The organism is Bartonella sp. CE47NXGY (assembly GCF_042195415.1).
GTDB lineage: Bacteria > Pseudomonadota > Alphaproteobacteria > Rhizobiales > Rhizobiaceae > Bartonella.
The window spans coordinates 1-41,101 of record NZ_JBHIOI010000015.1; the positions used below are offsets into that span (position 1 = coordinate 1).

General features: G+C 36.7%; 33 protein-coding genes, 3 tRNA genes and 8 pseudogenes. 23 read left to right on the forward strand and 21 right to left on the reverse strand.

Annotated elements, in window-relative coordinates; translation table 11 throughout:
• The 4 genes and pseudogenes from ACFIL3_RS05760 to rpsL form a co-directional block, all read right to left on the reverse strand.
• Window positions 1-76 (reverse strand): annotated as a pseudogene (locus ACFIL3_RS05760) (elongation factor Tu); the annotation flags it as partial.
• Between the two features lie 62 nt (window positions 77-138).
• Entirely contained in the window at window positions 139-2,223 is a 2,085-nt protein-coding gene (gene fusA, locus ACFIL3_RS05765) for an elongation factor G (RefSeq protein WP_375607436.1), read from the reverse strand.
• Window positions 2,224-2,247: 24 nt separating this feature from the next.
• Complete coding sequence (gene rpsG / locus ACFIL3_RS05770; RefSeq protein ID WP_015856589.1) at window positions 2,248-2,718, reverse strand: 30S ribosomal protein S7; 471 nt, start codon at window positions 2,716-2,718, stop codon at window positions 2,248-2,250.
• Between the two features lie 18 nt (window positions 2,719-2,736).
• A complete protein-coding gene (rpsL, locus tag ACFIL3_RS05775; protein WP_005773262.1) occupies window positions 2,737-3,108 on the reverse strand; it encodes a 30S ribosomal protein S12 in 372 nt (123 codons plus the stop codon).
• Window positions 3,109-3,594: 486 nt separating this feature from the next.
• On the opposite strand from rpsL, the gene xth reads away from it, so the two are divergent.
• From xth to ACFIL3_RS05800, 5 genes are all read left to right on the forward strand, one after another.
• Window positions 3,595-4,377, forward strand: a complete 783-nt coding sequence (xth, locus tag ACFIL3_RS05780) for an exodeoxyribonuclease III (RefSeq protein WP_375668574.1) — start codon at window positions 3,595-3,597, stop codon at window positions 4,375-4,377.
• A gap of 124 nt (window positions 4,378-4,501) precedes the next feature.
• Window positions 4,502-5,407, forward strand: a complete 906-nt coding sequence (locus ACFIL3_RS05785; RefSeq protein WP_375612441.1) for a transporter substrate-binding domain-containing protein — start codon at window positions 4,502-4,504, stop codon at window positions 5,405-5,407.
• 141 nt (window positions 5,408-5,548) lie between these two features.
• Window positions 5,549-6,301: an amino acid ABC transporter permease gene (locus ACFIL3_RS05790; protein ID WP_375612442.1), complete on the forward strand. Its 753-nt coding sequence runs from the start codon at window positions 5,549-5,551 to the stop codon at window positions 6,299-6,301.
• A gap of 2 nt (window positions 6,302-6,303) precedes the next feature.
• Entirely contained in the window at window positions 6,304-7,020 is a 717-nt protein-coding gene (locus ACFIL3_RS05795) for an amino acid ABC transporter permease (protein WP_375612443.1), read from the forward strand.
• Between the two features lie 11 nt (window positions 7,021-7,031).
• Window positions 7,032-7,778, forward strand: a complete 747-nt coding sequence (locus tag ACFIL3_RS05800) for an amino acid ABC transporter ATP-binding protein (protein WP_273791447.1) — start codon at window positions 7,032-7,034, stop codon at window positions 7,776-7,778.
• Between the two features lie 102 nt (window positions 7,779-7,880).
• Here the strand turns inward: ACFIL3_RS05800 and ACFIL3_RS05805 are convergent.
• The 6 genes and pseudogenes from ACFIL3_RS05805 to ACFIL3_RS05830 all read right to left on the reverse strand — a co-directional run bounded on the left by ACFIL3_RS05805 (window position 7,881) and on the right by ACFIL3_RS05830 (window position 15,708).
• A pseudogene (locus ACFIL3_RS05805) lies at window positions 7,881-8,671 on the reverse strand (tetratricopeptide repeat protein).
• A gap of 1,040 nt (window positions 8,672-9,711) precedes the next feature.
• Window positions 9,712-12,435, reverse strand: coding sequence for a valine--tRNA ligase (locus tag ACFIL3_RS05810; protein WP_375681922.1), 2,724 nt, complete (start codon window positions 12,433-12,435; stop codon window positions 9,712-9,714).
• Window positions 12,436-12,572: 137 nt separating this feature from the next.
• Window positions 12,573-13,127 carry a DUF2497 domain-containing protein gene (locus ACFIL3_RS05815; RefSeq protein ID WP_375612445.1) on the reverse strand — a complete coding sequence of 185 codons (555 nt, stop codon included), beginning with the start codon at window positions 13,125-13,127 and terminating at the stop codon, window positions 12,573-12,575.
• A 253-nt stretch (window positions 13,128-13,380) separates the two neighbouring features.
• On the reverse strand, window positions 13,381-14,673 hold the full coding sequence (locus ACFIL3_RS05820) for a TolC family outer membrane protein (RefSeq protein ID WP_375651365.1): 1,293 nt from the start codon (window positions 14,671-14,673) through the stop codon (window positions 13,381-13,383).
• A 66-nt stretch (window positions 14,674-14,739) separates the two neighbouring features.
• Window positions 14,740-15,414, reverse strand: a complete 675-nt coding sequence (locus tag ACFIL3_RS05825) for a protein-L-isoaspartate O-methyltransferase (protein WP_375613722.1) — start codon at window positions 15,412-15,414, stop codon at window positions 14,740-14,742.
• 220 nt (window positions 15,415-15,634) lie between these two features.
• Window positions 15,635-15,708 (reverse strand) — tRNA-Cys (locus tag ACFIL3_RS05830).
• A gap of 184 nt (window positions 15,709-15,892) precedes the next feature.
• On the opposite strand from ACFIL3_RS05830, the gene ACFIL3_RS05835 reads away from it, so the two are divergent.
• Window positions 15,893-15,967 (forward strand) — tRNA-Asn (locus tag ACFIL3_RS05835).
• A gap of 1,351 nt (window positions 15,968-17,318) precedes the next feature.
• Here the strand turns inward: ACFIL3_RS05835 and ACFIL3_RS05840 are convergent.
• From ACFIL3_RS05840 to ilvA, 3 genes are all read right to left on the reverse strand, one after another.
• Window positions 17,319-18,701, reverse strand: coding sequence for a DEAD/DEAH box helicase (locus ACFIL3_RS05840; RefSeq protein WP_375681316.1), 1,383 nt, complete (start codon window positions 18,699-18,701; stop codon window positions 17,319-17,321).
• A gap of 290 nt (window positions 18,702-18,991) precedes the next feature.
• On the reverse strand, window positions 18,992-19,522 hold the full coding sequence (locus ACFIL3_RS05845; RefSeq protein ID WP_375632657.1) for a hypothetical protein: 531 nt from the start codon (window positions 19,520-19,522) through the stop codon (window positions 18,992-18,994).
• A gap of 35 nt (window positions 19,523-19,557) precedes the next feature.
• Window positions 19,558-20,835: a threonine ammonia-lyase IlvA gene (gene ilvA / locus ACFIL3_RS05850; protein ID WP_375612449.1), complete on the reverse strand. Its 1,278-nt coding sequence runs from the start codon at window positions 20,833-20,835 to the stop codon at window positions 19,558-19,560.
• A gap of 146 nt (window positions 20,836-20,981) precedes the next feature.
• Between ilvA and ACFIL3_RS05855 the strand changes: the two genes are divergently transcribed.
• The 11 genes and pseudogenes from ACFIL3_RS05855 (at window position 20,982) to ACFIL3_RS05905 (ending at window position 26,744) form a co-directional block, all read left to right on the forward strand.
• A tRNA-Leu gene (locus tag ACFIL3_RS05855) sits at window positions 20,982-21,067 on the forward strand.
• 614 nt (window positions 21,068-21,681) lie between these two features.
• The gene (locus ACFIL3_RS05860) at window positions 21,682-21,909 is read left to right on the forward strand and encodes a hypothetical protein (protein ID WP_375613726.1); all 228 of its coding nucleotides are present in this window, start codon (window positions 21,682-21,684) and stop codon (window positions 21,907-21,909) included.
• 198 nt (window positions 21,910-22,107) lie between these two features.
• Window positions 22,108-22,353, forward strand: coding sequence for a hypothetical protein (locus tag ACFIL3_RS05865; RefSeq protein ID WP_375613727.1), 246 nt, complete (start codon window positions 22,108-22,110; stop codon window positions 22,351-22,353).
• A gap of 96 nt (window positions 22,354-22,449) precedes the next feature.
• A complete protein-coding gene (locus ACFIL3_RS05870) occupies window positions 22,450-23,025 on the forward strand; it encodes a hypothetical protein (RefSeq protein ID WP_375638318.1) in 576 nt (191 codons plus the stop codon).
• Window positions 23,026-23,029: 4 nt separating this feature from the next.
• A complete protein-coding gene (locus tag ACFIL3_RS05875) occupies window positions 23,030-23,218 on the forward strand; it encodes a hypothetical protein (RefSeq protein WP_375613729.1) in 189 nt (62 codons plus the stop codon).
• 276 nt (window positions 23,219-23,494) lie between these two features.
• A pseudogene (locus ACFIL3_RS05880) lies at window positions 23,495-23,841 on the forward strand (hypothetical protein).
• A 233-nt stretch (window positions 23,842-24,074) separates the two neighbouring features.
• A complete protein-coding gene (locus ACFIL3_RS05885; RefSeq protein WP_375613730.1) occupies window positions 24,075-24,293 on the forward strand; it encodes an antitoxin in 219 nt (72 codons plus the stop codon).
• Window positions 24,293-24,624: pseudogene (locus ACFIL3_RS05890) on the forward strand (type II toxin-antitoxin system PemK/MazF family toxin). Before ACFIL3_RS05885 ends, ACFIL3_RS05890 begins: the two are co-directional and overlap by 1 nt.
• A 167-nt stretch (window positions 24,625-24,791) precedes the next feature.
• Window positions 24,792-25,111, forward strand: a pseudogene (locus tag ACFIL3_RS05895) (hypothetical protein).
• A 42-nt stretch (window positions 25,112-25,153) separates the two neighbouring features.
• Window positions 25,154-25,694 (forward strand): annotated as a pseudogene (locus tag ACFIL3_RS05900) (hypothetical protein).
• Window positions 25,695-26,286: 592 nt separating this feature from the next.
• Window positions 26,287-26,744: pseudogene (locus tag ACFIL3_RS05905) on the forward strand (antA/AntB antirepressor family protein).
• A 174-nt stretch (window positions 26,745-26,918) separates the two neighbouring features.
• On the opposite strand, the gene ACFIL3_RS05910 reads toward ACFIL3_RS05905, so the two are convergent.
• The 5 genes from ACFIL3_RS05910 to ACFIL3_RS05930 form a co-directional block, all read right to left on the reverse strand.
• On the reverse strand, window positions 26,919-27,131 hold the full coding sequence (locus tag ACFIL3_RS05910; protein WP_375675585.1) for a type II toxin-antitoxin system YafQ family toxin: 213 nt from the start codon (window positions 27,129-27,131) through the stop codon (window positions 26,919-26,921).
• Complete coding sequence (locus ACFIL3_RS05915) at window positions 27,118-27,381, reverse strand: type II toxin-antitoxin system RelB/DinJ family antitoxin (protein ID WP_375628888.1); 264 nt, start codon at window positions 27,379-27,381, stop codon at window positions 27,118-27,120. Before ACFIL3_RS05915 ends, ACFIL3_RS05910 begins: the two co-directional genes overlap by 14 nt.
• A 124-nt stretch (window positions 27,382-27,505) precedes the next feature.
• Window positions 27,506-27,715 carry a hypothetical protein gene (locus ACFIL3_RS05920; RefSeq protein WP_375681315.1) on the reverse strand — a complete coding sequence of 70 codons (210 nt, stop codon included), beginning with the start codon at window positions 27,713-27,715 and terminating at the stop codon, window positions 27,506-27,508.
• 75 nt (window positions 27,716-27,790) lie between these two features.
• A complete protein-coding gene (locus tag ACFIL3_RS05925; RefSeq protein WP_375628884.1) occupies window positions 27,791-28,087 on the reverse strand; it encodes a HigA family addiction module antitoxin in 297 nt (98 codons plus the stop codon).
• A 16-nt stretch (window positions 28,088-28,103) separates the two neighbouring features.
• Window positions 28,104-28,385: a type II toxin-antitoxin system RelE/ParE family toxin gene (locus ACFIL3_RS05930; RefSeq protein ID WP_375681923.1), complete on the reverse strand. Its 282-nt coding sequence runs from the start codon at window positions 28,383-28,385 to the stop codon at window positions 28,104-28,106.
• A 94-nt stretch (window positions 28,386-28,479) separates the two neighbouring features.
• Here ACFIL3_RS05930 and ACFIL3_RS05935 point away from each other — a divergent pair, with 94 nt between their 5' ends.
• The 6 genes and pseudogenes from ACFIL3_RS05935 (at window position 28,480) to ACFIL3_RS05960 (ending at window position 35,908) form a co-directional block, all read left to right on the forward strand.
• Entirely contained in the window at window positions 28,480-29,061 is a 582-nt protein-coding gene (locus ACFIL3_RS05935; RefSeq protein ID WP_375681924.1) for a hypothetical protein, read from the forward strand.
• Window positions 29,054-29,602 (forward strand): annotated as a pseudogene (locus ACFIL3_RS05940) (phage terminase large subunit family protein); the annotation flags it as partial. The gene ACFIL3_RS05935 and the pseudogene ACFIL3_RS05940, both read left to right, overlap by 8 nt.
• A 518-nt stretch (window positions 29,603-30,120) precedes the next feature.
• Complete coding sequence (locus ACFIL3_RS05945) at window positions 30,121-30,729, forward strand: fumarylacetoacetate hydrolase family protein (protein ID WP_375681925.1); 609 nt, start codon at window positions 30,121-30,123, stop codon at window positions 30,727-30,729.
• A gap of 150 nt (window positions 30,730-30,879) precedes the next feature.
• Complete coding sequence (locus ACFIL3_RS05950; protein WP_375681926.1) at window positions 30,880-31,371, forward strand: LysE family translocator; 492 nt, start codon at window positions 30,880-30,882, stop codon at window positions 31,369-31,371.
• Window positions 31,372-32,102: 731 nt separating this feature from the next.
• Window positions 32,103-33,503 (forward strand): amino acid permease, encoded by a 1,401-nt coding sequence (locus ACFIL3_RS05955; protein WP_375613396.1) that lies wholly within the window; start codon window positions 32,103-32,105, stop codon window positions 33,501-33,503.
• Between the two features lie 1,013 nt (window positions 33,504-34,516).
• The gene (locus tag ACFIL3_RS05960; RefSeq protein WP_375668350.1) at window positions 34,517-35,908 is read left to right on the forward strand and encodes an amino acid permease; all 1,392 of its coding nucleotides are present in this window, start codon (window positions 34,517-34,519) and stop codon (window positions 35,906-35,908) included.
• A gap of 115 nt (window positions 35,909-36,023) precedes the next feature.
• Here ACFIL3_RS05960 and ilvC read toward each other — a convergent pair whose 3' ends face one another.
• The 3 genes from ilvC to ACFIL3_RS05975 form a co-directional block, all read right to left on the reverse strand.
• Window positions 36,024-37,043, reverse strand: a complete 1,020-nt coding sequence (gene ilvC, locus ACFIL3_RS05965) for a ketol-acid reductoisomerase (RefSeq protein WP_375612028.1) — start codon at window positions 37,041-37,043, stop codon at window positions 36,024-36,026.
• Window positions 37,044-38,107: 1,064 nt separating this feature from the next.
• Window positions 38,108-38,842, reverse strand: coding sequence for a pyridoxine 5'-phosphate synthase (locus ACFIL3_RS05970; protein ID WP_375613393.1), 735 nt, complete (start codon window positions 38,840-38,842; stop codon window positions 38,108-38,110).
• Between the two features lie 86 nt (window positions 38,843-38,928).
• Window positions 38,929-40,050 carry an ATP-dependent RecD-like DNA helicase gene (locus ACFIL3_RS05975; protein ID WP_375612026.1) on the reverse strand — a complete coding sequence of 374 codons (1,122 nt, stop codon included), beginning with the start codon at window positions 40,048-40,050 and terminating at the stop codon, window positions 38,929-38,931.
• Window positions 40,051-41,101: the final 1,051 nt, after the last annotated feature.

Below are 41,101 nucleotides of genomic sequence, written 5' to 3' on the forward strand. Positions count from 1 at the left end.
TCTTCCCATGATCAACGTGACCAATCGTACCAATATTAACATGCGGTTTTGTTCGTTCAAACTTGCTCTTCGCCATTTGAGCTCTCCATTTTCCGTCCAAGCCAAGGACTAAGTTAAAAATTAATTACCAACCTGAAATTACGCGTATTTCTTTTGAATCTCCAAAGCAACAGCTGAAGGCACAGGCTCGTAATGATCAAACTGCATTGTATACTGCGCACGCCCCTGACTCATAGAGCGAAGAGTATTCACATAACCAAACATATTTGCCAAAGGAACCATTGCATTCACAACCGTTGCAATGCCGCGCGCTTCAGTTCCTGAAATCTGCCCCCGACGAGAATTGAGATCACCAATAACATCACCAACATAATCATCTGGAGTAACAACTTCCACCTTCATGATCGGTTCAAGAAGCTGTGCACCAGCCTTCTTTGCCCCATCACGAAAAGCCGCACGAGCAGCAATCTCAAAAGCCAAAACCGAAGAATCAACATCGTGATAGCCACCATCAATGAGAGTCGCTTTTACACCAAGCATAGGAAAGCCCGCAAGAGGACCTGACCCCATAACACTCTCAATCCCTTTTTGGACACCGGGAATATATTCTTTAGGAACAGCACCACCAACAATCTTTGACTCAAAAATAAAGTCATCACCATCATGAGGCTCAAAAACAATTTTCACACGAGCAAATTGACCTGCACCACCCGATTGTTTCTTATGCGTATAATCAATTTCCGCCATTTTAGTAATTGACTCACGATAAGCAACTTGAGGCTGCCCAACATTTGCTTCAACCTTAAACTCACGCCGCATACGATCAACAATAATATCAAGATGAAGCTCACCCATTCCAGCTATAATAGTCTGACCAGATTCCTCATCCGATTTAACACGAAATGAAGGATCTTCGGCTGCTAGACGGTTAAGAGCAATACCCATTTTTTCTTGATCTGCTTTTGTCTTCGGTTCAATTGCAATCTCAATAACAGGCTCTGGAAATTCCATCCTCTCCAAAATAACAGGTTTCAAAGGATCACAAAGAGTATCCCCTGTTGTCGTCTCCTTAAGTCCTGCAAGAGCAACAATATCACCAGCAAATGCTTCTTCAATATCCTCACGAGAATTTGAATGCATTTGAAGCATACGCCCCAAACGCTCTTTTTTCTTTTTCACAGTATTCTCAAGAGAAATACCTTTCTGAACTTTACCTGAGTAAATACGACAGAACGTCAATGAACCAACAAAAGGATCATTCATAATTTTAAAAGCAAGCATAGATAACGGAGCATCATCAGAAGATTCGCGTGTCGTCTCAGCCTCAGTCTTTACATCAATACCCTTAATCGCCGGAATATCAATTGGAGAAGGAAGATAGGAAACAACAGCATCCAAAAGTGGCTGCACCCCCTTGTTTTTAAAAGCCGTACCACAAAGAACCGGATGAAACTGAACTTCTACTGTCCCCCTACGAATGAGAGAAACAAGCTGCTCGTTGGTTGGCATAACACCTTCCAAATAAGCCTCTGTCGCAGCTTCATCAACCTCCACAGCCATCTCAATCAATTTCTCGCGATATTCTTCAGCTTTCTCCTTTAAATCAGAGGGAATTTCACTTATCACTGCCGAGGCACCAATAGAACCATCCCACTTTAAAGCCTTCATTTCTACAAGATCAACAACACCTTCAAAGTCATTTTCAGCACCAATCGGCAACTGCAAAACAAGCGCTTTAGCACCTAACCGAGAACCAACCATCTCCACACTACGATAAAAATCAGCTCCTATTTTGTCCATTTTATTAACAAAAACCATACGAGGCACGCGATACTTCTCAGCTTGCCGCCAAACAGTTTCCGTCTGAGGCTCCACACCAGCATTTGCATCCAACAAGGCTATTGCACCATCAAGAACACGCAAAGAGCGCTCAACTTCAATCGTAAAATCAACGTGCCCTGGCGTATCAATAATATTAAAGCGACGCTTCCGACCGTCCTGCCCTTCCCAAAACGTCGTTGTCGCAGCAGATGTAATCGTAATACCGCGCTCCTGCTCCTGCTCCATCCAATCCATTGTAGAAGCACCATCATGGGTCTCGCCAATTTTATGATTCTTACCGGTATAGAACAGAATACGTTCAGTCATCGTAGTCTTACCGGCATCAATATGCGCCATAATACCAAAATTACGATAATCTTCAATTTTATATTCGCGAGCCATTATATTTGCCTTAGTTTAAAACTTCTACCAGCGATAGTGAGAAAAAGCACGATTAGCTTCAGCCATACGATGAACATCTTCACGCTTTTTCACGGCAGAACCACGATTATTAGCCGCATCCATCAATTCACCAGATAAACGCTCAATCATCGTCGTTTCATTTCGACCACGTGCCGCCGCAATCAACCAACGAATAGCAAGAGCCTGACGACGATCAGGACGAACATCAATCGGAACTTGATAAGTAGCGCCACCAACACGGCGTGAACGAACCTCAATGTGAGGAGCAACATTCTCTAAAGCTCGATGAAATAGAGCCACAGGATCTGTTTTTACTCTTTTTTCTACAGAATCGAGCGCACCATAAACAATACGCTCTGCAACTGATTTTTTACCATCAAACATAATGGCATTCATAAATTTCATAATAACCAAATCACCAAATTTTGGATCTGGATTAATCTCACGCTTTTCTGCTCTATGACGACGGGACATTGGCTTTGTCTCTCAATATTATTTTGGACGCTTTGCGCCATACTTTGAACGACGCTGTTTACGATTCTTGACACCCTGCGTATCAAGCAAACCACGAATAATGTGATAACGAACTCCTGGCAAATCTTTCACACGACCACCACGAATCATTACAACAGAGTGCTCTTGAAGATTATGTCCCTCTCCAGGAATATAACCAATCACCTCGAATCCATTCGTCAAGCGAATTTTAGCAACTTTACGAAGAGCAGAATTAGGTTTCTTCGGTGTTGTCGTATAAACACGCGTACAAACACCACGCTTCTGCGGATTCGACTGCAGAGCAGGAACCTTATTACGTTTAACTGGCGCTACACGCGGCTTGCGAATCAACTGGTTTACGGTAGGCATGCAACCTTCCTCTTTTCGATCTACATTCGTCTCACCCAATCGGGCTTTTCTATTTTCATCTCTATCCACCCCAACAAAATCGGAGCAGATATCTAAGTCTACACACAAAATCGGGCACACCTGCAAAAAACAGTTTACCCGACCATAAGCAGAGAAGGCAATAGCCTTTTGCACTAGCATTTGCTTTTAATCTTCTTAACACCTGTGAATAATCCGGTTCATATCCAAAACACCTGATTACATTCACATCGGTTATGTCCATCTCTAATAGCGAGAACACGTACATTCGTCAAGAACTAAACAGCAGAAAGTTTTTAAAAATGAAAATAAATTAAATTTTAAAGCTTTAAATTTGCTTTTACCGCTACTCTTGATAAATCAATTTACCATAAGTAATATCCCCTATAAATAAAAAAGTAGCGATATGACTGTAGTAAAACATAGCAGTAAATTGAATTGCATATTTGATATCTAATGATGAGCACCATGAAAATAGCAACGTGGAATATTGCTGGAATAAAAGCGCGACATGAAACATTATGTCAATGGCTGCAGCAAAGCCAACCGGACATAGTCTGTTTACAGGAAATTAAAAGTATTGATGAAAATTTTCCACGCGATACAATTGAAAATTTAGGTTACCATATAGAAACACACGGACAAAAAAGTTTTAATGGCGTTGCGATTCTCTCTAAAAAAACACCAGATGAAGTGATCCGTCGATTACCAGGCAATGATAATGATAAACAAACACGTTACATTGAAGCTGTTTATTCAACAAACAAAGGTGTTGTTCGTGTTGCATCTCTCTATTTGCCAAATGGGAATCCTATTGAGAGTGAAAAATATTCCTATAAGATAGAATGGATGGAAAGATTATATACACATGCAAAATCATTGCTTGCGTATGAAGAACCTCTTATTCTAGCAGGTGATTATAATGTCATCCCCACTCCATTAGATGCAAAAAAACCTCAAGAATGGTATCAAGATGCCTTATTTCTTGGAGAAACAAGAAAAGCATTCCAACGTATTCTTCATTTAGGTTTTTATGATGCTATCCGGAATGTCACCGATACTCCCTCCTTCAGTTTTTGGGATTTTCAGGCAGGTGCTTGGCCTAAGAATAATGGGATTCGCATTGATCATTTATTATTATCACCAGAAGCTGTTGATCAATTAATTTGCGCTCATAGCCAAACAGAAGTAAGGGGATATCAAAAACCATCCGACCACGTTCCTGTTTGGATTCACCTTAATATCAATTAAGAAAGTAAAATCCTCATTTCATGAGACAACAAAAAAATTCCACTCAAAAATAATAACTATGCTACAGCATATAAACAGTATATCTTAAGCAAATAAAATAAAAATAAATGAATGGAGGACATAAATGAAGAAATCATTATTAATGCTTATTGCAGCAACGGCCATTGGATTCTCAAGTTTCGCGCATGCTGAACATGATACTCTTGAAAAAATAAAACGAACAGGGGAAATTACTTTAGGTGTCCGTGAATCATCTGGTTTAGCCTACGCCCTTGGTAATAATAAATATGTAGGTTTTCATACAGAAATGGCAGAACGGATCATTGATGATATCTCAAAAAAAATTGGTAAACCAATTAAAGTTCATTATCTTCCCATCACTTCTCAAAATAGAATTCCTCTCTTAAAAAATAAAACCTATGATTTTGAGTGCGGCTCAACAACACATGATATTGCCCGCAGTAAAGAAGCAGCATTTGCTTATACGACATACATTGAAGAGGTTCGGATTGCTGTAAAGAAAAACTCTAACATTAAATCTCTTGAGGATTTAAATGGAAAAACAGTTGCAACGACCACCGGTACAACATCTGTTCAACTTATTCGTAAAAATAAACGTGCAAAAAACATTCAGTTTAAAGTTTTAAAGGGGAAAGATCACGGAGATAGTTTTTTATTATTAGAATCTGGTAAGGCAGATGCTTTTGTCATGGACGCTTCAATTCTTGCTGGACATATTGCTAAATCAAAGAATCCATCTGATTATGTCATTCTTGATACTGTACTTTCAGTCGAACCTATTGCCTGTATGCTCAGATTAAATGACAAAAAATTTGAACAAACAATCAACGATAGTATCGTACGTCAGATTAAAGATGAATCACTGGAAAAGCTTTATAATAAGTGGTTTATGAAACCGATCCCACCTGCTAACACTGTTATGAACCTTCCCTTATCAAAACAAACAAGATATGCTTGGGATCACCCAAATAATAAGCCTCGAGAAAGCTACGCAGAAAAAGATTTATAGAGTTTAATAAAGAAGAACCACACTCTTTTGAAATTGAGTGTGGTTTATATTTTAATTCACTTTTTAATAAATCTGGACTATGTAGATGCGCGTGGTTTATTGTCCTATTTGTGAATGACTAATTTGAGGGAATATCAATTAATGGACTTTTCTTTCCTTTGTAGAGATGACCTTACTCAAACATTGGTAACAGGATGCTTGGGAACTCCCGGCGTAAGTCATACCTATTTAGATACACTTCTCGATGGCTTAAAAAATACAATTATATTGTCTATCACTTCACTTATATTAGCTGTATTGTGTGGTGTTATTATAGGAACAATGCGCACTTTACCCAAAACATCCATAATCAATTATATATTTCGCACTATCGGTACTATTTGGGTAGAGATTATGCGTAATATTCCCCTCCTTGTACAAGTGTTTTTGTGGTATTTTGTTGTTCCGAAGATTTATCCACCAGCGATGAAATTTTCCCCCATTCTCTTAATAACATGCGCATTGGGATTCTTTACATCTGCACGCATTGCTGAACAGGTTCGTTCAGGCATTGAAGCGATTCCTTCTGGACAACGCTATGCTGCGATGGCAATGGGATTTACAACTTATCAAAGTTATCGCTATATTATACTACCACGTGCTATACGTGCAATTATGCCACCTCTTACTTCAGAAGCAATGGGGATTGTGAAAAATTCATCTATAGCATTCGCCGTTTCAATAAATGAGCTCATGCAATTTCAATACCAAACAATTGAAGAAGTAAGCCATGTTTACGAAAATTATTTGCTTGTTACGATCCTTTATATTCTAATAGCCTTATTCGTATTCATTGTGATGACAGTCATTGAACAAATACTCAAAATTCCTAATTTTCAAACAAAGGGAAATTGAATATGGTGAATTTCATAAGCTCTCAGTTTGGACTTTATTTTCCTTTCAATTTTTCCGACTTTGATTTTTCCTTTTTTACCTTTGATGTATTTCGTTCTTACATTTTATCAGGTTTACTCTTTAGCGTTTTTCTAACTCTTTTTGCAACGGTATTGGGGTTTGTTTTCGGCACACTTTTAGCAATGATGCGCCTTTCTTCCATAAAACTTCTTTCTTGGTTTGCAATCAGTTACATAACAGCTATGCGTTCAATACCACTTGTGATGGTTATCTTATGGTTTTTCGTGCTTCTGCCTTTTTTAACTGGTATATCCATTGGTGCAAATAAATCAGCACTCATTACCTTTACCGCATTTGAAACGGCTTATTTTGCTGAGATTATGCGTGCTGGAATCAATTCAGTTCCGCAAGGACAAAAATATGCAGGACAAGCTCTTGGAATGACATATTGGCAAAGTATGTACATTGTCATTCTTCCTCAAGCCTTTAGAGATATGCTTCCAGTCTTTTTAACACAAGTTATTATCCTTTTTCAGGATACAACCCTTGTTTATGCCATCAGTGGTCATAGCCTTTTGAATGGTTTTGATATTGCTGCTAATAATTTTGGTGTAAAGCAAGAAGCTTATATCTTAGCAGCTATTTTCTATTTTGTTATCTGTTTTACACTGTCACAAATAGTTTTGTATTTACAAAAAAAAGTATCCATTATTCGCTAACAGGAAAAAAAATGTCTACTCATATGATCGAAATAAAAAATGTTTCTAATTGGTATGGCGAAATTAAAGTCCTTAAAAACTGTACAACCAACATTAATAAAGGAGAAGTCGTTGTCGTTTGTGGTCCATCAGGCTCAGGAAAGTCAACACTCATTAAAACTATTAACGCTCTCGTCCCTTTTCAAAAAGGTGAAATTTGGATTAATGGAATACCAGTTCATTCAAAAAAAACGAATCTGCCTAAATTGCGAAGTCAGGTAGGAATGGTGTTTCAACACTTCGAGCTTTTCCCCCATTTATCTGTCACAGAAAATTTGACAATTGCACAAATCAAAGTCCTAAAACGAAGCAAAAAAGAAGCACTTGAACGTGGATTGTTATATCTTGAACGCGTTGGACTCATTGAACACAAAGATAAATATCCTGGTCAACTTTCTGGAGGGCAACAACAACGTGTTGCTATTGCACGTGCCTTAACTATGGATCCACTTGTCATGCTTTTTGATGAACCAACATCTGCTCTAGATCCTGAAATGGTAGGTGAAGTACTCGATGTCATGATTAGCTTAGCAGAAGAAGGTATGACGATGATTTGTGTAACCCATGAAATGGGATTTGCACAAAAAGTATCGGAGCGTGTTATTTTCATAGATCAAGGAACAATTCTTGAAGACTGCTCATCTAAAGAGTTCTTTTCTGATCCGCAAGCAAGAAAACCGAGAACGCAAGAATTTTTGTCTAAAATCCTAAGTCATTAGCCGTTAGATTATCAAAAAAAGCTATCTTTACTATGAACTTGTATACAAGAAAACAGAGTTTAATATAAGATGAGAGAATGTAAAAATATTACAATCAGATGTTTAAAAACTGTTATTCTTTAAAATCTCAACAACCAGTGAAATTGCTGTACGTCTCTCAGATTCATTACAAAGAGCAAAAGCCTCTTCTTGCAAAGGGTGAATCCAATTTTCGTCTTTTACGTTAGCTTTTTATAGGCAGCAGTTAACATTGCTGCCCCACGGACAATTTTTCCTTCTTTAAGCAGTATATTTCCAAGCATTGCTTGGGCAGAAGGATTTTCTTTTTTTGCTGAAAGTTGAAACCATCGTGCTGCTTGTATAAGATTTTTCTCCCTTCCCTCTCCCTTTAAAAATATTTTTCCTAAATGATACTGAGCTTTAGGATTTCCATAGTTTACCGCAGCCTGCATATAAAGATGAGAAGCATAAGAAGGATCAGGTTTCACAGGTGATTGAGGAATACCTTTTTTTATATATCCGGCAAGTTTAATCAATGCATCAGAAACATAACTTTCATCCTCTGAACCAAGATCAGCACCTTTTTCAACAATATATGCAAAAAAATTATATGCCTTATAATCATTTTTAGGGACACCATCACCGTTTGCATAGATAGAGCCAAGTTTCCAATTCGCACCAATATAGCCTCTCTTAGCAGCACAACGTAATGCTGCAATAGCCTGAGTTATATGCCCATTTTTATAAACAGACATGCCACGTTTTAAAAAATAAAACGAACCATCATTCGCTTCTTGCAAGCTATTGACATCTATTACATAAACAGTCGAAAAGAATCCCTCTAAAATCACAACAATCGTGACTTTTTTCCATATCTGAAACCTATTAACCATTCCCCCTACCTCAATTTTAATGATTATATCTGTTACAAATTTCTTTGTAGATATTTAAACTCTTTTTCTTAGTAAGAAGCATACGCAATTTTAAAGTAAAAATTTTAAAAGAAAAAACAAATAGATAAAAACCATCCAATAGGATTTATCGATCTTAAAATTTTATACGTATGAGCAAAAATCGTTCAATAGAATAACGTGCATTAAACAGCAACTTGAGAACGAAGAGAATACATGATGAATGGTAAACGTTTGAGTATAAAAAACAATACGAAAGATGGATAAATATAATGATGATAGTTAACTTATAACTTCACGACTGCCTTACCACCTTAAAGATGAAGTTTTTTGCCTCCGTCAATCTATAAACAATACAGCTTTTTGTTTAACGGATTGCACCTAACATCATTTCACATGGGGTTACTTCATACTTTACACACAAGTTTTACCTCAGAATACTCACCACTACATACAAAAAATACCACATATGTAATTTTACATGCCTTATATTGCTACTCTAAATGATGATATTTTACAGAAATAAAACAAGATATTGATTTTAATGATACTTTACCATTTTGCATGTTGAATGAGGACCTCGAATATCGTAAGATTCTCTCATTCCAAACTTGTTCCATGTTAAATCAATCAAAACCATCCGCTTGCACATTACAAGTAGAGAGAGCTATGTGGATAAAAACTCTGTGTAAGAAAGAACTAAAAATGCCTCTTACGAACGGTTTGAGCTAAGGGTTGTCCGGATATTGGACAGAATGGTGCCCCCAGCGCTTGTTACTTCACAAGCATAAAGAAGGGAAGCTCAATAGATTTACCGTTATACCATTCATGATCTACGTCGTGGAATAAGCTTGGATGCCTTAAAAGATGTCTCTTTAATGATAAACATAAAACAATGGATTTCAGTAGAGATTTTATGATCGTTCATGAAAAACTAACAAAAGAAAAAGTTTCCTTTTAAAGAAGATCTATACTAGCCCTACTGGTATGCAATTATCTATCAAAAAAATAAAAAGTTGAAATCAATCTAACCGCTCTAAAGCAACAAATATTTTTTTCTGCGCTGCACGCAGTTCTACAACCCTATTCCGCTCACGCTCAACAATTTCTGCTTTTGCATTTGCTATAAATTGGGGGTTGTTTAACTTAAGCGATATTTTTTCAATATCTTGTTCAATTTTACTGACATCCTTCCTCAAACGAACACGTTCAGCCTCCAAATCAATCAACTGTCCTAATGGTAAACAAAAAACAGCCTCTCCCAAAATCATTTGTGCTGATACTTCCGGAACTTTATCAGAGAAATCAATAACTTCAATACGCGCTAATTTTTTAAGAAGTGCATCATAACGCTTCACACGCTCTCGCGTTACTTCCCCTCCTTCGACAACAACAAGAGGTGCTTGTGTAGCCACTGGAATATTCATTTCAAAACGTACAGACCGAATCCCTGTGACGACATCAATAAGCCAATTAATATCATCAGCAGCTTCTTCATCTATCAATGTTTCCTCTGGCCATTTTGTCAATGCGAGCATATCCTCACGCTTGATGGCTTGCGTTTCTGTAAGAGACCACAACTCTTCCGTCATATAAGGCATAAAAGGATGAAGAAGTTTATAAACTTCATCTAAAACCCAAGCAGTACAAGCTTGAGCCTCATTTTTAGCATCTTCATTTTCCCCCTGAAAAATAGGTTTGAGAAGCTCCAAATACCAATCACATAATGTATTCCAAATGAAACGGTAAAGAGTGGCAGCAGACTCATTAAATTTATAGTGTTCAATACCAGTCGTAACTGCTGAAATTGTTTTAGATAACTCTGTTAAAATCCAACGATTAAGCGCCAATTTTGCTTGTTCTGGTTTAAAAGCTGGATCATGCTTCACACCATTCATCTGTGCAAATCGGGTAGCATTCCACAATTTCGTAGCAAAATTACGATAACCAGCAATACGGGAAACATCAAGTTTTACATCACGACCTTGTGCTGCCATAATAGCTAAAGTAAATCGAAGTGCATCAGCACTATATTGATCAATAAGCTCTAAGGGATCAATAATATTTCCCTTTGATTTTGACATCTTTGCGCCCTTTTGATCCCGCACAAGAGCATGCACATAAACCGTTGGGAAAGGAACGTCACCTATAAAGTGAAGTCCCATCATCATCATACGAGCAACCCAGAAAAAAATAATATCAAATCCTGTCACAGATAAAGATGTTGGGTAAAAAGTAGATAATTCAGTCGTTTTATTTGGCCATCCTAATGTTGAAAAAGGCCAAAGAGCTGATGAAAACCACGTATCTAAAACATCCGGATCACGGATTAAGTCAACAACCTCACCATAATGAGCAAAAGCTGAATCTAAAGCCTCTTTTTCACTTTTTTCAACAAAAACCGTTCCATCAGGACCATACCAAGCAGGAATCTGATGTCCCCACCATAATTGGCGAGAAATGCACCAAGGTTGAATATTTTCCATCCAATTGAAGTACGTCTTTTTCCAGTTATCGGGAACGAACTGCGTTTTGCCTTGTTGAACAGCCTCTATCGCTGGCTTTGCTAATTCAGCAGCATGAACATACCATTGATCTGTCAAAAAAGGCTCAATAGGGACACCACTGCGATCTCCATGAGGAACCATATGGGTATGATCATCAACAGAAGCTAAATATCCCTGTTCTTCCATCAAAGAAACAATCTTCTGGCGAGCAACAAAACGATCAGATTTATCGAGATTTTCTACTAACATTTTTAATTCATCTGATAAAATCAAACCATCGAAAAATGCTTCATTTTCACGAAGAAAAATCTCGGCTTGCTGGGTAAAAATATTGATCAAGCGTAAATGATTACGCTGTCCTACTTCAAAGTCATTAAAGTCATGAGCTGGTGTGATTTTTACAGCACCACTTCCAGCCTCAGGATCAGCATGGCTATCACCAACAATTAATAACTTACGACCAACAAGCGGCAAAAGAGCATTTTTACCGATAAGATGTTTATAACGCTCATCTTCAGGATTAACAGCAATTCCTGTATCACCAAGCATTGTTTCTGGTCGTGTTGTCGCCACTGTTATAAAAGTTGTAGCATCATTTGGATCAAAAGTTTTACCTTCAAGTGGATATCTAAAGTGCCACAAATGTCCTTGAACTTCTTTTTGCTCAACTTCAAGATCTGAAATAGCTGTCAACAATTTAGGATCCCAATTGACGAGGCGCTTATCCCTATATATCAACCCTTGCTTATAAAGCGTGACAAAGACTTCACGAACCGCCTGCGACAACCCCTCATCCATTGTAAACCGCTCACGCGACCAATCACATGAAACCCCAAGGCGACGCAACTGGTTTGCAATAACGCCTCCAGTTTCATAACGCCATTCCCAAATACGCTCAATAAACTTTTCTCTCCCCATTTCTTGACGCGTTGGCTCTTGGCGTTCTGCAAGTTGACGCTCCACTACCATTTGCGTAGCAATTCCAGCATGATCCATACCAGGCTGCCACAACACATTTCTGCCACGCATCCGCTGAAATCTAACTATTATATCTTGAATTGTCGTATTGAGCGCATGCCCCATATGAAGTGAGCCTGTAACATTAGGAGGTGGAAGCATAACGCAAAAAGGTTCTGCATCGCTTTTAGAACCAGCTCCCGCTTTAAAAGCCCCACGAGTCTCCCATCTCTTTGCAACCCGTTGCTCTATAGAGGAAGCATCATAGTTTTTTTCTAACATTCTATCCATCCATAACGCCGCTGAAAAACACAATATATGATCAAAACCTGATCAGAATCTCGTGAATCTCAGCCATTCACTAGAGAGCTCGCAAAATCGCAAACAAAATCCCCATAAAATGAAAAACATAAAAATAATTAAGACGATTTTTTAATCGCCTTCACAATCTCTTCACGCAAAATATCTTCCAGCAAAATAGGCAATTTAGACTGTAACCATTCTGCTATAGCCGGACGCAACACATCCTTTGCAATCTTTTCTGCAGAAGAAATACAATATGCAGACAATTCCACATGACCATCCCTTCCAGCGTCTGACTGTGATTTCCTTATCTCATCTTCATATTCTTTTGCTTTATAAACAGAATTCCGTTCTTCAGAAGAAAGCTTCATCTTTTGCATATCCATACCAACTGTATTATTTTCTGCCTCTATATCCTCTTTTTCTTGCGTTATCTTCCCCCCTTGATTTTCAGAAGAAAGACCAATACGATCAGCTAAAGCTTTCATAGCATCATCAACCGATAAGGTTGTATCATAAATACCCTCGGATGCAACTTCTGAAGCATTCACTGCAACATCTTCATTTAAAAAGTGATCAGATTGAACCGCATTTTCTTCGATTATTTCACGAATAGATGTTAAAATTTCATCCATACTTGGCTCACGTAACACGCTTGAACTCTGTACCATACTTTACAACCTCTCAAAGACGCAACAACAAATAGAATCATATTTCCAGTGTATGCAAAAGAATTATAAGATCAACATGCCTCCTACGATATTTTCAAATATGCTTGTCATAAAGAGGGCGCTACACACAGTTTTCTACACTTAGTAAAAATAATATCTCGCCGCAATATCTTTCAACATATTCAACTGTTGATTTACTAATCTTTTAAAAACTAAAATAATTTAATAAGATTCAAAGAGATACTTTTATGTATTATCGGATATATTTAATTGTTTTTAAACCTAAATAACTTGCAGTCAATTTACCAATAGAAGATTGAACACTATAGCTCGCCACAACAGCATTACGCTCTGCCATTGCAAGCGCAATCTGAGCATTAATCAATAGAGTACGAGAATTTAAAACATCCAGCGTCGTTGCTTGCCCTACGCGATTTTCTTGAACACGACCTTTCAGAGCAATTTCAGCAGCACGAACACTTTCACGGTAAGCAACAACAGATGAGCGTGCGCCCTCCAACTGAAACCAAGCAGAAGTAAGTGCTTGTCGCGTATTACTATGCGCCAAATCGAGTTGAAGCTGCGCCTGTCCAAGCTGTTCCCTTGATTGGCGAATTTGCGCAGACGTACGCCCTCCTTCAAAGATTGGGACACTTACTGACAACCCTATCGATTTAGAAACGCCATCTTCTCCAACCCCGCTGTAGATTCGATTATAAGATGCTGTTGCAGAAAAATCAACTTTAGGGAGCAATGCCCCTTCTTTCGCCTTTACATTATAAACACTCGCATCAACTAAATATTTAGCATAAAGGATTGCTGGATGCATCACAACGCTCATTTGGTAAGCCATATCAAGGTTGACGGGAAAATCTTTGGCTAGAGGTGGGCGTTTTAACTTTTCAGGATCAGAACCAATAACTTGTCGATACACTGCCTCTGCTGCTTTTACATCAGAACGAGCAAGACTCAGCTCTGAAACCGCCACGGAACGTGCAGCTTGAGCTTGAGCAAGATCAACATGCCCTCCTTCACCCACATCAAATTTTGCTTTATTAGAACGAACTTGTTCCTCAAGAGCTGCCAAATTTTCTCTCCGAAGATCGGCAACACGACGTGCGTGATAGACATTAGCATAAGCGGTCACCGCCTCTAGAAACGTATTTTGTTCAACATTACGAAGATATTCACGCTGAGCCTGCAACTTAACTTGAGCTGAAGAAAAGATATTTTGCGTGATAAAACCATCAAATAATCTTTGATTTAATCTCACTCCTATAGATCCAGAAGTGACATAAGGACCTGTAAAAGACTTATTGCGCCCATAGTTCCCAACCCCCTCAACTTGTGGCAATAGCCCCGATCGCGCAATGACAACATCATCACTGGATATACGCACAGCTGCACGTTCACTATTCAACTTAGCATTATATTTATAAGCCTTAGAAAAGGCATCCATCAATGTTTCAGCACAAACAGCCTCTGATAGAAAAACACTCAACACCAGCAATAAACACGCCTGAAACTTCTTGTTTACTCTAAACATAATACACACAATAACAAACCCCAAATAAATTACAAAATTATCTTTTATTCACAAAACAAACAAGCACTAAAACACAAAACCAGGTGTTTTGAAAAAACAAGGAAGAGGCTTTACAGCGAGGTTAAAAGCACGACGAGCCGAGATGATCCCATCTTCTTTTATATAGATTTGTGCAACAGCAGCATTTCCATGCCCTTCAACCACAACAAGACGTCCACAGTCTTTCATTTGATCAAAGATACCTTGAGGAATAAAATCAACAGATCCCTCAATGAAAATCACGTCATAAGGTCCCTCAACGGCATATCCTTTCTCTAATGGACCATGAACGACAACCACATTATCACATTGATTCCGTTCTAAAGCTTCAAGAGCACGTTCAAAGAGAGATTTATCACTTTCCAGCGCAATCACAGACCCTGCAAGTTTTGCAAGCAACGCTGCACAATAACCACTATTTGCACCAATATCTAAAACAACATCTGATGATTTTACAGCGGCAAGCTGTAGTAATTTCGCTAGAGACGCAGGTTTCATCAAATAGCGTGCAGGAACCCCATCTTGCTCTGGACATAGAACAATATCAGTATCAAGATAACTTAACACTTTCATATCTTCCGATACAAAATCTTCACGAGATACCGTTAAAAAGGCTTCAAGAACTGATAAATCCGTTACATCGACTGTACGAATTTGATTGTCAACCATTTTGCGACGAAGCTCAGCAAAATCTGCAACCATAACGAATATTTTCTCCTAACCTACAAAAAACAAACAAAACAGCGACAATAAGGGATAAAGATCTCTTAAACTATGGGCGTTATAAAAAAGGATACTACAGTCAACAATTAGATTTTAACTGTATAATCTCTCATACAAAAGTGTCTTCACAAGAATAGAGGGAAATAATCTATTTTCCTATACCTCATCTCCCTTAAAAGCCGTTTCGTTTAAAATCGGCTGGAGGCCTCGCCCGGAATCGAACCGGGATACAAGGATTTGCAGTCCTCTGCGTAACCATTCCGCCACGAGGCCTCGTCAACAAACATAAAGGTTTCAATAAGGGAAGGCAACGCATCCGTCAAGGTGTAGAAATATTCTCTCGCCTTTTTTCCTCTTATTACACAATTTATCATATTTTTTTAAAAAAAGTAATTTTATCCTTTGCAAATCAGTATTGCTTTGCTATAGCCTTTTCAACGAGATGATTGGGCACCATTCCCCGGTAGCTCAGCGGTAGAGCAACCGGCTGTTAACCGGTTGGTCGCTGGTTCGAATCCGGCCCGGGGAGCCACTTTTCTTTTATTCCACGTAGTTTATTGTTTTTTCTAAAGTTTTTAGACATGAGGGATTCGTTAATAAAAGTAATGGAATAGGATTTTTGCAATAAAGTAGAAACGCAATATCCTACCGGATGTATTTTTGCAATGAACGCAAAAAGCAATTGATTCATTTTAAATACTTTTTTCAAACTACCGCGCCTTTATAAGAGGACACTGCAATTATTTGCACATTATAAATTACGATTTCTTTCATCAGAGATGAATTATTAAGCTCCATCAGCAATGAATCGGTCTCATATATTTTTTCCCAAAGAAAGAATGATTTGTACTCAATAAAGGAATTAAACTTAAAAACCTGCTCATGAAGCAATCATTTTGAAAAATGAAAGAAACAACAATCAAGGTCATATATTATCTCCATACACCCCACATAACCTCCTCCCCATCCTAAAAGCAAAAAAACATAAAACAAGTCTGTAAACACTCCGACGTCTTATCTAACAGGTTATTTCTCCTGCTAACCACTTCAACGCTTTACAAACAACCTTGCCTTGTTCACCACACTGTCATAAAACATTTAATACATAAAATCTTATAGGCTTTATATCCCCCAAATAATAGTTTTACAGTAAAAACCAAGATAACGAGCTAAATTGTTAAGAATCCTGGGAAAGCCTTCAGAAATCATGACATTCTCGCTATTGTATTATGCAGTCACATGCTTTTTTAAAGAGATATCTCTTAAATCCGCCAAGACTCTTTCACAATGACACCCGTAAATGGTATAAAATGAAATCGATTGATCAGCCCCATCTTTATTTATAATAAAAGCCATACCATCGTACTATTTTCCAACTCTCAATCTCAGCAATCCCCCATTGCCTTGGAAAGAGTTTATAAAAATTATTTTATTTATTTTTCAAATGATTATCTATATGACAACTTCACACATCACGTGCAAGCGAATACTTTTGATTGATCCGCATAAATAACTTCAAAATGAAAAAAATACGATATAATGAATTATTCAATATATAAAACAATGAGTTATTATTAGACATCAATTTTAAAATTAAAAGTTATCATTAAAGATAAAACACATCCTTTATAAAAATAGTTTTATATAAATAAAATCTACTTTTATTCCCATTTAAAAAAAATAGGAATAAAGCAAATAAATAATTGCCTCTACAATAAAGATTTTTAATAAATCCAAAAAGTTAGAAGTTTTCATTTCTAAAAAATGAAAACCTCTAAAGGATCTTCTTACTTTGACAAGAGTATTTTATAGCTCTTTTCAATTGAGAATAAATCAACAAAAGTAAAAAATCTCCAGTACATGATCTTTTTTCAAGACTTTATCTAAGCAGCCCTCTTAACTGATTTTCGAAAACGAAGAGGCTTTGCACGCTTTACTACTGCTTTTGCTTTTTTATGCCTCTCATTTTGAGGTGAAGAATTCTTTCGTTGCAACTGTGCAGCATCATCTTTTCGACTTACAAACTGTTTTTGACGTTTAGATTTTTTAAAACGGCGTTCCTTATCATTTGCTTTTTCTCTACTTTCTCGCACAATTGGCTTTTCTGGAAACGCTGCAAATTGTTCTGGAACAGACTCAGCCACCAATTTCATACGAATCAAGCGCTCTATAGCACGCAAGCGGGACCTTTCTGTCTTCTCATCAAAAAGCGTAAGTGCTTCACCTGATGCACCATTGCGTCCTGTACGACCAATACGATGCACATAACTTTCAGCTTCATCTGGTAAGTCGTAATTAATAACGTGGCTTATCCCTGGTATATCAATACCGCGTGCAGCAATATCTGTTGCCACTAGGATCTGCACAGATCTTTCACGAAAAGCTTTTAAAGCAGACTGGCGAGCACCTTGTGATTTATTTCCATGAATTGTTGCGACTAAATATCCTACCTTTTCTAAACTACGTGTGACAGCATCTGCCCCATGTTTAGTTCGAGTAAAAACAATAACCGAATCAAAAGCTGGATTTGTCAAAAGTTTACTTAAAACATTCTTTTTTTCATTCGTAGGAACACAATATAATTTTTGGCAAATCTCTACAGCCGTAGTACCTTGAGGAACAACTTCAATTTTAACCGGATCATTGAGCAAACATTTTGCAAGCACAGCAATTTCCCTCGGCATTGTTGCAGAAAAGAGTGCTGTCTGACGCTCTTGATGCAAAAGCTTTGCAATTTGCTTAACATCATGAATAAAACCCATATCCAACATACGATCTGCTTCATCCAAAATCAAAAAACGAGATTGGGAAAGATCAACACACTTTTCACGAACAAGATCTCTTAAACGCCCTGGAGTCGCTATCAAAACATCCACACCTGCTTCCATACGTTTAATTTGTTTTAAACGTGATACGCCCCCAAAAATAAGACATGTTGAAAGATGTGCTCCTTTCGCCGTAGTGCGAATCGTTTCATCAATCTGCACAGCAAGTTCACGCGTTGGAGCTAAAATCAAAGCGCGTGCAGTTTTAGGGCAGCGTTTATCACCTAAAGCCAAAATCTGACTTAAAATAGGCAAACTAAATGCCAAGGTTTTTCCAGAACCTGTCTGAGCAACACCTAAAATATCGTGTCCTTTCAACATCACTGGAATAGCTTGTTCTTGTATAGGTTTAGGTTTACTCATCCCAGCAATGAGTAAATTTTTAATCAAAAGAGTAGGCAAACCTAACTTTGTAAAAACATTTTCTTCTTTTATAGGCAAAATAAAATCTTTCCTTAGCTGAAGAACTCAAAAGAAGTAACCATCTGAACTCTCCACTCAAGAATCCGCGCAAGAGAAATCCCTGACATTTTAAATGAAGCAACGCCTAAAAAGCGGCTTGCGCAACTCATGAACACCTTGAAATCAAGATAAAGGCGTATAAACCTCACTTTACAAAAAGCCAACAAACCAGCCTAAATGCCTTCATCTCTATTATCTTTGGATTATGATAAAAAAGCAAGAACTTTACGAAATACATTTATCATGAATAAAAACAATATTTAGATCGTTTACTTTTTGATGATTGTGTCCATCGGTAAATGTACCTTGATAAAATCAGGATAAATCTCGAGAAAAACTGGATTTTGTAAAGTTTTTTGACCGCCATAAATTAAATACCATTGGTTTTTATCAAAAATCGCCAAAGTTTTATATTGAATGATGCGATCTTTCATCTCAAGAACTGTTGGAATTAAAGCATACAAAGTACCGTTATCAGTTTGTAAATACTCTATATTTTCTTTATCTAAACAATAAGCACCAGAAGGCAACCCCTCAAATTTCTTATGCAACTGTTGAAGAAAATCACTACGTAAAGCACTCTCTGTTGTATTCAATCGATGTGCCATCTCTTTATAAAGCCGCTCAGGCATATAACGAGAAATAGGCATAAAATCCCCATTTTTTATAGCATTATTGACATCAACAACGACTCTTGAAAGTTCATCTTTTTGTACTATTGTTGGCTGAGATGCTAAACTCTGTTGATTAACAATCAAAAAGAAAAATAGACTCAGCACCGAATAAAAAATAGGTTTCATCATTATACTTCTTGTTTTAGTAAAATTTCAGTTTCTCAAATAACAAAATCAAATAACGTTTGATCATCAGTAATATCACGATAACGCCAACCTAACGCTTGAAATTTTTCCTCTAAAAGACAAAAATTACCGTATTTTTTTGTTTCAATCGCAACCAATACAGAACCAAAGTTTCTCGCTGACTTTTTAAGATATTCAAAACGTACGATATCATCATCTGGTGATAATGTGGAAAGAAAATGACGCAATGCACCAGGATGTTGCGGAAAACTAAAAATAAAATATTTTCTCAACCCTTGGAAACGTAAAGAACGCTCTTTAATTTCTGGCAAACGCTCAAAATCAAAATTACCTCCTGAAATAACGAGAAGAATTTTTTTCCCCTTTAACTCTTGAGGAGGAATACTGTTAAGCGCATCAATCGATAAAGCACCAGCCGGTTCCAGAACCACACCTTCAACATTAAGCATTTCAACCATCGTAGAACAAACGCGGTTTTCAGGAACCGTAATGACAGAATCAGGGGGAAATTGCTTTAGAATTGTATAGTTTAGAGCACCAATTTCAGCCACAGCAGCACCATCTACAAAAGTGTCAATGCTTTCAAGCTTGACGCGTTTTCCACTCTCCAAACAAGCAAGCAAACTTGCAGCTCTTTGCGGCTCAACAAAACGAAGCTTTGTTTTCCAACCATATTCATGTAAAAACTTGCTCACTCCACTTGCCAAACCACCCCCCCCTACCGGCACAATCATCAAATCTGGCTCACTTTCTCCATTGAGTTTTTTCCATTGTAAAGCAGCTTCACAAAGCACTGTTGCCTGCCCTGTAATAATGCGAATATCATCGAAAGGTGGAGCCATTACACCACCGCTCTCTACGACAAAGGATTGCGCAGCTTCATAACATTGATCAAATGTTTCACCAACCAAACGAATATCAATGAATTCTTTACCAAAAATACGTGTTTTTTCAATTTTTTGTTGTGGCGTTGTCATAGGCATGAAAATCACGCCTTTACGTTTAAAATAACGACAAACAAAAGAAACCCCTTGCGCGTGATTCCCCGCTGAAGCACAAACAAATGCAGAATCTGGTGATATACAGCTAAGCATTTCTGAAACAAAATTGAAAGCACCACGAATCTTATAAGACCGCACCGGTGTTAAATCTTCACGCTTTAAATAAATTTCTGCATCATACTTTTGACTAAGAAAATCATTTCTTTGAAGTGGTGTTTCAGCAAACACGTGATGCAATCCCACCATAGCTTTTGTGACGTCTTGAATAAATTGACTCATAACACTAATCATTTCATACTTTATTTACATTATAAAAGCTTTTTCTATCGATAAAGGAAACTATTGTCAGTCAAAATTTCACTAAAAAATGAAAAATGTTTCTTTTGTCATTAATTCTTGATTCAATAAAAGATATAGCTTATGAGAGAACTCACATCGCGGACGTGATGAAAACGGTAAACATAGCAGACTTAAAATCTGCCGGTCGAAGACCTTGCGGGTTCAAGTCCCGCCGTCCGCACCAGATTATCTTAATCTCTCTTATTTTCCAATGATTTATTAAAAATCAAAAAAAATTAAAGCACCTTCTAAACCACCTTTCGTAACTTTATTATAACGCTATAAGACGGCACCGCGGTGGTACTAAAATACGAATCATTGCTGCTTTTTGAGGTACCTTTTTAGCACTTTGACCTCCTCCTCGTCTTTATAGGATGGAGAGGCAATCAATATTGCTAATTTGGGATTGGCTTATACTCTTCATGACTCTTGTAAAACGACGCAAAAGCTCAGAAAAGAGATAGATGCAAAAGACAAAATAATAGATAAAGAAGCTGAAATAATACGTGCACAAAAAGATGTGATTCAAAAACAAGAAGAGTTAATTCGAAAATCAACTGCTTCTAAGATTATTTTTCCTCGAATGGCAGTAAAAAATTGGCCCAAAAGTAGTTTCAAGTACTTTCTCACGACCATTTTTTCAAAACAGGCAATCACAACACGCTCTGTCATAGCGCACATATAAATACGCAACAGCCTTCATGGGGGAAGATGATCATCAATACACAAACCGTTCTCTGCCTTGATCTAGATCTAAGACAGGCTGGGCGATTTCTCGTGTAGACAGCAGTATAACAAGTGGCACTTGTCAATTTTGAATTTTTTCGTTTTCAAGGCGATAGTAGGCGCTATTTGCGTTTTCAGCAATGGCTTACAAAAATGAAGATCACAACAGATAAAGTCAATGCCTCACAAGAAAAGATGATTAAGACGGTGTGTGCAAAAGAATACAATCCAAAAGATGACAACGAAGCAAATGCTTTAGCAATTTTATATTTAGTTAAAGAAGGGAATGCGCATGTCTAATGCAATGCCATGGATAAGATTCCTTTTGAATGACTGGAACAGTGAGATAGATGGAATGACATGAGAACAAAGGGGCATTTATATAACGCTTTTCATTCGCATATATGACAAAAAAGCACCAATTAAAACAGATTTTGAAATGCTTGCCCGCGCTTGCAATTGCTCGCAAAAAAGTTTGCAACTATTGTCGAATATCTCATGAAGAATGGTAAATTTCTTGAGAAAGATAATGGTTTGTCGAATACGCGCATTGAAGAAGAGCTAAAAGATTTTACTGATAAAAAAGCGCCCATATCGCAAATTCATAGTGAGGCTGGAAAAAAGGTGTACAATAAAAAACGCTATAAAAAACATTTTAATGATTTTGCTGAAGCAAACGCTAAGCAAAATCAAGCTATAAAGAACCAGAATAAGAATATATATAAACTAAAACTATCATTTTAGCAAAAAAAAACTGCTTCTGAAAATTTAGAAACAAACGAACAGGTTGACGAACTAACATAGGTTGCTGCTGTTGAGACCACATCAGAGCAAATCGAAATGGGTGTAGAAAACCAACCTTCCATTCACGAGCAAGAGAACATTACGAAAAAAGCTAAACGGGTTAGAAATGACAGTGGCTGTCGTACCCCTGATGATTTCGAACCTGTTTATGATTTCGCAATCGAAGAGGGATTGCCTCCAGAGCGTATCAAAGCCGAAATGGCAAAATTTCGAGATTTTTGGAAAGCTAGAACAGGCAAAGATGCACGCAAAACGGATTGGAAAGCAATGTGGCGCAACTGGGTGCAAAAAGCTATCGAGGATTTAGAGAACGGAAAAAACTATGGAAATCACTCTCAAAGGCAAAAAAGTGTAGATGAACGCATCTCAGACAGTATCCTTGATATCGGGCCTCGAGGTCACTTTGAAACACATTCACGAGATGATAACTCTGGAGTTTCCTTTAGTTTTGAAAAGTGGCAAGCATTGACACAACAGCAGGAAGCGATTGCCTTAGAAGCGTGTGATCAACTTCACGAATTGTTTTCAATAAAAGTGAGTAAAGAGGACATAACCAAGGCAATTCGGATGCTTTCGGTGTGGTTTAAAAATTTCGCAACAGACAGATCATGAAGGTATGGCGCTTACCTATGGAATGGTTTTGGAAAGTGTTTCTGCGTGGTCACTCATAAAAACGGTTAAACGGATTTTATGCGATGAGTTAGAAGGTTTATCGGATACGTTTTTTCCAAGCACTCGTGAGTTAGTAAGATTATGTCGTGATTTGAAAAATAGTCTTTTGACGAAAGCCAATCTTGTACACTAGGCTGTTTTGAACACCCGTGAAAAAAGGCTGAAAGAAAAGGCAATGAGAGAGAATTCAAGACCACTCACGTTGGTTGAAAAGCAAGTGAAAAACACTGCAAATTAGCAAACTAATGAAAATTGCTGATCGTTTTGTGATTGGATGTGCATTTAAATCGACAAAATGGCACCGTACAGAGTGATTTAAAGATTTTATGATAAAAAACCTATCTTATAAAACGCTCTGTACGGTCAAATTTGAGGCAAATAGACAAATTTGTAAAATTAGGATTAAAGCATGTTCATTTTAAAACATCTATTCTTAAAAAACCGTAAACAACCCATGCGAAAGAGGTTTGTTGCAACGGCAGTGGGTATGTCCCATGGGGGATGGGACAGAGGAGTATTTTTACAACCTCTACAAATACGAAGACGGTACAAAAGAGTGTAAAAAGTTTGATGGTGATCAGTATTACAAAACACCTAAAAATGCGGATTTTAGTACCAAAGCGCAAGTAAAAGCATGGGTTTACGGTGGTGATATTCCGAAAAGCATTCTCAATTACGAACCTCTTATAGACGAAGATCAACAGAGAGATCAAAAAATTATCGAAAACCGCAAGAAATAAATATGTTTACAGATAAGCAGCTAAGAGCCTTGTTTGGTATTATAACTTTTATATTTTTATGTTTTTCAGAAATTAAAAAAATATTGACTTTATTCAGAGTATATTGCGTATTACTCTAAATGCGCTTCTTAAACATTTGCACAAAAGCATTAAAAGCTATTGAATCATGGACTTTATGTTATATTTTTATATAATATTAGAGAGGGCGTTTTATGCACAACAAAATTACGTAAAGTTGGAGGATCCGTTATGCTCTCTATACCGCCTGCATTGTTTGATGTTCTTCATCTTACTGAAAATATGCAAGTGGGTTTGGCTATTGATAATGGACAATTGGTTGTAAAACCACAAATATCGCAAAATTACACTCTTGAAGAATTGTTAGCCGAATGTAATCCTTCGGACGATTTTGCGGATAAAGATGTAGAGTGGTTTGATGCTAAGCTTATTGGCAGAGAGCTCTTGTAATGAAGCGAGGTAAAATTTGGTTTGTATCGCTTGACCCAACCTCTGTCTATGAGAAAAAGGAACGCGTCCTGTACTGATTGTGTCACCGGAGGCGTTTAATCGTTTAACAAAAACACCCATTGTTTTGCCCATTACGAGTGGAGGAAATTTTGCTAGAATAGCAGGCTTTGCTGTTTCATTGGTGGGAACAGGGCTGCATACAACAGGTGTGATACGCTGTGACCAACCGCGTGCTTTAGATATAGTAGCGCGTAATGGAAAAAGAATGGAAACTATTCCATATATAATTATGGATGAAGTCTTAGCAAGGTTATCAACATTTCTTACTTGAATTTTTTCTACACTTTTAAATGTTTAAAAACACCAACTTTAGGTAAAAAGTAAAAAAGCATAAGATCATGATTTTTTTCTGCTGACAATCAGCTAATCAATTTTTCACAGAATAAAAATCAATATTTGACTAATGATGTCATTAATTATGACTCAAAAGGAGCCATAATGAAAGCTGTCATCACTACGTCAATGTGTGTTGTTGGAGACAATAAAAGCGCTGTTCGCTTTGAACCATTACCCCCAATAATCCATTTGTTGAAGTTTCTAATCAGGTCTACGCACGTCTCAAGCGCGCCAATGCTGCAAAACCTTTTGTTGACGTCAAAACAACAGCAAAACCTGAAAAGACAGTTGAACAAATTAAGCAAATAGAACAAGAAGCCACACAAACATCAACTGAATCAGCAGCCGAAGAAATTCCACCCGAAAAACCAAAAGCTTCTAAAGTTTCCAAGTCATTAACACCTACCCCCAAAAAGGCTTAGACGTTGAAGTTAATCATCCACCAAAAATGGTATCTTCAACAGGTGAAGGATACCTTCACCAGTCTTCAAGCACCACACCTTAATTGGGCTTTGCGTAATGCTCTAAACACCGCAGCAAAACAGTCGAACGCTTTACTGAAAAGCAAATTGCCGATGTTACATCTGCCCAATCAAAGCATGTTAAGCAAGGTATTTATATTAAAGAAAAGGCGACAGCAAGGTTTCTTGAGACAGATATCATTGGTTCTGGAACACCGATACTTCTTAAATTTTTTAAAGCAAAAGAACAAAACGCGGCGTGACTTACACAACTGTTTGGAAAAAAACAAATCTTGCCCATGTTTTTATCAAGGATGGGAGTTTTCCAAAGCGTGTTGATTTAAAAAAGATGAAGGGTAATGTTTTTCAAAGAGCGGATGGAGATCAATTCCCCATTGCAAAACAAGAGGAACCCTCAATTGCTAGGGTGATGTCAAAGCCAGAGATTACAAGTGCTATTGCACAATATGCCAATGAAAGATTAACCAAAAATATACAGAGACAACTTTCTCGTCAAGAATACGCTGCTAATAAGAAAGGCTAGATCATGTTCTCAAGCTTTATCTATATCTTACATATCCTTATGAGTTTATGCATTACACACTTTGATTGCAATTTTAAAAACAGATTATCACTTATGCTTTGTTTTTCCATAAAAAAGTCAATAAAATCAATATAAAAGGTACTTCCCAGCGGGTTGGCTTCGTTGCGGAACAGGCTAGTGCGAACTATCGCTAGCGACAGAATTTTCAATTTGACTGTACATTGTACACTTAACTCATTGATAGATAACAATTTCAATATGTACACTGTACAGTATGTGAAACGTTTTCTTAGCAAAAAGTAATTTTTGTTGCTGAACAATTCTATAGTAATAGGTATTTTCGAATCAGGTGCCTCAAAACAACTAGCGGATTAGTTGCCGAAATAACTAATCTTCCGCAATTTAAAAGCTTTAACTCATTGTATGCTACATGCATATAATAGCTTTGTCAGGTGTGGCTATACTATATAACACCCTTCGGGGAAAGGCGTAACGACGGACTAGATGCCGTTTTTCTTAGTGCCCAGCACTCTTTTAGAGTGTCATTAAGGAACGTCTAATCGATAGGAGTTCATTATGAACATTCTTAAAAATATCAGAACAAGTCATTGATCCGAAAACCGTTCAAACTGTTAATGCGCGTGAATTGCATACGTTTTTGGAAGTTAAATCGGAATTTAGAAATTGGATAAAAAATCGCATTGAGGAGTACAGCTTCCTAGAAAATAAGGCCTTTATAAGTTTCGCTAAAATTTTAGCGAAACCTAAAGGTGGTCGTCCAAGTACAGAATATCACATCATATTAGACATGGCGAAAGAGCTCTCAATGGTTGAACGCAATGAGAAAGGACGCCAAGCACGCCATTATTTTATTGAATGTGAAAAGAAACTAAAAAGCCAATCTACTAATTATGATAGTGATAAACGCTTTGATGATTTTACTATCTTCGCCAACATGTTTTGACAAATTATTCTAAAATCATAGGTATCATCTTTGGTCGTCTTTTAAAAATAGATGAAATCAAAAAAGAGCTTGATCATTACAAATAAGTTACAAAAGAAGCTAAGCGCGTTTTAACAAGATCTGTCGTGAAACTGCTTAGATTTAAAGGAATATGACATACCTCCCCGTTCTCAAAAATGGGGAGGTGGTTTAAAGATCAAGTTTTGAATGGGAGCCCAAACGCATTAAAATCAATCGATCTTGACCAATCAAGCGATAAATCAACACTCTAAGTCAGGTCGAATATGGTAATCTCGATAATTGCTCCAATTCCCAGTCAATGCATGGTCATGATATCGAGGTTCTAAAGGCGGGTCATTTGCTAATGCTGCAATGATTTGGCGCAAATCAGTATCTAAAAGATGCCGATACCGTCCTTTCATTTCACGATTGAAATCACGTTTGAAGATGGTGGTACGTTCAATCGTCCGCATAGAGATCATCAAATAATTCATCTACAGAATGAAACTTTTTTAAGTTGCCCTCATCCAATTCAGCAAAAGCCGCTATGGTTTCCGCATTGGGTTGAAACAAAAAGGATGGAATAGCTTTATCTTGCGCAATGCGTGTCATCAATACTCTCACGACATCACTTACTGATAAACCAGAGGCTTGAATAACTTGACTAGCAACATTTTGAATTTCTTCTGGTACACGCGCTTGAACCATACGACTGGCAGCCATGATGACTTCTCCTTTCTCAATTGTACTTCAATGTAATACAATTGAAGTATAATTTCAACTGTAAAGCATCATTTTTTAAAGTGGAGAGGTGGTTGATTTAGCAACCGCTTGCTTTTTTAGACTTTCACCCACGTTTACGGCGTTCTTTTGTTACATATTTAAAGAAAGAGGGTGGTAAAACATCTTTAGCTGGCTTTAGACGTGCACGTTCTTCATCTGTCAATGATGGAGAATCCACAGCTTCCAAATCTTCTTTTGTATAGCCACATCTTATTTTAAAGTTTTTTTTGAAAACCAATAATTCTCGTGTGACTTGAAGCGTTTCCGTTTGCATACCGGAATATACACCCGATTATACCGGATCGTCAATTATCTGTTATGCCGTCAAACCTCAAGAGTGGAAAGATCATTAAACCCTACATTCAAATTTATTGATTTTGGCAAATTCGTCTGCTTTTTCAGTTTGTAATATACTAACGTCATAAGCAGCTTGCATGTTAAGCCAAAATTCAGCAGTAGTATCAAAAAAATAGGCTAATCTTAATGCTGTATCTGGAGTCACTGGACTATTTTCCGCAATAATACGTTCTATCCTCGTGCGTGGAACATTTAATGCTTTTGCAAGGGCATAAGCAGAGAGAGCATATTCTTTTAAATATTCCTCCCGTAAAATTTCTCCGGGATGTATAGCAATATAATTTTTCATCTCGACCTCCTACAGATCAATGATAATCTACGATTTCAACTTCATAGGCGCCATTAGAACGCCATTCAAAACAAATACGAAACTGGTCATTAATACGAATAGAATATTGACCTTTACGCTCTTCTTTCAATGCTTCTAAACGATTTCCTGGAGGACTGCGCAAATCTTTGAGGTCAACTGCTTTATCGAGCATAAACAATTTTCTTTGGGCTATACGTACTAGAGTTGTTGGAAAACCTTTAAGCGGATTACCTTCTAAAAGATCTTTACAACGCTTATCCGCAAAAGATTCAATCACCAAATCACCTTCATTCGCTCTTTCTATATATCATAGCATGATACTAATCTAAAAAAAGAATGAATGTTGAAAAATATTTAGCAATAGGTGCAAAATGACCAAGAAGCATCGTGAGGGTCTATCGGTTCGTGCGTTTGCGAAGAAGATGGGTGTTTCACATAATGCGGTGGTTTCTCGGATAAAGACAGGTAAATTTGATGCGGCTCTTTTTGAAGATGGTTCTGTCAATGAAGCCCTTGCAACAGCTATCTGGAATGAGAATCCAACAAAGTGCCCTGCTCCATTTTTAGCGCCTGATGGTCAACCGCGGACAAAGATCAAACAAGCCTCTACAGATGGAGCCAATGAATACAAGATAAAACTGGAGCGAATGCAAGTTGCCCTTGAAAGCGAAAAGATTGCACTTGAACGATTGCGCGAAACCACTGTTGATCGAGAAGAAATGAAAAAGGCAGCTCGTGAGTTTGGAAGAGCGCACCGTGATGCTATGTTGAATTTTCCTCATCGTTTTGGTGCAAGCATTGCTGCACAAGTTGGATGTGATGCGGCCAGCCTTATTGGTGCTATTGATTACACTATGAGAACCGCTTTGCTTGAGGCGGTTAATATTCCAGTGCCTTTTCATGATCCTCATTCTCCAGAGTTAGAGAACTTGCAAGAAACGAATAATGGATGACAATGCAGTCGAAGAATTTTTCGCCCATGCCAATAATGCAAGACAACCGGACCCACCGTATACGGTTTCGCAATGGGCGGATAAGAATAGATACCTTAGCACCGTAGCAAGTGCTGAACCTGGATTGTGGAGAACAAAGCGGACCCCCTATTTGCGCGAAATCATGGATAATCTTTCCTCCTACGTGCCAATTGAAACAACTATTGTCATGAAAGGGGCGCAAGTTGGCATGTCAGAGGCAGGATTAAATTTCTGCGGTTATGCTATTCATTATAGTCCAGGACCTGCCCTTTATGTGATGCCAACGGTTGAGACAGCCAAAAAGCTTTCAAAGACGCGGCTTGATCCTATGATTATGGCAAGTCCAGTTTTAAGTGAACGCATAGCCCCAGCACGAGCACGTGACAGCGGGAATACCATGTTTTCGAAAGAGTTTGATGGTGGGGCATTGATGCTTACAGGAGCAAACAGTGCAGCTGGTTTGCGTTCCATGCCTATTCGTTATCTGATTTTAGATGAGGTGGATGCCTATCCTCTCAGTTTTCTTTGAAAGCGATTTTTTGCCTATAGAAATGTCGTTAAAATGTGGCTTTTTGCTTTTCACTTTCAAGTCCCCCGCTGGGCGCGAGCACCCTCGCATTAGTATTCCGAGAGCCTGAAAGTACTGAGTTCGAGTCAGATTTTTTGCTTTTAGTGCTCACCGCACCTAGACATAGAAAAATATCCCATAATTCCGAGACACCCACAGAGTGGGCTCATTTATGATCGAACTTTAGGGCTTTCAACCCCTACTGATCGCTGCGTAGACGAGCAAAATCACTCTTTAAGTAATAAAGTAATTTCAGGAAATTGGCAATCAAAATTAAAATAATCTCAAAGACTATAAGATTGGGCACTCTTCAAAAGAGGATAATGCGAAGAACTGTCATCATGGTTAGTCATCAACCCACATAATGCTTCTTTTTCAGAAACCGCACAACGCGATATAAGAAAAAATGTTGTTTGCAAAGTTCTCTCTTGCCTATACAAAGAGAAAATGAAAAATTTGGAGGGCGCCCTATGATAAATGACATCTACTGTGTTGGATACAATTATGTTGAACATGTTCATGAACTAGGTAATGTTGTTGAAGATGAACCTGTTATCTTTAGCAAGCCAAAAAGTTCACTCGTTTTAGGCAATGAAATTTATCTCCCTAATTTTTCCAAAGAAATACATTTTGAAACTGAAATTGTGCTCAAAATCTCAAAGGACGCTTTCATGATCATGGAGGCAGAAGCAGAAGAATGCTATGATGCCGTAGCAATAGGTCTTGATCTCACAGCGCGGGATTTGCAAACAAAACTGAAAGAAAAAAAGCTTCCTTGGCTTTTATCGAAAGGATTTAAAGGCGCTGCATACGTCTCTGACTTCATAAACAAGGAAAAAATAAACAACCCAATAACCTTTGCAATGAAGTTGAATGGCGAAACAAGACAAGTTGGCAATACGAAAAATATGATCTTTAACTTTGAGAAGATAATCTCATTTTTAAGTCACTACATTCAGCTAAGACGTGGTGATCTCATATACACAGGCACTCCACAGGGTGTAGGAAAACTTTCTCAGTTTGACAGAATAGAATTGTATCTCGAAAATCAATTAATTTCAGAGCTAAAAGTAAAATGAATCATCAAATACTGACCTTTTTCATTGTTTCATTTTTTTTAGTCATCTCACCGGAGCCGAATATGGCCCTTATCATCGATAATGCAACGAGATTGGGAAGAAAGAACGCATTTGTAAACGTTTTAGGATTGTGTACAGCAACATATGTGCATGGGGCATTTTCCACACCTAGGTGTATCAGCGCTCATTCTCAACAACAAAACGCTGTTTTTTTTAGTAAAACTCATGGGTGGCAGCTATTTATTATACATGGGCTTTAAATCAATTAAATCTGGAATACACAGCTTAAATTCAAAAGAAAGAAGTTCAACGAATGAAAAGCATGCTACGAGTGAAACAAAGCTTTTAACCAGCTATATGGACGGTTTTTTGACACAAATACTAAACCCCAAAGTATCTATATTTTACATAGCAGCTTTTCCAAAATTCTTAGCTTCTGGAGGTAGCATTAAAAAAGGTTTTGAACTTGTCACAATACATTCTTTCAACATCTTTGCATGGTTTACTTTAATGACCATTTTTATATCATTTGCCAGTACCGCCTTAAAAAAGCAGCGGGTAAAAGGCTCGATTAACATTGCGACAGGAACAGTTTTATCTTTGATAACAAATTGTAAAGTTAATAGAGCAATCTTTTCCTGATTCTGTCTCTCACTATGAATAGCTCAATCTCTAACAGAGCTTATACAATCCCCAGTTCTTTTTTTCTTCATATAACTGAATTACGTTGCATTTCTTTATCATACTCTCAAGGACGTTTGTGTAAACAATGTGAGTTTCTCGCAATATTTTATAAAATGTTACCAATATCTAAACAAAATCCTTATTCATCACTTTAAAAAAATAAGCTATGATATTCCTCTTTTCGTTTATGAAACAAAAGTAACTTTTTGATTTATGATAGCACCATACAAACAAAAAAATGATTTAAAAATCATTTTAATTTTCCATTAAAAATTGTTTCTTAAACTAAGATGAGAACTCTCGAGTGCTATTTGAGCAAAAAGTAAACTCTCACCATTATGAATAATAATAAATAATGCACTGATTACAAATAATAAGTTTCAAAAAATTATAAAAACTCCTGACAACTTTCTGAAATAATTTTAAAAGCCCCACGTCTTTTAATGAACAATTAATTTGTTATTCATAACAATAAAAAGCTCCCCATTCAAATATCTGTTACGTTATTTAAGAGGAAAACATTCTCTTTTTTCAAAACCATATTCCTAAAACATATTCTTTTCTTTATCCACACAAAATCATAAAAAACGTTTTTTTCCTTTACACCTCATTTATATCATGCTTCGATACAAAATAATGCTTTTTTAGTGTAATTTAATCTCAAAATAATTAAAGGGAACCCCCAAAAAATGAGCTACAAACAAAATTTAAAAGATAATTCTCAGAATAAGTTACAGCGTGGACTACACAACCGACATGTACAACTTATAGCCATTGGTGGTGCTATTGGAACAGGTCTCTTCATGGGGGCAGGAAAAACAATTAGTGTAGCAGGTCCTTCCATCATACTCGTTTATGCTATTATCGGTTTTGCTCTATACTTTGTCATGCGTGCTATGGGAGAATTGTTGCTTTCTAATTCACAATACCGATCTCTTATTGATTTTTCAACCGATATGCTAGGACCGGGAATCGCTTTCTTTGTTGGCTGGAGCTATTGGTTGAGCTGGGTTGTAACTGGAGCTGCTGACATTATTGCCATCATCACTTATATGAACTTTTGGTGGCCAACACTCAATCCATGGTTTACCGTTTTTACCTGCATTAGTGTCTTTTTAATCTTTAACCTCTTTGCCGTGAAACTATTCGGTGAACTTGAATTCTGGTTTGGTCTTATCAAAGTCGTCGCAATTTTAGCATTAATTGTTGTGGGATTTTATATGATCGTTACGGGCTTTACCTCTCCCAATGGTACGGTTGCTTCTCTCAATCACGTATGGAACGATGGCAATATCTTTCCGCGAGGAATGACAGGTTTTTTTGCTGGATTTCAAATTGCCATTTTTTCTTTTGTTGGTATAGAAATTGCTGGAACAACCGCTGCTGAAGTAAAAGAACCTAAAAAAGTTCTCCCCAAAGCAATTAATGCAATACCGATCCGTATTGTACTCTTTTACATTTTTTCTCTCGCTGTAATTATGTCTGTCACACCTTGGGATCAAATTGTTCCAGATAAAAGCCCCTTTGTCTCGATGTTTTGGCTTGCAGGCATTCCGATAGCTGCTGGCTTGGTAAACTTTGTCGTTATTACCTCAGCTGCCTCTTCAGCAAATAGTGGTATTTTTTCTACCAGCCGTATGATATATGGACTTGCAACACAAAAAGGTGCCCCTCCAATTTTAGGTAAACTTTCCAGATACCATGTTCCAGCCAATGCTCTATTCTTTTCCTGTTTATGTATTTTAATAGGGTATACAATTGCCTCACTCTCTCCAAGCCTCATAAGTGCTTTTACAATTGTGACAAGCATTTCAGCTATTGCATTTTTATTCGTATGGTCTGTAATTTTGATTAGCTATATTGTGTATCGTCGCAATCGCCCTCATCTACACGCTGAATCCATTTATAAAATGCCAGGAGGTGTTATCATGTGTGGGATAATTTTAGTTTTCTTTGTTTTCATGCTCTATTTGTTGACATTAGAAGCTGATACTCTACTAGCCTTAAAATATAGTATATTCTGGTTTGTTTTCTTAGGTATAATGTATTTTATGTTTGTAAAGAAAAAAATAACTCAAGGTAACAAATAAAGTCTATACATAAAAACATCTCAAAAAAGGGTAATTTTAGTTACCCTTTTTCTACTTAACCTCCTCTCCAAACATCAAAAAACGACGATTCCTACCGGCACCGGTTTGTAAACAATCCGGCTTATTAAGGGGGAATGCTGCTGATCATTTATATGGTTCACCTACATAAGGCTCTATGGGCTAGCCCTGCCCTGAACACTCACCACCCATTCTAAAAATACTTAATGCGTAAAATGTTATATGCTTTATATCACTACTCTACACAACAGTATTTTACTGCACAATAGGATAAGAAACGAGCTATTCTGTAAAAAATTCTCTATAAACTTCACTGACATTGTTTACTAATAAAACATGAGATTTATCTAAAACTTTCCCCCCCAAAAAATTTATATTCAATTTTTTATCAAAATTAAAAATATAGCTCTAAACAGAATATATCTTAATAGCTATCTGCAATAAAAAAAGATTCTATGAAAATATTTTTCTATTTGTAATAAATTTTAAATATTAATACTTAAGTGTAAATTTTAAATATATTTTTTAATGTTTTAAATAATAGTTTAACCATTTAAACTTATTTTATTTATATACAAAGTTTTATATTTAATAAATTTACAATTTTATTTATATTTTTATATAGATAACAATATCTATAAATAAATAATTTTAAATATAAAGATATTTATATAAAAATTACTATAAATAAATATACATAAATATAAATTATTATTTATATACATATAATAATAATATATAATATAAATTATATTATATATTATATATATTACTTATGTATAAAACATAAAAAATCAAAAAAATATAATACAATTTATCTTTTTTTTCTTATATATAAAATAATTATTCCATTAATTAATAATGTTTTTGCTTTATTCACATATAGTCATAGAAAAAAATTCCTTTACTCCTTAACCATAGCGTGTTCCGATAGAAGGAATTACCTTTTTTAGGGTAATTTTTATTTAAAAATAACTAAGGAGAACTCCCCAAAAATGAACAAACAAAATTTAGAAAAAAAACCTAAGAAGAAATTGCAACGTGGACTACATAACCGACACATACAACTTATAGCCCTTGGTGGAGCGATTGGAACAGGTCTCTTCATGGGATCAGGAAAAACAATCAGTGTAGCAGGCCCCTCAATTCTACTCGTTTATGCAATTATTGGTTGTGCTCTATACTTTGTCATGCGTGCTATGGGAGAGTTATTGCTTTCTAATACACAATACCGATCTTTTATTGACTTCTCAACCGATCTTCTAGGGCCATGTGCCGGATTCTTTATCGGCTGGACATATTGGTTGTGTTGGATTGTCACTGGAACTGCTGAAATTATTGCTATTGTCACTTATACACACTTTTGGTGGCCTGAGCTCAATCCGTGGATTCCTGTTATAATTGGTCTTATGTCCTTTTTAATTCTTAACCTCGTCGCCGTAAAACTATTTGGCGAACTTGAGTTTTGGTTTGGTTTTATCAAAATCGTAGCAATTCTAGTCCTAATCGTTGTAGGATTTTATATGATCTTTACCGGTTTTGTCTCTCCAAACGGTACGGTTGCTTCTCTTAACCATATATGGAACGGTGGGAATATTTTTCCGCGAGGAATTACAGGCTTTTTTGCTGGATTTCAAATTGTTATTTTTGCTTTTGTTGGCATTGAACTCGCTGGAACAGCTGCTGCTGAAGTAAAAGAGCCTCAAAAAGCTTTACCACAGGCTGTTAATTCAATACCAATCCGCATTGTATTCTTTTATATATTCTCTCTTCTTGTGATTATGTCTGTGACGCCGTGGGATCAAATCAGTCCAGAAAAAAGCCCATTTGTAACAATGTATGCACTTATTGGTATCCCAACTGCTGCAGGTTTGATGAACTTTGTTGTCCTCACAGCTGCCGCATCTTCAGCAAATAGTGGAATTTTTTCTACCAGCCGTATGATATATGGGCTAGCAACACAAAAAGGTGCTCCTAAATTTTTAGGAAAACTTTCTCGTAACCACGTTCCAGCCAACGCATTATTCTTTTCATGTATATGCATCTTATTTGGTTATGCCGTTGTATCGTTATCTCAAACACTCATAGCTGCTTTTACAATTGTTACGACAATTGCCGCAACTTTGTTTATATTTGTATGGTCTATCATTTTGATCAGCTATATCGTCTATCGCCGCAATCGTCCTCTCCAGCATACTGTCTCTCCTTATAAAATGCCAGGAGGTGTTGTTATGTGTTGGGCGCTTCTTGTTTTCTTTGCATTCATTATCTATTTATTGTCATTAGAAGCTGACACTGCCATAGCTTTAAAATACACTCCAGCATGGTTCATATTTTTAGGAATTGTATACTTTCTTTTTGGGAAAAAGAATTATGCAAAAAATTAAAAAATAAAGCTTATGTTTCCAAAAACATATAAAAAAGGGTAACTAAAGTTACCCTTTTTTTGATATTTATCTATAAAATTATAAAAGCTATTGACAAAATATCTCTGTAGAATCTTCAATTACGCTCTTTATCAACCAAAGCATTCGATTTTATCCAAGGCATCATAGAACGAAGTTTTTTACCAACTTCTTCAATAGGATGATTATCATTTAAACGCCGCATACTTTTAAAATGAGCAGCACCAGCTTTATATTCTTGAATCCAATTCGATGTAAATTTACCCGTTTGAATATCTTTCAATATACGTTTCATTTCTGCTCTGGTTTCATCCGTAATCACACGTGGACCAGACATATATTCACCCCATTCAGCTGTATTAGAAATCGAATAATTCATATTTGCAATGCCCCCTTCATACATGAGATCAACAATCAGTTTAACCTCATGCAAACACTCAAAATAAGCCATTTCCGGCGCATAACCTGCTTGTGTTAATGTTTCATAACCTGCTCGAATCAATTCAACAAGACCACCACAAAGAACCGCTTGTTCACCAAAAAGATCAGTTTCGCACTCTTCTTTAAATGTTGTTTCAATCACCCCAGCACGTCCACCACCAAGTCCACATGCATAAGATAATGCTACATTATGTGCATGCCCTGAAGCATCTTGCGCCACCGCTATTAAGCAAGGAACACCACAACCCCGTTGGTATTCATGACGAACTGTATGCCCTGGACCTTTAGGAGCAATCATCACAATATCAACGTTTTTTTTAGGTTCAATCAAGCCAAAATGAATGCTCAAACCATGCGCAAAAGCAATCGCTGCCCCATCGTGTAAATGATCATGAATATGTTCCTTATAAATATCAGCTTGCAATTCATCTGGTGTTGCCATCATGATGAGATCTGCCCATTTTGCTGCTTCAGCAACACTCACCACTTCAAAACCATCAGCCATGGCTTTTTTAACTGTTTCCGACCCTGAACGCAAAGCTATTTGCACATTTTTAACACCAGAATCTTTCAAGTTTAAAGCGTGCGCACGCCCTTGAGAACCATAACCAACAATGGCTACTTTTTTCCCTTTAATGAGATTAACATCCGCATCACGATCATAATAAACACGCATAAAAAATTCCTTCTTTCTCTATTTAAACTGGATTTCAGATTATTTTTATTCAATAAGAAACATTATCTACAGTGCATCACACACTTATAAAGACAAAAAAAACGCTTATAAGAACACAGCAATTGAATAATTTTAAAGTTTACATATTGCATAGAAAAAACTGTAGTCCCCAAACATTCCTAAAACATATACGGATCCCCAAATAAACTTCAACTGCTATTCTACAAAAACAATAATTACACAAAATAAGATTTCTAAAGAAAATTTAGCTAATATTCTACTCTTTTATCGTGCAACAACGCTATATTCTAAAAATTAAGATACAACATACAATCTTTAACATGAACCAAATCAATACGGATAGCAAGAAAAATTACAAAATAACAAGTATTGTTTTAATACAACCTTCAAAAGCATATACAACAATATCTTTAGAATAATAGAGAGGATGTTTTTACTTTTTACGTTCTTTTAATATCCACGCCTCTCACACGAAGAAGCCCCCATACGGCTATTATGTTATCCATTTATGGCGCCTTATAAAAAAATTTTAATATGCTCAAGCCCTTTTCAAGAATTCCCTATAATAGTGTAAGATTTATTGCACATCACTCTCTTTACTTCATAAAGCTACAAGTCGATATCATCATTCTATTTAACAGCTCCTATTGCATTAAGCTTATTCATAAGGAGATTTTACGTTATACTATTTACAGATAACCCAAAAATGAGCTCCAATATCAAGAAAATTTGTGTATTAATCCATTAAAATCCTACGCACTCCTTTATAAGGGAAATACTTTCAAAACCCTACTTCTTCTCCATTCAAAGAAATTATAATAAGAAGATTTTAAAACTTCCTCATAATGGATAGTACAAATAAAAAACATCGCATGCACTCAAAAACAAAAGATAGAAAGCAACCAATAAATAGAGGAACAATAGAATATTTATAATGCACGATAATAGTGCTATTTATATCAACATATATAAAATTGTTTTTTAAGATAAATTGGCAAACCTCTATAAAAATTTCTTTTCCAATTTTTATAGAGAGAAAAAGATTACGATAACAACCGGATAAAACGCTGAACAGTCTCATGTATTCCATACTCTAATGCATCAGCAATGAGCCCATGGCCAATAGAAACTTCATCAAGCCAAGGAATATTTTTGACAAGAGCAGGAAGATTCATAAGTGTCAGATCATGCCCTGCGTTTATACCTAACTGCAATTCTTTTGCTCTTCTTGCTGCTAAAACAAGTTTATTGAGCTCTTGATCTTGTTTTGTTTTATCCTGAAATGCACCACCGTAAGGTCCCGTGTAAAATTCCACACGATCAGCGCCCATTGCTTTAGCAATATCAAGACCATCGACAGTAGGATTAGCAAAAAGGGATACACGAATCTTTCTGTTTTTTAAATTCTGAATAATAGGTGCTAAAAATTCTGCATCATGAGCAAAATTCCAACCATGATCAGACGTTGACTGATCTGGATCATCAGGAACAAGGGTAATCTGATCCGCATAGTTTTTAGCGATATCCAAAAATTGATCACTGGGATAACCTTCAATATTAAACTCAGCAGTAGGAAAAGTGTTCTTTATTAAACAGTATATATCTGGTAAATCCGCAAAACGAATATGCCTTTCATCAGGGCGCGGATGAACCGTCAAACCTGCTGCTCCAGCAGCAAGCGCTATATGCCCAATATTCGTTATACTTGGCCACGGAAGATTACGTCGATTACGCAAAACAGCAACAGCATTAAGATTAACCGAAAGTTTTACCGCCATGCCCATTTCCATTTTTTTATAGTGTGTAACAAGATAGAAAAAAGGCATTTTCCATCTGAAACTTAGATGATATACACATCTTTTTTCTATCGAACAATCGTTAAACGTTCTGCTGCGCGGGTAATTCCCGTATAAAGCCAGCGCGCATACATATCACGAAATGCAAAACTTTCATCAAACAAAACGACATTATTCCATTGAGAACCTTGCGCCTTATGAACCGTTAATGCATACCCATAATCAAAATCATCATATCGCTTTTTTAATTGCCATGAAATTTCTTGATCAGGGTTTTCAAACGCTGCTTTTAAAAGTTTAATCTTTGCTACCCCACGCTCACTTTCTTCTGGTTTCACAAGAAGATTAATACTTGGTTTAACGGTCTCCTTCTGTGAAGTCATCACCTTCCATAAAGAGCCATTCAACAAACCTTTAATCGGATCATTTCGCAAACACACCAGCTTATCTCCCGCTTGTGGATAATCTGCTGTAAATCCCTTTAACACACGCAAACGCTGATTATAAAGGTGGCGTGTACGATTAACCCCTACCAAGACCTGATCAGCATCCAAAACCAATTGTTGATTGACCTCTTTACGTGTCACAACGCGCGCTTCTCCATAGTCACCATAAGCAATATCGCGTCCTTCACGTACATCCATAGCAAGACGTATAATCGGATTATCTCGCGCTTGCCGATGAATTTCTGAAAGAAGAAAATCTGGTTCTCCATTAGAAAAAAAGCCTCCACCTGATATAGGAGGCAATTGACCTGGATCACCAAGAACAAGAATTGGCGTTCGAAAACTCATTAAATCACGGGCCAATTTTTCATCTACCATCGAGCACTCATCAACAATAATGAGTTTAGCTTGTGCAGCAGCACTTCTTCGATTTAACGTAAATGTTGGAGCAATAGATTTTTTTCCTGTTATTTCATCGGAAACTTCCTCTTCACCACGTGGACAATAAATTAGCGAATGAATCGTACAAGCATTGCTTGCACCTTTAGAACGCAAAACCTGCGCCGCCTTCCCTGTAAAAGCAGCAAATTGAACAGAACCATCAACTGTCTCTGCAAAATAGCGCGCAAGCGTCGTCTTACCCGTCCCCGCATAGCCAAAAAGGCGAAAAAGAGGAGAACGCCCTTCCTTCAACCACGCGGCAACAGCCTTCAATGCATTATCCTGTTCCCGTGAAAACTGCATAGCTTACCAACATAAGATTTGCATAAAAAGAGCAGTATTTTGAAAAAAACCAACTATCAAGAAAAATTTTTTTATTAAGAATTGCTGACACACACCCATCTAACAACTTTCGTAGCACAATTATCAATTATTTACCCATTGTTTTTTCAAGATATTGTAACAATCTAAATTTTATCTATACATCGATCTTCTTGGTAACACCTTATGCGTATCAAATAAAATATCATTTTTTACAACAGTAACACCAACAATGGAAGATGCATATCTTAAATTTAAAATAACACCTCTATACGCTTTTTCTAACCAAAATTTAGAATGAGAAAAAGAGCATTGCAATTGCAAAACCCTCACTAGAAAAAATGTCCTTAACAGGATAAGAATAATGTAATTTTATGAATACTATTTTACACAATCAATCAGCTTTCTTGCACATAAAAATAAAGTACATCCACTATTATGAAATTATAATTAAATATATCAAAAACCTTTTGGCAAAAATAGAAATAGCTCTCAACAAAACGACTTAATCCTATGATGATACACCTATAAAGTTCCTATCTCCCTCTTATCATGATTTTAATAAATTTACTCTTCATGCTACAAATAAGTGATATCTCAACGAATAAAGAGAGACATCACACTTATATGAAGCACGCTTTATCTCGCACAAATATGTAGCTTTTTCTGTTTCAACAATAAAATATGGTTCGTAAGTATGGCCTTCTTGGTAGTCTATTATAGAAAACTGGGACATGGCTTCAGTCCAGCGTAGCACTTCAGGTTCATCCTCTAGAATATGAGAAAAGCGCAATTCTCCATCTATTGAGTTAAACTTTTTCTTTTTGTCGCAATGTTTTAAAGTTTATACAAACTAACTGATTAATGCTATTCTTATTGCTAGAAATAACAAGACCTCTTTTTATCTATATAGATAATTGATTTTATATATCTTTTTTAAAGTACGGGATACGTGGATAAAAGTTAGGGAATAGGATTTTTAACATGTCTCTTAATTATTGCGAATCAAGAGTTCTTTTCGGGGTGGTTTTTT

Bases quoted from the DNA above. Each gene is read 5' to 3' on its own strand.
- ACFIL3_RS05970 (WP_375613393.1), bottom strand. From the start codon at position 38,842: ATGGCGGTAAAACTTTCGGTTAATCTTAATGCTGTTGCTGTTTTGCGT.
- ilvA (WP_375612449.1), bottom strand. From the start codon at position 20,835: ATGATTAGTGTTATGAGTCAATTTATTCAAGACGTCACAAAAGCTATG.
- ACFIL3_RS05915 (WP_375628888.1), bottom strand. From the start codon at position 27,381: ATGGCTGCCAGTCGTATGGTTCAAGCGCGTGTACCAGAAGAAATTCAA.
- ACFIL3_RS05885 (WP_375613730.1), top strand. From the start codon at position 24,075: ATGCTCTCTATACCGCCTGCATTGTTTGATGTTCTTCATCTTACTGAA.
- ACFIL3_RS05910 (WP_375675585.1), bottom strand. From the start codon at position 27,131: ATGCGGACGATTGAACGTACCACCATCTTCAAACGTGATTTCAATCGT.
- ACFIL3_RS05800 (WP_273791447.1), top strand. From the start codon at position 7,032: ATGTCTACTCATATGATCGAAATAAAAAATGTTTCTAATTGGTATGGC.
- fusA (WP_375607436.1), bottom strand. From the start codon at position 2,223: ATGGCTCGCGAATATAAAATTGAAGATTATCGTAATTTTGGTATTATG.
- ACFIL3_RS05795 (WP_375612443.1), top strand. From the start codon at position 6,304: ATGGTGAATTTCATAAGCTCTCAGTTTGGACTTTATTTTCCTTTCAAT.
- ACFIL3_RS05945 (WP_375681925.1), top strand. From the start codon at position 30,121: ATGATAAATGACATCTACTGTGTTGGATACAATTATGTTGAACATGTT.
- ACFIL3_RS05875 (WP_375613729.1), top strand. From the start codon at position 23,030: ATGGCGCTTACCTATGGAATGGTTTTGGAAAGTGTTTCTGCGTGGTCA.
- xth (WP_375668574.1), top strand. From the start codon at position 3,595: ATGAAAATAGCAACGTGGAATATTGCTGGAATAAAAGCGCGACATGAA.
- ACFIL3_RS05920 (WP_375681315.1), bottom strand. From the start codon at position 27,715: ATGCAAACGGAAACGCTTCAAGTCACACGAGAATTATTGGTTTTCAAA.
- ACFIL3_RS05955 (WP_375613396.1), top strand. From the start codon at position 32,103: ATGAGCTACAAACAAAATTTAAAAGATAATTCTCAGAATAAGTTACAG.
- ACFIL3_RS05815 (WP_375612445.1), bottom strand. From the start codon at position 13,127: ATGGTACAGAGTTCAAGCGTGTTACGTGAGCCAAGTATGGATGAAATT.
- ACFIL3_RS05925 (WP_375628884.1), bottom strand. From the start codon at position 28,087: ATGAAAAATTATATTGCTATACATCCCGGAGAAATTTTACGGGAGGAA.
- ACFIL3_RS05935 (WP_375681924.1), top strand. From the start codon at position 28,480: ATGACCAAGAAGCATCGTGAGGGTCTATCGGTTCGTGCGTTTGCGAAG.
- ACFIL3_RS05960 (WP_375668350.1), top strand. From the start codon at position 34,517: ATGAACAAACAAAATTTAGAAAAAAAACCTAAGAAGAAATTGCAACGT.
- ACFIL3_RS05825 (WP_375613722.1), bottom strand. From the start codon at position 15,414: ATGGTTGCAGATTTTGCTGAGCTTCGTCGCAAAATGGTTGACAATCAA.
- ACFIL3_RS05865 (WP_375613727.1), top strand. From the start codon at position 22,108: ATGAAGAATGGTAAATTTCTTGAGAAAGATAATGGTTTGTCGAATACG.
- ACFIL3_RS05975 (WP_375612026.1), bottom strand. From the start codon at position 40,050: ATGCAGTTTTCACGGGAACAGGATAATGCATTGAAGGCTGTTGCCGCG.
- ACFIL3_RS05785 (WP_375612441.1), top strand. From the start codon at position 4,502: ATGAAGAAATCATTATTAATGCTTATTGCAGCAACGGCCATTGGATTC.
- rpsL (WP_005773262.1), bottom strand. From the start codon at position 3,108: ATGCCTACCGTAAACCAGTTGATTCGCAAGCCGCGTGTAGCGCCAGTT.
- ilvC (WP_375612028.1), bottom strand. From the start codon at position 37,043: ATGCGTGTTTATTATGATCGTGATGCGGATGTTAATCTCATTAAAGGG.
- ACFIL3_RS05845 (WP_375632657.1), bottom strand. From the start codon at position 19,522: ATGAAACCTATTTTTTATTCGGTGCTGAGTCTATTTTTCTTTTTGATT.
- rpsG (WP_015856589.1), bottom strand. From the start codon at position 2,718: ATGTCCCGTCGTCATAGAGCAGAAAAGCGTGAGATTAATCCAGATCCA.
- ACFIL3_RS05950 (WP_375681926.1), top strand. From the start codon at position 30,880: ATGGGGCATTTTCCACACCTAGGTGTATCAGCGCTCATTCTCAACAAC.
- ACFIL3_RS05820 (WP_375651365.1), bottom strand. From the start codon at position 14,673: ATGTTTAGAGTAAACAAGAAGTTTCAGGCGTGTTTATTGCTGGTGTTG.
- ACFIL3_RS05810 (WP_375681922.1), bottom strand. From the start codon at position 12,435: ATGTTAGAAAAAAACTATGATGCTTCCTCTATAGAGCAACGGGTTGCA.
- ACFIL3_RS05870 (WP_375638318.1), top strand. From the start codon at position 22,450: ATGGGTGTAGAAAACCAACCTTCCATTCACGAGCAAGAGAACATTACG.
- ACFIL3_RS05790 (WP_375612442.1), top strand. From the start codon at position 5,549: ATGGACTTTTCTTTCCTTTGTAGAGATGACCTTACTCAAACATTGGTA.